Origin of the sequence: Paenibacillus sp. SZ31 (assembly GCF_012912005.1) — a bacterium.
GTDB lineage: Bacteria > Bacillota > Bacilli > Paenibacillales > Paenibacillaceae > Paenibacillus.
The window spans coordinates 288,358-346,028 of sequence record NZ_JABBEA010000005.1; the positions used below are offsets into that span (position 1 = coordinate 288,358).

60 protein-coding genes, 1 riboswitch and 1 other annotated feature (2 of these 62 only partly in view) are annotated in these 57,671 nt (G+C 45.5%); of the genes, 26 read left to right on the plus strand and 34 right to left on the minus strand.

Annotated features, from left to right (window positions below):
- Window positions 1-955: the 3' portion of an NAD(P)/FAD-dependent oxidoreductase gene (locus HF638_RS13285; RefSeq protein WP_169480629.1), read on the plus strand. The gene continues 107 nt to the left of window position 1, outside the view; the window shows 955 of its 1,062 coding nt (coding positions 108-1,062); its start codon lies off the left edge, out of view; its stop codon occupies window positions 953-955.
- Here the strand turns inward: HF638_RS13285 and HF638_RS13290 are convergent.
- On the minus strand, window positions 952-1,206 hold the full coding sequence (locus tag HF638_RS13290) for a YuzB family protein (protein ID WP_169480630.1): 255 nt from the start codon (window positions 1,204-1,206) through the stop codon (window positions 952-954). The two genes, HF638_RS13285 and HF638_RS13290, sit on opposite strands and share 4 nt — an antisense overlap.
- Before the next feature lie 80 nt (window positions 1,207-1,286).
- Here HF638_RS13290 and HF638_RS13295 point away from each other — a divergent pair, with 80 nt between their 5' ends.
- Window positions 1,287-1,532 carry a NifU family protein gene (locus tag HF638_RS13295; protein ID WP_053783253.1) on the plus strand — a complete coding sequence of 82 codons (246 nt, stop codon included), beginning with the start codon at window positions 1,287-1,289 and terminating at the stop codon, window positions 1,530-1,532.
- A gap of 137 nt (window positions 1,533-1,669) precedes the next feature.
- On the opposite strand, the gene HF638_RS13300 is transcribed toward HF638_RS13295, so the two are convergent.
- Window positions 1,670-2,449: an SDR family oxidoreductase gene (locus tag HF638_RS13300; protein ID WP_169480631.1), complete on the minus strand. Its 780-nt coding sequence runs from the start codon at window positions 2,447-2,449 to the stop codon at window positions 1,670-1,672.
- Here HF638_RS13300 and HF638_RS13305 point away from each other — a divergent pair.
- Window positions 2,427-3,311 carry a DUF2167 domain-containing protein gene (locus HF638_RS13305; protein WP_248278129.1) on the plus strand — a complete coding sequence of 295 codons (885 nt, stop codon included), beginning with the start codon at window positions 2,427-2,429 and terminating at the stop codon, window positions 3,309-3,311. The two genes, HF638_RS13300 and HF638_RS13305, sit on opposite strands and share 23 nt — an antisense overlap.
- A gap of 119 nt (window positions 3,312-3,430) precedes the next feature.
- Here the strand turns inward: HF638_RS13305 and HF638_RS13310 are convergent, their stop codons facing one another.
- From HF638_RS13310 to HF638_RS13335, 6 genes are all read right to left on the minus strand, one after another.
- Window positions 3,431-4,270, minus strand: coding sequence for a MetQ/NlpA family ABC transporter substrate-binding protein (locus HF638_RS13310; RefSeq protein ID WP_169480633.1), 840 nt, complete (start codon window positions 4,268-4,270; stop codon window positions 3,431-3,433).
- Between the two features lie 74 nt (window positions 4,271-4,344).
- Entirely contained in the window at window positions 4,345-5,004 is a 660-nt protein-coding gene (locus tag HF638_RS13315; RefSeq protein ID WP_036605747.1) for a methionine ABC transporter permease, read from the minus strand.
- Window positions 5,005-6,039 (minus strand): methionine ABC transporter ATP-binding protein, encoded by a 1,035-nt coding sequence (locus HF638_RS13320; protein WP_169480634.1) that lies wholly within the window; start codon window positions 6,037-6,039, stop codon window positions 5,005-5,007.
- A 125-nt stretch (window positions 6,040-6,164) separates the two neighbouring features.
- A riboswitch (SAM riboswitch) is annotated at window positions 6,165-6,305 on the minus strand.
- 169 nt (window positions 6,306-6,474) lie between these two features.
- Window positions 6,475-7,194 (minus strand): Cthe_2314 family HEPN domain-containing protein, encoded by a 720-nt coding sequence (locus HF638_RS13325; protein WP_169480635.1) that lies wholly within the window; start codon window positions 7,192-7,194, stop codon window positions 6,475-6,477.
- 200 nt (window positions 7,195-7,394) lie between these two features.
- Window positions 7,395-8,333: a COX15/CtaA family protein gene (locus HF638_RS13330; RefSeq protein ID WP_169480636.1), complete on the minus strand. Its 939-nt coding sequence runs from the start codon at window positions 8,331-8,333 to the stop codon at window positions 7,395-7,397.
- Between the two features lie 526 nt (window positions 8,334-8,859).
- On the minus strand, window positions 8,860-9,204 hold the full coding sequence (locus HF638_RS13335) for a thioredoxin family protein (RefSeq protein WP_169480637.1): 345 nt from the start codon (window positions 9,202-9,204) through the stop codon (window positions 8,860-8,862).
- 142 nt (window positions 9,205-9,346) lie between these two features.
- Here HF638_RS13335 and HF638_RS13340 point away from each other — a divergent pair, with 142 nt between their 5' ends.
- On the plus strand, window positions 9,347-10,633 hold the full coding sequence (locus HF638_RS13340; RefSeq protein ID WP_169480638.1) for a DUF2515 family protein: 1,287 nt from the start codon (window positions 9,347-9,349) through the stop codon (window positions 10,631-10,633).
- 215 nt (window positions 10,634-10,848) lie between these two features.
- Here HF638_RS13340 and HF638_RS13345 read toward each other — a convergent pair whose 3' ends face one another.
- The 7 genes from HF638_RS13345 to HF638_RS13375 form a co-directional block, all read right to left on the minus strand.
- A complete protein-coding gene (locus HF638_RS13345; RefSeq protein ID WP_169480639.1) occupies window positions 10,849-12,477 on the minus strand; it encodes a putative polysaccharide biosynthesis protein in 1,629 nt (542 codons plus the stop codon).
- Window positions 12,478-12,538: 61 nt separating this feature from the next.
- Window positions 12,539-12,979, minus strand: coding sequence for a DUF456 domain-containing protein (locus HF638_RS13350; protein WP_047841365.1), 441 nt, complete (start codon window positions 12,977-12,979; stop codon window positions 12,539-12,541).
- A gap of 54 nt (window positions 12,980-13,033) precedes the next feature.
- A complete protein-coding gene (locus HF638_RS13355) occupies window positions 13,034-13,783 on the minus strand; it encodes a Cof-type HAD-IIB family hydrolase (protein ID WP_076333185.1) in 750 nt (249 codons plus the stop codon).
- 400 nt (window positions 13,784-14,183) lie between these two features.
- The gene (locus tag HF638_RS13360; protein WP_169480640.1) at window positions 14,184-16,163 is read right to left on the minus strand and encodes a peptidoglycan D,D-transpeptidase FtsI family protein; all 1,980 of its coding nucleotides are present in this window, start codon (window positions 16,161-16,163) and stop codon (window positions 14,184-14,186) included.
- A gap of 369 nt (window positions 16,164-16,532) precedes the next feature.
- Window positions 16,533-18,569, minus strand: coding sequence for a peptidoglycan D,D-transpeptidase FtsI family protein (locus HF638_RS13365; RefSeq protein WP_169480641.1), 2,037 nt, complete (start codon window positions 18,567-18,569; stop codon window positions 16,533-16,535).
- A 105-nt stretch (window positions 18,570-18,674) separates the two neighbouring features.
- The gene (locus HF638_RS13370; RefSeq protein WP_062838059.1) at window positions 18,675-19,769 is read right to left on the minus strand and encodes a transglutaminase domain-containing protein; all 1,095 of its coding nucleotides are present in this window, start codon (window positions 19,767-19,769) and stop codon (window positions 18,675-18,677) included.
- Window positions 19,770-19,838: 69 nt separating this feature from the next.
- The gene (locus tag HF638_RS13375) at window positions 19,839-20,321 is read right to left on the minus strand and encodes an ATPase (protein ID WP_211175629.1); all 483 of its coding nucleotides are present in this window, start codon (window positions 20,319-20,321) and stop codon (window positions 19,839-19,841) included.
- Between the two features lie 190 nt (window positions 20,322-20,511).
- Here HF638_RS13375 and HF638_RS13380 point away from each other — a divergent pair, with 190 nt between their 5' ends.
- Complete coding sequence (locus tag HF638_RS13380; protein ID WP_169480642.1) at window positions 20,512-21,687, plus strand: MFS transporter; 1,176 nt, start codon at window positions 20,512-20,514, stop codon at window positions 21,685-21,687.
- Window positions 21,688-22,252: 565 nt separating this feature from the next.
- Window positions 22,253-22,600, plus strand: a complete 348-nt coding sequence (locus tag HF638_RS13385) for a toprim domain-containing protein (protein WP_062837991.1) — start codon at window positions 22,253-22,255, stop codon at window positions 22,598-22,600.
- Between the two features lie 76 nt (window positions 22,601-22,676).
- Here HF638_RS13385 and HF638_RS13390 read toward each other — a convergent pair whose 3' ends face one another.
- Entirely contained in the window at window positions 22,677-23,288 is a 612-nt protein-coding gene (locus tag HF638_RS13390) for an SCO family protein (protein WP_169480643.1), read from the minus strand.
- Window positions 23,289-23,646: 358 nt separating this feature from the next.
- On the opposite strand from HF638_RS13390, the gene HF638_RS13395 reads away from it, so the two are divergent.
- Window positions 23,647-24,627 (plus strand): metal-dependent hydrolase, encoded by a 981-nt coding sequence (locus HF638_RS13395; protein ID WP_169480644.1) that lies wholly within the window; start codon window positions 23,647-23,649, stop codon window positions 24,625-24,627.
- 117 nt (window positions 24,628-24,744) lie between these two features.
- On the opposite strand, the gene HF638_RS13400 is transcribed toward HF638_RS13395, so the two are convergent.
- On the minus strand, window positions 24,745-24,963 hold the full coding sequence (locus HF638_RS13400; RefSeq protein ID WP_017692386.1) for an alpha/beta-type small acid-soluble spore protein: 219 nt from the start codon (window positions 24,961-24,963) through the stop codon (window positions 24,745-24,747).
- Window positions 24,964-25,083: 120 nt separating this feature from the next.
- On the opposite strand from HF638_RS13400, the gene HF638_RS13405 reads away from it, so the two are divergent.
- Window positions 25,084-25,284: a hypothetical protein gene (locus HF638_RS13405; RefSeq protein WP_169480645.1), complete on the plus strand. Its 201-nt coding sequence runs from the start codon at window positions 25,084-25,086 to the stop codon at window positions 25,282-25,284.
- A 115-nt stretch (window positions 25,285-25,399) separates the two neighbouring features.
- Here the strand turns inward: HF638_RS13405 and trpS are convergent, their stop codons facing one another.
- Entirely contained in the window at window positions 25,400-26,392 is a 993-nt protein-coding gene (trpS, locus tag HF638_RS13410) for a tryptophan--tRNA ligase (protein WP_169480646.1), read from the minus strand.
- 74 nt (window positions 26,393-26,466) lie between these two features.
- Window positions 26,467-26,733, minus strand: a binding site (T-box leader).
- Window positions 26,734-26,978: 245 nt separating this feature from the next.
- On the opposite strand from trpS, the gene HF638_RS13415 reads away from it, so the two are divergent.
- Both HF638_RS13415 and HF638_RS13420 read left to right on the plus strand, forming a co-directional pair.
- Window positions 26,979-27,953, plus strand: coding sequence for an aldose 1-epimerase (locus tag HF638_RS13415; RefSeq protein WP_169480647.1), 975 nt, complete (start codon window positions 26,979-26,981; stop codon window positions 27,951-27,953).
- 204 nt (window positions 27,954-28,157) lie between these two features.
- Entirely contained in the window at window positions 28,158-28,391 is a 234-nt protein-coding gene (locus HF638_RS13420; RefSeq protein WP_047841310.1) for an alpha/beta-type small acid-soluble spore protein, read from the plus strand.
- An 84-nt stretch (window positions 28,392-28,475) separates the two neighbouring features.
- On the opposite strand, the gene HF638_RS13425 is transcribed toward HF638_RS13420, so the two are convergent.
- Both HF638_RS13425 and HF638_RS13430 read right to left on the minus strand, forming a co-directional pair.
- Window positions 28,476-28,886, minus strand: a complete 411-nt coding sequence (locus tag HF638_RS13425; RefSeq protein WP_169480648.1) for an O-methyltransferase — start codon at window positions 28,884-28,886, stop codon at window positions 28,476-28,478.
- Window positions 28,887-29,163: 277 nt separating this feature from the next.
- On the minus strand, window positions 29,164-30,963 hold the full coding sequence (locus HF638_RS13430) for a M3 family oligoendopeptidase (RefSeq protein ID WP_169480649.1): 1,800 nt from the start codon (window positions 30,961-30,963) through the stop codon (window positions 29,164-29,166).
- A gap of 118 nt (window positions 30,964-31,081) precedes the next feature.
- Between HF638_RS13430 and HF638_RS13435 the strand changes: the two genes are divergently transcribed.
- Together HF638_RS13435 and HF638_RS13440 are read left to right on the plus strand one after the other, a co-directional pair.
- The gene (locus HF638_RS13435; protein WP_076333195.1) at window positions 31,082-31,252 is read left to right on the plus strand and encodes a YycC family protein; all 171 of its coding nucleotides are present in this window, start codon (window positions 31,082-31,084) and stop codon (window positions 31,250-31,252) included.
- The gene (locus HF638_RS13440; protein ID WP_062837999.1) at window positions 31,249-31,482 is read left to right on the plus strand and encodes a hypothetical protein; all 234 of its coding nucleotides are present in this window, start codon (window positions 31,249-31,251) and stop codon (window positions 31,480-31,482) included. Before HF638_RS13435 ends, HF638_RS13440 begins: the two co-directional genes overlap by 4 nt.
- A 24-nt stretch (window positions 31,483-31,506) precedes the next feature.
- On the opposite strand, the gene HF638_RS13445 is transcribed toward HF638_RS13440, so the two are convergent.
- The 3 genes from HF638_RS13445 to HF638_RS13455 all read right to left on the minus strand — a co-directional run bounded on the left by HF638_RS13445 (window position 31,507) and on the right by HF638_RS13455 (window position 33,070).
- Window positions 31,507-32,238: a DUF2225 domain-containing protein gene (locus HF638_RS13445; RefSeq protein ID WP_348982105.1), complete on the minus strand. Its 732-nt coding sequence runs from the start codon at window positions 32,236-32,238 to the stop codon at window positions 31,507-31,509.
- A gap of 45 nt (window positions 32,239-32,283) precedes the next feature.
- Complete coding sequence (locus HF638_RS13450) at window positions 32,284-32,661, minus strand: globin domain-containing protein (RefSeq protein ID WP_145151723.1); 378 nt, start codon at window positions 32,659-32,661, stop codon at window positions 32,284-32,286.
- A 244-nt stretch (window positions 32,662-32,905) separates the two neighbouring features.
- Window positions 32,906-33,070: a hypothetical protein gene (locus HF638_RS13455; protein ID WP_155984997.1), complete on the minus strand. Its 165-nt coding sequence runs from the start codon at window positions 33,068-33,070 to the stop codon at window positions 32,906-32,908.
- A 153-nt stretch (window positions 33,071-33,223) separates the two neighbouring features.
- Here HF638_RS13455 and ylbJ point away from each other — a divergent pair, with 153 nt between their 5' ends.
- Window positions 33,224-34,474 carry a sporulation integral membrane protein YlbJ gene (gene ylbJ / locus HF638_RS13460; RefSeq protein ID WP_169480651.1) on the plus strand — a complete coding sequence of 417 codons (1,251 nt, stop codon included), beginning with the start codon at window positions 33,224-33,226 and terminating at the stop codon, window positions 34,472-34,474.
- A 104-nt stretch (window positions 34,475-34,578) separates the two neighbouring features.
- Complete coding sequence (locus HF638_RS13465; RefSeq protein ID WP_036673293.1) at window positions 34,579-35,382, plus strand: NAD kinase; 804 nt, start codon at window positions 34,579-34,581, stop codon at window positions 35,380-35,382.
- A gap of 28 nt (window positions 35,383-35,410) precedes the next feature.
- Here HF638_RS13465 and HF638_RS28420 read toward each other — a convergent pair whose 3' ends face one another.
- Window positions 35,411-35,830 (minus strand): YutD family protein, encoded by a 420-nt coding sequence (locus HF638_RS28420; RefSeq protein WP_248278130.1) that lies wholly within the window; start codon window positions 35,828-35,830, stop codon window positions 35,411-35,413.
- Between the two features lie 14 nt (window positions 35,831-35,844).
- Window positions 35,845-36,744, minus strand: coding sequence for a lipoyl synthase (gene lipA / locus HF638_RS13475; protein ID WP_017692371.1), 900 nt, complete (start codon window positions 36,742-36,744; stop codon window positions 35,845-35,847).
- Between the two features lie 240 nt (window positions 36,745-36,984).
- On the opposite strand from lipA, the gene HF638_RS13480 reads away from it, so the two are divergent.
- Window positions 36,985-38,055 (plus strand): peptidoglycan DD-metalloendopeptidase family protein, encoded by a 1,071-nt coding sequence (locus HF638_RS13480; protein ID WP_169480652.1) that lies wholly within the window; start codon window positions 36,985-36,987, stop codon window positions 38,053-38,055.
- Window positions 38,056-38,143: 88 nt separating this feature from the next.
- Here the strand turns inward: HF638_RS13480 and yunB are convergent, their stop codons facing one another.
- The 3 genes from yunB to zwf all read right to left on the minus strand — a co-directional run bounded on the left by yunB (window position 38,144) and on the right by zwf (window position 42,132).
- Window positions 38,144-39,019: a sporulation protein YunB gene (gene yunB / locus HF638_RS13485; protein ID WP_169480653.1), complete on the minus strand. Its 876-nt coding sequence runs from the start codon at window positions 39,017-39,019 to the stop codon at window positions 38,144-38,146.
- A gap of 233 nt (window positions 39,020-39,252) precedes the next feature.
- Window positions 39,253-40,146, minus strand: coding sequence for a phosphogluconate dehydrogenase (NAD(+)-dependent, decarboxylating) (gnd, locus tag HF638_RS13490; protein ID WP_169480654.1), 894 nt, complete (start codon window positions 40,144-40,146; stop codon window positions 39,253-39,255).
- Window positions 40,147-40,677: 531 nt separating this feature from the next.
- Window positions 40,678-42,132 carry a glucose-6-phosphate dehydrogenase gene (gene zwf / locus HF638_RS13495; protein ID WP_169480655.1) on the minus strand — a complete coding sequence of 485 codons (1,455 nt, stop codon included), beginning with the start codon at window positions 42,130-42,132 and terminating at the stop codon, window positions 40,678-40,680.
- A 414-nt stretch (window positions 42,133-42,546) separates the two neighbouring features.
- Between zwf and HF638_RS13500 the strand changes: the two genes are divergently transcribed.
- Complete coding sequence (locus HF638_RS13500; RefSeq protein ID WP_036605715.1) at window positions 42,547-42,867, plus strand: winged helix-turn-helix transcriptional regulator; 321 nt, start codon at window positions 42,547-42,549, stop codon at window positions 42,865-42,867.
- A 174-nt stretch (window positions 42,868-43,041) separates the two neighbouring features.
- On the opposite strand, the gene HF638_RS13505 is transcribed toward HF638_RS13500, so the two are convergent.
- On the minus strand, window positions 43,042-43,914 hold the full coding sequence (locus tag HF638_RS13505; protein ID WP_169480656.1) for an AraC family transcriptional regulator: 873 nt from the start codon (window positions 43,912-43,914) through the stop codon (window positions 43,042-43,044).
- 141 nt (window positions 43,915-44,055) lie between these two features.
- Here HF638_RS13505 and HF638_RS13510 point away from each other — a divergent pair, with 141 nt between their 5' ends.
- A complete protein-coding gene (locus HF638_RS13510; protein ID WP_169480657.1) occupies window positions 44,056-45,183 on the plus strand; it encodes a glycoside hydrolase family 88 protein in 1,128 nt (375 codons plus the stop codon).
- 90 nt (window positions 45,184-45,273) lie between these two features.
- On the opposite strand, the gene HF638_RS13515 is transcribed toward HF638_RS13510, so the two are convergent.
- Window positions 45,274-46,431, minus strand: coding sequence for a Gfo/Idh/MocA family protein (locus HF638_RS13515; protein WP_169480658.1), 1,158 nt, complete (start codon window positions 46,429-46,431; stop codon window positions 45,274-45,276).
- Between the two features lie 108 nt (window positions 46,432-46,539).
- Between HF638_RS13515 and HF638_RS13520 the strand changes: the two genes are divergently transcribed.
- The 9 genes from HF638_RS13520 to HF638_RS13560 all read left to right on the plus strand — a co-directional run bounded on the left by HF638_RS13520 (window position 46,540) and on the right by HF638_RS13560 (window position 55,547).
- A complete protein-coding gene (locus HF638_RS13520) occupies window positions 46,540-47,415 on the plus strand; it encodes an AraC family transcriptional regulator (RefSeq protein ID WP_169480659.1) in 876 nt (291 codons plus the stop codon).
- Window positions 47,416-47,637: 222 nt separating this feature from the next.
- Entirely contained in the window at window positions 47,638-50,271 is a 2,634-nt protein-coding gene (gene mprF / locus HF638_RS13525) for a bifunctional lysylphosphatidylglycerol flippase/synthetase MprF (RefSeq protein ID WP_169480660.1), read from the plus strand.
- A 227-nt stretch (window positions 50,272-50,498) separates the two neighbouring features.
- Window positions 50,499-51,146, plus strand: coding sequence for a phosphatase PAP2 family protein (locus tag HF638_RS13530; protein WP_169480661.1), 648 nt, complete (start codon window positions 50,499-50,501; stop codon window positions 51,144-51,146).
- 296 nt (window positions 51,147-51,442) lie between these two features.
- Window positions 51,443-51,799 carry a histidine kinase dimerization/phospho-acceptor domain-containing protein gene (locus HF638_RS13535; RefSeq protein WP_169480662.1) on the plus strand — a complete coding sequence of 119 codons (357 nt, stop codon included), beginning with the start codon at window positions 51,443-51,445 and terminating at the stop codon, window positions 51,797-51,799.
- A 171-nt stretch (window positions 51,800-51,970) separates the two neighbouring features.
- Window positions 51,971-52,474 carry a DedA family protein gene (locus HF638_RS13540; RefSeq protein ID WP_169480663.1) on the plus strand — a complete coding sequence of 168 codons (504 nt, stop codon included), beginning with the start codon at window positions 51,971-51,973 and terminating at the stop codon, window positions 52,472-52,474.
- A gap of 42 nt (window positions 52,475-52,516) precedes the next feature.
- Entirely contained in the window at window positions 52,517-53,083 is a 567-nt protein-coding gene (locus HF638_RS13545) for a class I SAM-dependent methyltransferase (protein ID WP_169480664.1), read from the plus strand.
- Between the two features lie 56 nt (window positions 53,084-53,139).
- Entirely contained in the window at window positions 53,140-53,820 is a 681-nt protein-coding gene (locus HF638_RS13550) for a response regulator transcription factor (protein WP_169480665.1), read from the plus strand.
- Window positions 53,821-53,869: 49 nt separating this feature from the next.
- Entirely contained in the window at window positions 53,870-54,913 is a 1,044-nt protein-coding gene (locus tag HF638_RS13555) for a sensor histidine kinase (protein ID WP_169480705.1), read from the plus strand.
- A gap of 34 nt (window positions 54,914-54,947) precedes the next feature.
- Window positions 54,948-55,547 carry a class I SAM-dependent methyltransferase gene (locus HF638_RS13560; RefSeq protein ID WP_169480666.1) on the plus strand — a complete coding sequence of 200 codons (600 nt, stop codon included), beginning with the start codon at window positions 54,948-54,950 and terminating at the stop codon, window positions 55,545-55,547.
- Between the two features lie 57 nt (window positions 55,548-55,604).
- On the opposite strand, the gene HF638_RS13565 is transcribed toward HF638_RS13560, so the two are convergent.
- The 4 genes from HF638_RS13565 to HF638_RS13580 form a co-directional block, all read right to left on the minus strand.
- A complete protein-coding gene (locus tag HF638_RS13565) occupies window positions 55,605-55,997 on the minus strand; it encodes a hypothetical protein (RefSeq protein WP_169480667.1) in 393 nt (130 codons plus the stop codon).
- Window positions 55,998-56,020: 23 nt separating this feature from the next.
- A complete protein-coding gene (locus HF638_RS13570; RefSeq protein WP_169480668.1) occupies window positions 56,021-56,803 on the minus strand; it encodes an SDR family NAD(P)-dependent oxidoreductase in 783 nt (260 codons plus the stop codon).
- 88 nt (window positions 56,804-56,891) lie between these two features.
- Entirely contained in the window at window positions 56,892-57,470 is a 579-nt protein-coding gene (locus HF638_RS13575) for a TetR/AcrR family transcriptional regulator (RefSeq protein ID WP_169480669.1), read from the minus strand.
- Between the two features lie 54 nt (window positions 57,471-57,524).
- Window positions 57,525-57,671: the end of an NADP-dependent oxidoreductase gene (locus HF638_RS13580; RefSeq protein ID WP_169480706.1), read on the minus strand. It continues 852 nt past the right edge of the window; 147 of the gene's 999 nt are visible here — the last part of the coding sequence; the start codon falls outside the window, past its right edge — the gene reads right to left on this strand; the stop codon is at window positions 57,525-57,527.

A 57,671-nucleotide genomic window follows, 5' to 3' on the forward strand; every position in this document is an offset into this window, starting at 1 on the left:
CAGCCCCTTTCAGGGATTAAAGACAGAATATTACGCACTCGCAGCAGGAACCGTATCTGATTACGACCTGCGTATCCAATTTCCAGTGAGCGATAAAGTCACTTACCGTTATGGAGAAGTTACTTCGATTGACCTGGAACAGCGTCAGATTGAATTTGAAGGCCAAAACCCGCTCGTGTACGACAAACTTGTCATTGGACTTGGTTGTACAGACCGTTTCCACAATACACCAGGCGCCGAAGACTACAGCTGTACCATTCAGAGCTTTAGCAAAACACGCGAGACCTACCTTCGCCTTAATGAAGTCAAAGCCTATGGCAATGTGCATATCGTAGGCGGCGGATTAAGTGGTGTCGAGATGGCAGCCGAACTACGTGAGAGCAGACCGGATCTGAACATCAGCATTTTGGATCGTGGTGAACGTGTATTATCCGCTTTCCCGCAACGTCTGTCCGTGTATGTGCATGAATGGTTCAACGAACATCAGGTAGAGACACGCGGGCATATCGCCATTTCACGCGTTGAACCGAATGCGATCTTTAATCGGGATGAACAGATCCTAACAGATGCTGTCGTGTGGACTGCAGGTATTCAGCCCGTAAAAGTGGTACAGGATCTGGACGTAACCAAAGACCCTCAAGGTCGTGTCGTCCTGAATGAATACTACCAAATTCCGGAATATACCGATGTATATGTCGTTGGTGACTGTGCGAGTGTCCCTTATGCACCTAGCGGTCAAGCTGCCGAAGTGCAGGGTGAGCAGATCGCCCATATTCAGCATGCCCTCTGGAAAGGCGAAAAGCCCAATCCACATCCACTCAAGCTTCGTGGCACACTCGGTGCACTCGGCAAGAAGTCTGGGTTCGGGCTGATGGGCAAAACGTCTATGATGGGACGCGTACCTCGGATTTTGAAAAGTGGTGTGCTCTGGATGTCCAAGCGCCATCTCGGTTAGTCGAGATCGAGCTCGTCCCAGGCATCGGCTTCGGAAACTTTGGCCAGAATGGCGTTATATAGATCTTCCACTTTGTCTGTGATGACAACTTCGCCATTCACCAGTGCAAATGGAGTCATAGAACATTGGCCGCAGTTGGTGAGGCAGCCGTATTCAATCACATCATAGTCTGGATTTTCTTCCAGTTGATCCATGACTTCATCTGTGCCAAAATGCATATTATTGGCACAAAATTCAATAATCGGTCTCATGTAGGTTCACCTGCTTTGTTTGACCATTTTAATTTGTGGCCATTTGTAATATAATATAGGAAGGAAAGGAGTTGAACAATATGAGCGAAAACGCACAAAGCACCATGTATGATGAGGTATCTGATGTGCTTGATAAACTTCGTCCGTTCCTGCAGCGCGATGGCGGTGACGTGGAACTGGTCGACGTGGAGGACGGCATCATTAAGCTGAAACTGGTCGGTGCCTGCGGCAGTTGCCCAAGCTCCACCATTACCTTAAAAGCCGGGATTGAACGCGCCCTTCTCGAAGAAGTTGAGGGTGTACAAGAAGTCGTACAAGTATTCTAATCAATCCTTCACGAAATAAACCTCAAGAGCCTTTCGCTTCGCATGAAGCGGAGGGCTCTTTTTTTGTGTGCATATGCAGAGAGTCCATTTCTCACTGTCACCTTGACCAGTTTTCTACGTACAATCCTCAACTCACCTTAAGTATCCTCGCGCTGTATGGTTGGACGAATCGGATCAAGTCCTCCAGATACATCCATAATGTTACCTGTTATAAAATCGGAATGATCAAGGCACAGATACGTAATGACTCGTGCAATATCTTCACCGCTGCCTGGACGCCCTCTTGGCGTTTCCTCGTCGGTTATGCCTGCCATCTCATCAATCGTTTTCTCTTTGTTCGCACCACGAATGTCTCCTGGGCATACCATGTTAACCGTAATTCCATAAGGAGCTTCTTCAACCGCGAGTGTCTTCGTAAAAGATACCAGACCTACCTTCGCAGCCGCATATACGGCGCGATGAGGCCAAGATCTCGCTTCTCCAGCATGACTGAAGCCAAAATGGATAATGCGTCCCCATTGCTTGCGTCTCATCTCCGGCAACACACGTTGATCGAGCAACATCGGTCCCAGCAGGTTTCCCTGCACAAGCATCTGAACCTCATCTTCAGCATAATCCGCAAATAATCGACGCTCACGGACAAATGGCCCTGCGTTATTCACCAAAATATCAATGCTACCCAGCTTGTCTTCCACTTGTTCAACCAATGAAGCAATATCTTCCACCTTGGATATATCCGCCTGGATGGCAATGCACCGCACACCCTTGGCTGTAATCTGAGCCCTTAAAGCCTCAGCTTCTGTTCTGCTGTGTACATAGTTGAGGGCAATATGACACCCTTGATCTGCCAGACTGAGGGCCGTCATTTTACCAAGACCTTTGGCACTTCCCGTTATGAGGGCAATCTTTCCCTTCACGTTCATCCCCCTCTTCAAAGAGCAGTCACTATCCAGTATAAAAGATTTATCCTCCTCCTACAACTCGCTTATCTATAAGGAATCATCAACCTGTAATTCCAAATATATCTTGAATGAAATCGGAAGTCTAACCAGCAATAGTGAATTCGGCTCGTGGTATGTTGTGTTCGAGTACGTGAAGACAGGTCATATCCATGATGACGATCAAAATTTAAGTGCCGAAGAACTGTTAAGCAGTTATATCCGAGGCACAGAAGAAGACAACAGAGAGCTCGATCCTGAATATAGAACATACATAACAGGGTGGGAAATCGAACCGGCATATGATAAGACCAAGCACCAGTTGGTCTACTCCCTTGGTTTCAAGAATGCTGATCAGCAAGCCATGGTGAATTACAATGTAAAGCTCCTGACACGCGAAGGGTACATCACAGCCATTCTGGTTACAGATACGACCAACTTTCAACAGAGCCGCCATGCATTCGAGGAAACAGTCCTTAAGCAACTTAGCATCAATGCAGGATATACTTATGAGGAGTACAATGCTTCGACTGACAAAACATCCACCATCGGGCTCAACAGTCTTCTGATGGGCGGAATCGGGTACACGGCTTCCCAGAAATTCAGTGCTCTTCTTTTGCTCAAAAAAGGATGGGCCTTGATCCTGGTTGTTGTTCTCGGTCTGATTGGGTGGATCAGATACAAAATCAAAAGCTCACACGGAGAAGAAGAAACATTCTCTCCCTCCGAGAGGACGTACTTGCAAGAAGCAGATGAGCAGCAGTATGCTGATCAGAATGAATTATCCTATTACCGCCAATCTGGGCATCCATCCAACGCGAATAAACAAGATAAGCCCTGACCCATGTTGATTCCCACGTCGGCACAGACCAGGAAACATAAAATAAGCCGTATATCTCTTCTGGAGAGATATACGGCTTATTTCTTAATAGCTTCACATCATATCATACATATCGTGAATTATTCAGTTGCAGGTTCAACTGCACCTTGATAACGTTCCTTGATGAATGTTTTCACTTCTTCGGAGTGCAGAGCAGCAGCCAGTTTTTGGATTGCATCTGCATCCTTGTTGTCCTCACGGGAAACGAGGATGTTAGCGTATGGATTACCTTGCAAATCTTCGATCAGCAAAGCATCATTTGCCGGATTCAGGTTCGCTTCGAGCGCATAGTTAGCGTTGATGAATACCAGATCCGCTTCATCCAATTGACGAGGCATCATAGCTGCATCCAGCTCGATGATATCCAGGTTCTTCGGATTTGCTGTGATATCTTGAATCGTAGAAGTGATATTTGTGTTGTCTTTCAGCGTAATGATGCCTTCCTTCGCGAGCAACAACAGTGCACGTCCACCATTGGATGGGTCATTCGGGATCGCTACTTTTGCGCCGTCTGCCAGTTCATCCAAAGACTTAATCTTTTTGGAGTATCCGCCAAAAGGCTCAACATGAACAGGTGTTACAGCAACGAGGTTGAATCCACGTTCTTTATTCTCTGTGTCCAGGTAAGGTTGGTGTTGGAAGAAGTTTGCATCCAATTTTTCATCAGCAAGTTGCTGATTGGGTTGAACATAGTCATTGAACGTTACGACTTGCAAACGAATACCTTGTGCTTCCAGTTCAGGTTTGATGCTTTCCAGAATCTCTGCGTGTGGTGTAGGTGAAGCTCCAACTTTCAATTCAACGGTACGTGGAGCTCCTCCAGCATTGTCTGCGCCGCTATCGGCGTCTTTGTTGTTTCCGCAAGCTGCTAGAACCGCAATCAACATAAGACTAAGTAGAGCAATAGACCATTTTTTCATGTGTAAAACCCCTTCTCTAATCATTTTTTCATGTGGCATCCGCATTATTGCATATCCATCATGTAATCTATGTGTTATTTCCTGGTGAAAAATGTAACCAAGCGATCTCCAGCCATCTGGAGAATTTGCACTAGAATGATCATCGACACGACGGATATGATCATGATTTCATTCTGATAACGGAAGTATCCATAGTTAATTGCCAGTGTTCCCAGACCTCCACCACCGACCATGCCCGCCATCGCCGTATAGGAGACGAGCGTAACGATGGTAATTGTTATACCAGCAAGCAGACCAGGCAACGCCTCAGGCAGTAACACCCGTCTTACAATCTGTCCGGTCGATGCACCCATCGCCTGTGCAGCTTCAATGACACCCCGATCGACTTCACGCAAAGTAGTTTCCACCAAACGGGCAAAATAAGGAGCTGCTGAAATAACCAAAGGAGGTATAACGCCGAGCACCCCGGTAGCAGTACCGACGAGTATACGAGTAAATGGGATAAGTGCAACAATCAATATGATAAATGGGACTGAGCGCAAAATATTAACAATCAGGGATAGTATCGTGTACACTGCCCGTGACTTAATCGAAGCAGATCGGGCTGTCATGAACAGCAGAACTCCGAGCGGTAAACCTAAGATAACGGTAAACAAGCCTGATACACCTAAAATTTGCAGTGTCTCTATGGAAGCTTTACCAACCTCTTCCCAACGTACGGTTGAAAAATCCATCTAACGAAGCACCTCCACATCAAGTCCCTCTGCGGTCAATTCGGATATGGTCCGTTCAATCGCATCTGACTCACCCTCGAATCGAACGGTCAACTGCCCATAAGGAACCTGTTTGATCGTAGAGATCGTACCTTGCAGGATGGCAAAATCCACACCTGTCTTACGTACCGTTCTGGACAAAATCGCTTCATACGTTTTGTTACCCAGAAAGGAAATCTTCACCAATTTGGAAGCAACACCTGCCTGCAATTCAACGCTTGCATTCGCCAGAGCGGTCTCTTCCAGAGCAAGTCCAGCTTCATGGTCACGCATCGTGAAGTCCCGCGTAATGGCGTGCTGCGGCTTCAGGAATACTTCTGTTACAGGTCCCTGTTCCACAATGCCACCTTGATGAATGACAGCAACCTTGTCACAGATGTTCTGGATGACGTGCATCTCATGTGTGATCAGCACAATCGTAAGGTTGTACTTTTCATTAATGTCGAGTAATAACTTCAGGATTGAATTTGTCGTCTGCGGATCAAGTGCCGAAGTAGCCTCATCACAGAGAAGTACATTCGGATCACTCGCAAGCGCTCTTGCAATCCCAACACGTTGTTTCTGTCCACCGGATAATTGAGCCGGATATTTACTGCTGTGGTGCTCTAGGCCAACCAGAGCGAGCATTTCCTTCACTTTGCGATCAATAGCTTCCTTAGGTGTATTTACAAGCTTTAGTGGAAAAGCCACATTGTCATATACCGTTGCCGAGGATAGCAGATTAAAGTGTTGAAAAATCATGCCGATCTTGCGTCTCTGTTGCTGCAATTCAGTTTTACTCAGGTCAGTCAGATTGATTCCGTCAACCCATACCTCACCCTCCGTTGGACGTTCCAACAAATTAATACAGCGAATCAGTGTACTTTTACCCGCGCCGGAATGGCCAATGACGCCATAAATCTCACCTTTGCGGATGCTCAAATCCAGATTGGATAACGCTGTTGTGGATTTTGCCCCTTTACCATACGTCTTTGTTAATCCTTTTAATTCAATCAATAGCACTTGCCCCTTCCTACCACCTACATGTATCTTTACCCGAAAGAAAGGAAAACTCCCCTTTACGTACAAAAAAAGAAGAGCCCCTTTGCAGATACAAAGACGGCTCTTCACGTGAATTTACCTTCTCATCTGCCAAAATCGTGTCTCGCACCATTTTGTAGGAATTAGCACCTAACATCTATAACGAATGACACATGTGTCATTCATTATAAATCGGTTGCCGGGCTTCATCGGGCCTGTCCCTCCGCCGCTCTCGATAAGAAATATGAGGTTGTAAGATTCTATAAGTTCATGTAGTTCATGTTATATACTGTTCGAAAGTTCAGAAACTTCTGTGAAAATAATGATATTCATGTACCATTCGATCTGAAACTCAGTATAATCCAAGTATTCCGATTTGTCAAAGGGAATTATTTCATTTATTTTACTGCGTTAACGTTTCTTACCTCGCTTAAGCCATATCTGATTAATGTAGCCGTATGAAGTACTTAACGTTTCACACACCATATCCACGCCCTGACGCATTTCATGCACATGCTGATCCAGATCCTCCAATTTCACTTTCCCTTGCAACGTCTGGTGTAACTGCCACAAATCATCATGCATTTCAGAGTTCATGTAGTGAATTTCCATATTACGTCGTTTGCGAAGCTTGCTCATCGGTTCACGATATGAATCCTTGATCTGAATCAACCGCAAAGCAAGGTCATGATGCTGCGTCGCATAATCGAACTGCCTTAACACGGTAAAATAAGAAAAATGCGCTTTTGTATTTGAGGTATTCAGCTCGAATATTTCATTCAATACCGTGCCGACTTTATCCAGAATGGCAAAACAACGGATGAACCCATCTTTATAGAAATAAACATATCGGGCATACTCGGCTTTCTCTGCCTGCGTCATATCGTCCGTAGATCCTGCAACGACCTTTTTTCGAAAATGAGCAGCAGCGAAACAGCTTTGCTCCAGTTCATCCAGTGAGGAGATGAGTCCCTGCGTCCACACATACAGTTTCCGATAGTCATGCGTGGGATCATGGTCCACATGCATTTGTCGCTGAAACAGCTCGAGCGTATGCGCCATGGATTCCATCGCTTCCTTCAATAACCCTTCGTTTATACGCGGCTTTTCCCCGAGCAACGTTCGCAGCATAACTAACCTCCTCTTTTCCACATCAACAAAGATTCATCACCATCATACATAAACCATTCCGAGTATACGTGTAATTGCTGCTTGCCATAGGTTGCCCTGATCCTCCTGACATCAAACAAAGTCCACCTGTCCAATGATGTACATCACTGGATGGTGGACTTTCAAGTTTAAACCAAGAGTCGTTCCAACTTCAACGGAATTTAGAAACGATTAGCCGGGCGATGTAGCTTGTACACTAGGAAACTCATATAGGTTAAAATCCCGAACAATATGGCGATATCCAGCATATGAGCGAGGGCCACGAACATGTATACTTCCGGACGGCTCATCGTCACCATCATGAAAATACCAATGACCACTTGCATCAGAATCAGAACAACGGATACCACACCAAGGGTACGCATTTCTTTGTTATCCGGATGATTACGGTAAGCGAAATGACCCAGAATGGCGATAACAATTACGAGCGACGCAGCCGCAGCACGGTGAGCAAACGCAACCGCTACCCCACCCGAAAGCTCAGGAATAATCTGCCCGTTACAAAGTGGAAATCCGGAACATCCACCGGCAGAATCCGTGTGGCTCACAAATGCACCCGTGTATACAACGAGATACGTATAAATCGTGGAGAACCAGACCAGATTCCTGAATTTTTTAGTGACCCGAGGGTATCTATTCAGGCGCTCCAATCCACCATCTTTTGCCTCCTGCCTTATGCCCAAGGCCATCATGAGAGAACTGGCGAAAGCGATCAACGCAAAGCCGAAATGCAGTGCCATGACTGCTGAAGATTGGGAGAAGACGACGGCAAAAGCCCCCATGATTCCCTGGACGATAACAAATACCAAGGTTAAGAAAGAAAACAATTGCAGGTCACGGCGTGACTTGCCGAACCGCAGAAAAGCAACAAACGAGGCAATGGACAACAGTCCAGCCAGTGCGCTTACAGCGCGATGGGAATATTCGATAAGTGAAGCCACAGTATGTGCCGGAACGAGTTTTCCGTTACATAAAGGCCATTCCGTTCCGCAGCCAAGGCCCGATTCCGTTTTGGTTACGATGCCTCCACCAAAAGTGGCCAGAAACATGACAAGACAGGTTAATACGGTTAACCATTTAAATAAAGTTAAGTGCTTCAATTTTTTCTCACCCGCTGTTGGTTTAAGATGGCGAAGAATATTCTCCGCTTGTTTCGGTACTTTGACACTTATTTCACAACTAAACTCATTATACCGGATAAAATGTTCATTGACGTCGCGCTTTGTGACAAAATGTTAACGTCTGGTGAAATAATGACCCGCAGGTCATTGGAATTATGTACATAAAACCTTTCTTAAACAGAATCCTGAACACACAAACGCCATTTCCCTATTTCAAGAGAAATGGCGTTTCATCTAGTATACCCTTTTACAACATGAACCTGTCATACTTTTATATAAGTTCAATGAAACATTTACACAATAACGGAGAGGACAGAAATAGCCTGGAGAAGCGGAGCTAAAAGCTTTCTGAAAGAAAGCTGCATCGGAAGCATATGCTTCGCCTTTATCCCCGGATTTCCCCTTTATAAAAGGGATCAAAGAAATCTGGGGATAACAGCGATCGGAAGGCTATTCTGGCATCGTAGTGCCTGTGTGAATATTCATCATTTGAACTTATATAACATCATTTATGGATCGTGTTGTACACTTCAACTGCACGATCCAGGAACTGTTCGATCTCTTCTCTCGACTTGCGCAGCTTGTTCACGTACCGTACGAGTTCGCGGCCATCTGTATACGCCACAAAGCTCGGAATGCCAAGAATGTTCTGCTCTTCACTAACGGTTCCAACCTGGTCTACATCGACCTCAATCAAAGTCAGTTCACGTGCATATTTCGCTTCAACCTCAGGCATAAACGGATCGATGTATTTGCAGTCTCCACACCAGTCAGCCTTGAATACGGCAATCGTTAAACGTGGGGATTGAATGGCTACATCAAATGCCGGTTTGGATGTAATTGATTCCATTAGGTTCATCTTCCTTTCTGTACCTTGTCTTAACCTAAGTGAAGCAAATTGGCGAGTGGAAGTCAAATAATCAGCGCATACTTAGAATAAACCACATGGTCTGTGAAATTAAACCCAGAACATCATGAAAGGATGTCACATCATGACTTCCACCAGAACCGATTCTTCCAGCGAACAGCTTCACGGGTCCCTCCTGCAGATGATACGTTCCATTCCGGGTGCTGCCCGGGAAGTCTGGCGTGGTAAACAGGCAGCCTGGCAGGCTTCAGCACAGCTACGTCACCCATTGCGTGACATGGAGTGGGACACAGATACGGCAGCTGCCTTACAGTCTGAGGTGGAGCGTTTGTTGCCTGCCAGCGGCAAGTCTTTTGCACGTACTGATCAGGTCCAAAGTGCGCTCGTCTGTGAAGAAGATTGCATTATTCTGGAAGAGATTAAGACGCTGACCCAGGAGCATAATCGGAGTAACATCACTCGCACCGCAGCCTATCTGGATTGCTACGAGCAATATCCCGAACTGCATTGGGCGCTACTGGCTCATATGGTCTCTCGCAACGGCGGATATCACATGACAGATCTTCAGAGTGATCTGATGCATAATTTACAGAATCAAAGCGATCGTGAGCATATGTATCGACTGCTGGAGCGGTGTAACGCACTCATTTTCCAGGATGCATATCCCCAGCTTCTACTGTATATGAACAGTCGCCGGATCGGACGAAGCTGTTTTCATCTCTTGTCACACTTTCACGTATCGGCGTTCATGACGCCATTTTGGGAACGCTTTTGGCTGGAACGGTGCAGTTCACTGCTTAGTGTGGCATTAATTATTAATGAGCAGAACTATATCGAGAGCCGGGTAGTGCAGCATCCTTATTTCCAAAAAGCAGTACTTTCCAAACCCGCATTCCATCTGCATAATCTGGCGGGTCTGAATCATATCGTCTTCCCTCTTGGACGGGAAATGGGACTCGCAGGACGGGTTATTGAACATTTTGGCAAGCTGGATGAGCGCATTCTGTTTGGCAAAGGCCTGTATGCTCTGTTGTTTGGCGTAGAGCAAGTACACACACAAGTGTTGGAGTTCGCACGTTCGGTTCCCCATCGTGGCTCACGTGCCGAATATTGGCCTGGCCTGTTTACCCATCATGAAGATGAGGCAGGTGATCATACACTTTATGCTCAAGAGCTACTAGATGAAGAATGGCTATCCGAAGGGCAACGATTGTATAGTCCGGAACTTCTCGCCGTATGGGGAGACACGCCTTATGAGCCGATTACCAGACAGGACTGGCTTCAGACTCGGGATTGTCTCGGTTATCTGACCGCACCGCGTCGCCCATGGCTGTTCGAGATGAGTCACGAACACCGGTATGGCATGCTGAAAACAGCACTGGCTCATGATGCTAAAGTCATCACACACTAATGCTGAAGATCATATGGAGCAGGCAAAGCCGCATGATGTAGATAATCCGATGCACCGCTAGCAGAGGCTTACTTACCTAATAATTAGCCTAATGTTTAACTCAGGCGCTCAGCTGGTCTTAACGATACAAAAAGCCCTGTCCCCTTTAACAGCAGACAGAGCTTGTATCCGATTTTAACAAAATAGTAATGGCTTGAATGATGCTCCTTGCATTTTTAACCTCTCTGCACGCCTCCACGTTGGAGACGCATGAGTGGACGGAGAATTTTTTGCAGAATACGGGGGTAACTGCCCAGCTCGTCCTTGCGCAGTACACGCAGCACGACCATGAGAACCAGATACACCACCACCACAAGCACTCCAACCACAAGACAGGTAAGCAAGAAGGATACGCGCGCTGGCAGGAACAGTCCAAAGATCATATTGCCAATCCAGTTCGCTGCAAATCCTACACCTGCTGCAAGCACCACTGTAATGATGAACCCTTTCCAGCGATCTCCCATGATGGAGAAATCAACGATTTTGCGAAGGACCCGCAGATTCAGGTACGTGATCACCAGGAAACAGAGGGCCGTTGCAATAATAATGCCGTAAATACCGAAGATTGGCGCCAGAATCAGACTTGCGACCAATTTGATCACAACACCTGCTGCGACACTAACCATCGTAATTCGCGGTTTACCTACCCCAAGCAAAATGGAGTTGGTCGTCATCATCGTAATCTGGAAAATGGTACCGAATGTCAGCAAAGCAATGATCGGCGTTCCATCCAGATTGGTAAACAGCAATCCATTAACCGAATACGCTGCCGCACACAGTGCAATGACAATCGGCATACCTGTCAGAATCGAAATGCGCAATGCAAGTGTAACCTGATTCTTCAGATGAGCTTCATCCTTGCGGGCAAATGCTGCCGAAATGACAGGCACCAACGACTGACTTAAAGCGATAGCTAAAATTGGCGGAATACCCGCAATACTTTGGGCCTTGGCACCGAGGATCGCAAGTACGCCTGTCGCCTCTTCGAGCCCGATCTGGCCACTAAGCAGTGGAACCACAAGGGATGAATCGATAAAGTTAATGGCTGGAACTGCAAGTGAGGATAGCACAATTGGAATAGAGAGCTTAAAGATATCACTGTAAATGCCTCGCATTGGCAGTTGCTCTGTACGCTCGTAATTCAATTGCGCCGCACGGTCGCTACGACGCAGCTTCAAGGTGAAGTACAGCATGACACCGAAGGCACCAACACTTCCTAATACCCCACCAAATGAAGCACCTGCAGCAATCGTTTGGTCATCATAATTCCATTGCAGCATGACATAAGCCACGATAATGGCTGTACCTACGCGAGCAAACTGTTCCACAATCTGTGAAATACCGCCTGCTGTCATGTTGCCGCGTCCTTGGAAATATCCACGCATCATCGCAATAGCCGGGAAGAGCAGCAAGGCTGGGGCCAAGGCGCGAATGGCGCTGACTGACTCCGGTACTTTGGACACATACGTAGCATAATAAGGTGCCGCGAACCATAACAAAGCAGACATGACTACCCCGGCCACAGCCGCAAAGATCAGGGCTGCACGGTAGATCTGTTGAGCTTCACCCGCGCGTCCGAGCGCATAGCGTTCCGATACCATTTTACTCAGAGTACTCGGTATGCCCGCCGTTGCTACAGTTAACAGCATTAAATATACCGTATTGGAGATCGTAAATGATGCGTTACCGATATCGCCGAGGATATGCTCCAGCGGCACCCGTTGAACCAATCCGAGTACTCTCGCGATCAGCGCAGCTGCCGCCAGAATGAGCGTACCCCTAATGAATGTTTCTTTCTTAGACAAACCAATTCCCCTTCTTTCCTCCACACCGGACGTACATCCCGTTGAAGCTAATCCCGAACGTTTAGGCGAATCTTACCACCCAGATAATAAAGAGAACAATCATGACGATTTGCAAAATAATTTTCATTACAGTGCTCGTAAATAGCCCCACCACGGAACCAAAACCAACTTTGGACGCTTTGGAAGGTGAAGACCCTCCGATCAGTTCCCCGATAAAAGCACCGATAAATGGTCCCAGCACCAGTCCGAATGCCGGAATGACAAATGGCCCAATGATAACACCAATGGTGCTGAGCGTTGTCGATAACTTGGAGCCACCGAACTTCTTCACGCCCCAAGCGCTGACGACATAATCAGCCACGAACAACACAACAACAATCAGAATCTGGATAATCCAGAACCACACGCCGAACGGATCAAAGCTGAAGAACCAGCCGTAGACCAGAAACGCGAAAAAAATCGCTACAGCACCAGGCAGTATGGGATATACCGTTCCAGCCATTCCGACTGCAAACAGCAGCACAATTAAAATCCAGGCAACGGTTGCGAGCAAAGGTTACTCCCCCTTCAAAATATGTTCACGGATGACTTCGACGATGCCATCATCATTGTTGCTCGCTACAATCAGGTCTGCGGCTTCCTTCACTTGCTCTTGCGCATTGCCCATCGCTACACCAAGACCTACCGCCTCAATGACAGCCAGATCGTTCAAACTGTCTCCGACAGCAACGACTTCGGACATCTCGATGCCCAGCAGCTTGCAGACTTCGGCTACACCACTTGCTTTGGATACGCCAGCAGGGTTGATCTCAATATTAACGGGTGAAGAATTCGTCATTTGCAGACCACCCATTTGTTGCAGTTCCATCATGATCTGGTGACGCACTTCATCCACTTCGGTATTGAAGCCAAATTTCAACCATTCCAGACCTTCAATATTGTCCGTCCAGCGATCACGGTTGAACAGCTCTTCCACGGAGTATGCCCAGTACCAGCTATTATATTTCTCACCAATTTCCTGCATTTTACGAATCAATGCCGGGTCCATCAGATGACGCATATGCAGATCATGCGGTGCTTTCCAGACTTCACTACCGTTAACGGTAACCATCGGTGTCTCCAGTCCAAGTTGGACCGCATAAGGCATCGCATGGAATACGGCTCTTCCCGTAGAAAGGCACACATGTACACCCCGTCGAATGGCAATCTGTATCCACTTGGCAGTCTCCTGTGTAATTTCATGATTATCGTTAAGCAATGTTCCATCCATATCTAGTGCCAGCAATTTGTATTTCAGTTCACTCATACAGTAGTTCCTCCTAGGTTGTCTCTCTCCAAGTTGAACTCATGGATATCCATTCAGGCACTACGCGGGCCCTCTCCGTTCCACAATGGTTCTCCAGCTCAACTTAAAGGTTCTCTTTATCTAATTTTAAACATTCTTTCATAACAAGATCGCCCGGCATCCGTAAAAAAGGACGCTCCGGACGTCACAGCTAACGACATTTTACCACAGATCATCTGTATGCAACAAAATAACCCGTAATCAGAAGCATGACACATCAAGATAGATATATGTTCTATATCGAACTAACCATTCATGCCTTCAAGCAAGCATCATCCAAAAAAGGCAAGGGATAACTCCCCTGCCTCTGCAAATCTAATTCATTCATTGCATATCAATCTATTTCATTACTCAGTATTGATTACTCCTGGTCTTGCTTCTGATCTTTCTTGCCTTTCGGCGTTCCATCGAGACCATATACTTCATCGTATGCATCGAAAATTTTCCGTGCAATTGGCGAAGCACTGACTGACCCGAAACCACCTTCCGGTACAACAACAGCTACAGCAAGCTTCGGATTATCTCGTGGTGCAAAGGCAATAAATACACCATTCTCTTTTTTGTTCGGTCCGGTCCCCTGCTCTGATGTTCCTGTTTTCCGTGCATAATCGTAAGGGAAACCGTCAAATGAGCTTACTTTGGTAACCATTCCTTTATGAACTTCATTCCAGTGCGCATCGGAAAAATCAACTTCATTGAGCACTTTAGGTTTGAACTCTTTCACTACATTGCCATCTGCGTCACGGATTTCCTTCACTAAGTGAGGTTCCATCCGTTTGCCTTTATTGGCAAGCATCGTCGTGTATTGTGCGAGTTGCATTGTAGTGTACTTGGCTTGTTGTCCAAATGAGGCAAATGCCAAACGTGTTAGAGCTGATTCTTGTTCATCATTATTATATTCTAAAGTACCTAGGTATTCTTTGGGTAAATCGATACCTGTAGACACACCCAATCCGAAATCTTTCATGTGTTCGTCCCACACTTTAACACCCTCAATTGAGCCATATTTGCTCAACAAACGTTTACCCACCATATCGATCATGAAGGCATTGGAGGATTTTTCAATCGCTCTTCTGGCGGTGATAGAACCATTATAAGCAGAATGCGAGTTCCTCACTTGTCGTCCGTCTTTCCCCAAGATAGCATATCCCGGATCATGATAGGTCTGTCCTGCTGTAAATAACCCCTCTTTCAATCCGATAAGTACACTTAGCGGCTTAATTACTGATCCAAGGAGTACAACGGATTCCGCCCGACTAGGCTTGGCATCATTCGGTGGGAATGACTCGGTGGTTCCGTTCCGGAATACATACTTAATTTTGTCATAATCCCACTCGTTCGGATCATAGTCCGGCATACTTGCCATAGCGACCACATTTCCCGTATCCACTTCCATGGCTACTGCGTATCCGGTAATCGCCTTCGGAAGTCTGCGCAGTTCGTCCGTTATCGCCTCTTGTGCGGCCATCTGAATTTCCTTGTTAATGGTGGAAACCAGACTGTAGCCTTTCTCTGGCGGAGTTTGTAACATCGTTCCATCCGGCAGATTACGTGCGTCAATATCAATGGACTGGTAGCCGCTTCGTCCACGGAGTTCTTCCTGATATTGCAGCTCCAATCCATCGAAGCCAACCTTTTCTTCCTCATGGTATACAAGACCAGGATCACGCTGGGTACTTGCCCCCTCACGGATGGCCTTGTATTTGGCAATGGAATCTGGTGCCCGTTTGAACTCTCTTGTATAACCTACAACCTGAACGGCTACACCATCCGGGTCATATTTTCTAATGTTTTCTTCCAGCACCATAACGCCCGGATAATCTGCTTTTTTCTCCATGAAAAAGGCAATCTCTTTTGTCGATAGATCCGACTTCACCAATCTTGGCACATACCCGAACGTTTTCTGATAATCCAGATCCAGTCGTTTGATGATCTCTTCCGCATCCAGCTGCTCCTTGTCCCCTGGATTAAACTGCTTAAACACAGCCGCCAGATCATGAGCCAGTTCCTCTGCTTCCTGTCTACGTTCATCATTCCGATAATCCTCATATAACAGCACATAGAGGGACTGTACAGGTTCGGAATAAGCGAGCGCCACTTCTCCTGTTGCATCATAGATGGGACCACGAACAGGGGCGAGTGGAATGTCTTTGGTATTACGACTCGTTTCCATATACGTCAGTTCGGGACCCTCCACAAATTGCACAAAGGCCAATCTGAATATGAGGATACTGAATATGACAAATGCCGCGAAAAAAAACAGATTCAGCCTTGCGCCGGAAGGCTTGTTGACGGGTGCATCTTCCTCAGCCATGGGTTTCTTCTTCAATCGGTTAAACATGTTTTAAGCCTCTCCCGTTCCTCTATAAAAAATATAATATCTAATCCATATTGTGCATGTGTTCAATCCCTTATTTAATCCTTTCTCAACCAAGTCTACCAAAGGCTAGCTGTCACGTCTTTCAATTTTTGGTTACATTTTCGTAAACATAACCGTTACACTAACCCATCTACCGATTTAAATGTAAAAACTGACATATCAACGTTATTCCGTTTTGTCGAAAGCGTTTACCCTTCTCTTATATAAACGTGATACAGTTCATTTGGTTACACATTAATGCAATTAATTAGTTCACTCCCTCGATCCAAGCTCTGCGTGAAAACAAAAAAGAGGACCCGCGAAGGGTCCCCTCTGTAACCAATGCTCACATCACTGTGTGCCTGATTCCGATTCTGATTCTTTGTTTTTGTCTTTTTTCGGTACACCGTCGAGACCAAATTCCTCGTCATAGGCATCAAAGATCGCACGTGCAACCGGAGCCGCACTGCTCGAACCAAAGCCCCCTTCGGGAATAACTACAGCAACAGCAAGCTTCGGATTATTACGTGGTGCATAGGCGATAAACACTCCGTTATCCACGAGTTTGCCACCTACTACCTGTGTCGATGTTCCTGTTTTTCTGGCAAAATCGTAAGGGAATCCGCTAAATGCGGATACCTCGGTTGCCATGCCTCGTTGTACTTCGTTCCAGTAGGAATCGTTAAACTCCACCGTGCTGAGTACCTTCGGTTTTACTTTCTCAACCACGTTGCCTTCCGAATCCCGGAACTCGCTAACCAGTTGCGGCTCCATACGTTTACCTTTATTCGCAAGCATCGTCGTGTATTGTGCTAACTGCATGGTTGTATATTTCCCCTGTTGTCCAAAGGAGCCATACACGAGACGCGTCAGCGAGCTTTCCGTGGTATTCATGTAATCCCGTATGCCCAGGAATTCATTCGGCAGATCCACCCCTGTGGATACTCCAAGGCCGAACTGCTTCATGTATTCATCCCATTTGTCAATTCCGGTCGCACCGTATTTTGAGTACAACTTCTTCCCAATCTCATCAATCATGAATACGTTCGAGGAATGACGAATCGCATCATGCGGACGCATCGCACCGTACACATGCCCCGATGAGTTCTGAACTCTGCGGTTGTCCCCACCAAAGGTTGTTGAACCTCTATCCGAATAAACGGTATTTGTTGTGAAGAACCCTTCTTTCAAACCGATCAAGACACTAAGCGGTTTGATGGTGGAGCCGAGTAGTACGATCGATTCGGCTCGCTTTTTAGAATCATCCGGAGGGAATGAACGAATCGTACCATTTTGATACACATATTTGATATCATCATACTGATCATTTGTGATACTGCCTGTTCTCCAGATGTTGGTATCATAATCCGGCATACTGGCAGCAGATACGATTTTCCCCGTATCCACTTCCATCGCAACTGCAAATCCGGTCTTTGCATTCGGATGTAATTTACCGGAAACCGGATTCCGATGAAGCCAACTCAACTGATCAAGGATGGCCTGTTCTGTTTTCACCTGAACGTTCTTGTTAATACTGGAAATCAAGTCGTAACCTTTCTCCGGCGGGGTAGAACCAGCCACACCTTCAGGCAAGTTACGCAAATCAACATCAACGGATGTATATCCGCTTTTGCCACGGAGAGCATCCTGATATTGCAACTCCAGTCCATCAAAGCCTACAAATTCATTTTCCGTATACACCAGGCCCGGATCCGTTTGCGTTTTATTAGCCTCGTCTACCTCTTTGTATTTGTCCAGGGCCTTCGAACTTCTGAACTTCTTCAGATAACCGATTGTCTGAACCGCTACCGTATCCGGATCGTAGAATCGTACACTCTCCTCGACGATCTGAATGCCTTTGAACTCGTCCTTATGCTGTAGGAAATAAGCTACCTCTTCCTCGGACAGATCACTCTTGATCAGACGCGGCATAAAACCGTTCGCCTTGCGTGAATTCAGGTCCATCTCTTCGAGAATTTGTTCCACCGTAAGTGGCTCTGAATCCTTCAGCTTGTACTGTTCAAATACATCATGCAACCGGGTTGCAATGTCTTGCACTTCCCCAATATTCGGACTCGGCTGACCACCCACATCCCCATAGTTTTTATAAAGTGTCAGGTAGAGAGACTGAATGGGCTTGGAATAAGCCAACTTTACTTCACCTGTGGAGTCATAGATCGTTCCCCTCACGGGAGGGAGCGGTACATCCTTGGTAATGTTACTCGCTTCTTCCTGACTGAGTTCAGGCCCTTCCACGAATTGCAAAAACGCCAATCGTACAATAATAACGCTAAAAATAACAAAGGAAGCGAAGAAAAATACGTTCATTCGGTAGCTAAAGCGCCGTTTGTCCGTAAGTTCGTCCTTCTCATTGGAATGCTTTTTCATTCATCCTACCTCTTTCATGACTTGATGCATACCGCTCAAACTGGTTCTTTCCGGCATGATAACCTGGCAACGTCGTCATATTACGGACCTATGTCCGTTGTAATGTTAAGCTGATTGATCCTTTAAGTGGGTGTCAGCAAAATTCGGAGGATTAAACCAATCTCCACTGATGGCCCATGTCGGATCAAGCGGAACCCAGCTCTCGGAATCACTCAAATACACTTCATTCCAAGCATGCGGACCATATCCGCCCTGGCCGTTATACCCAAGTCCTGTAACGACTTTGACTTCGAGCCCTTGTGAACGGGCCATAACAGCATAGAGACGGGCATAATCAATACATACGCCTTTGCGTGTATCAAAAGTATTCTGCGGATTCTGTTCATGCCATATGCCCTTTTGCTCATAGTCATCCACTTTACCATAGTCATACTGAATCCGTGAACCTACCCAGTCGTATAGTGCTCTTGCTTTGGCTTCATCTGTCGATTGGCCTTTCACAATCTCGCTCGCTGCAGATTCAATGTCCGTCGGAATATTATGGTCAATGACTTCATATTTGCGTTGCAAGATACCGCCCAGTTCCTTCTGCACAGCCTGTGTAAATACGGGAAGCTTGTCCTTGATGAACGTACCGGACAACGGTTCGATGACCGATTTAGCCCCTTGCATATAGATGGGAGATGCCTCCACATACCTGCTGAACATGCTTCCTGGGTAAAGACTGACAATCATGAACAGCACCGCAATGACAATCATTCCACGGACGGAGCCTATGATTGTGCCAATCAATGCACCTGTCAACCTGCTAAACATACCTTTAGGAGCACTTTCCTCGCCTAGACCCTGCCTGCTGCTAAACATAAATGAAGACAGCAATCCAAGAATCAGTCGAATGAGTCCGTAGCTAAGTACAAATAATACAGCGAACCGCATCAGCGGAAAATCTGCAATCGCCGTAACCAACGTATAATACATCTGTTCCCACCTATTTAACTCACGGTTAGGCATGGCTGAAGCATACGCAGACAGCCATTGCTGCACATATGGCGCAAGCCACATCGTTAAACCGATCGACAACAGAATACCAATCACCGCCATAATGCCATCCATCAGGAACCCGAAGAGTCTGCCTGCTGAACGCGAAGCCCCTCTGGACCAACCCTGCAACAATGAAGCAGCTACAATCAGCAGCAGCATAATCGTGATGCCATTAAACTCCTTCAGGCTGTCCAGCCAATTCTGCAGCACGAACTGATTCCCCCTTTACTACGATGCTGGTGCTGTTTTGTTCTCCTGTGCCTGTTCGACAAACGTACGTATCGTTTCATTGTCGAGTTTCCATTCACCAAGAGAAATTCCGCGGAAGGTCACATCGACTTTATCCGATTGAGTTCGGCCTTTAATTTCTACGTTGGGACTTGTGATGGTGAATGCTCCATCCTGTCCTTTAACGTATGTCGCTTTGGAAGCTTCCTTCAGCATCATGCTGGTCGCTTCTTTCTTCAATGTGTCCATCGTACTGGATTGTACGTCTGTCACTGTCTGTTTGATCTGATCAATGGAGATGCCGCTGTATATCAGTAGAGCCGCAATAATGATGATGGCAATCGCCCATTTCAATACGGTTTTGACCACATTCAGAACAAAGAACAAAATGATCAACGCAACCACGATCACCAGCCAGTTCTGCATCAAAAACTCTTTGATTACTTCTATGTTCATGACTACACCTTCCGTATTAGAATTCATTCGTTACACTTCCCGAATATTATACATGATTTCCGAAGCTGCTGTCAGCTAAGCCCTCTCCCGTAAAAATAAACGGTCTAAGTTCGTCCCGCCGGGCGTACAAGTAGTACCATGAGGTTCTGCTAGCGAACGGGGAACACGTTCTGGATCTGTAGTTTGAACATGCATCGCTTAACAAGGAGGGGCTTATGTGAAAACGGCCATCTGGCTATACCTGTTTTTGTTCCTTGCGGTATTTGATTTGCACGCCCAGTATCCCATTCTGACCCCTTTTGCCATCTCGCTTGGAGCTGCCCCTACATTCATCGGCTGGATGATGGGCATCTATTCCTTAACGCATCTTCCTGGCAACCTGATTGCCGGAACACAAATTGATAAACACGGGAGTCGCCGCTACATTGTATTCAGCCTGCTTGGTGCAGGATTCATCCTGCTCTTGCAAGCCCATGTCCATACGCCATGGCAACTGCTCGCCCTGCGTTCCATCAGTGGTTTTGTACTGGCCTTCCTGTCTCCCGCATGTCTCGCCTTGCTTGCACAGTTATCCAGCGATCCGGTGAAACAGGGAAAATATATGTCGGGTCACGGGGTAGTGCATACCCTCGCCTCTGTTGTATCTCCGGCAGCTGGCGCAATTATTGTGGGTTCCATGGGCTTCTCCTCTACATTCTCAGGCTTGGGTTATCTGCTTATTCTCACAGGTGTCATTGCTTTCATGACCATGCCCCGTGGTATCGTCAAGCAACATGAGAGGGTAACTGAACCTGCTAAACCTGATGTTTCACCAGCAAATGTCACAAGTGCATTTCTGCCAGTGTCCTGGCGATACTTTGCCTTGCCTCTGGTGATTGCCTGTGCTCAAGGGATTCTCTTCTTCGAATTACCCCTGCGAGGAGGAGGACATTCCTCCATGATGTCTACGGGACTACTGTTCTCTATTATCAGTATTGGGGCACTCTTCACACTCAGCATGTTATTTCTCAACCGGTACTCTCCCAAACTGCGTCTGGTTGCGGGTGTGCTACTGATGTCCTTATGTTTTTTTGTGATGGCAGCCATTCCGCAGATTCCGTTGTCCACCGTATTGTTTGTACTCGGGATGTCTAAAGGCATTATCTTTCCAGCTATGGCTACCCTATTTATACGTCTGAGCGGAGGAAGCAAGCTGGGTCGCATTTTCTCACTGCAATCCATCGCCACCTCCATTGGTTCTTTTATCGGCCCCATCACAGCTGGACAACTGCGTGTCGGGTTATCACCCTATTTCATTGCCTTTGTTCTGTTAATGATTGGTATGCTGTTGCTTCCATACTATACATCCAGACGCGAAGCATCCCTGTCTGATCCCAAAAGTATATTGAATTAGGCCAGTATCAAGCTCTTCTTCCCTACTGTTATGACAGCAATTAGGCCAGTATTTTCATTAGCTTTGCATCATTCCCCCATTTACAGCTAAACTATATAAAATGGACTAACGTTTTACACGTTAGTAAAACTAACTGGGAAATCTATCTTTCACAATCACCGAAGGTTTTATCTTATTGAAGATCATCATTAAGGTTGAACAATTAGCCAAAAGTAGTGAAGGGGACGGAATCGATTTTGAAGAAGCGATAGCGTTCGCCTAAAAGCTTTCTGTAAGAAAGCTGCTTCGAAAGCATAAGCTGTCTCCAAATATTAACTTTATAAAAGTAAATCAAAAATAGTTGGAGACAACAGCGATCGGAAGAACGATCCGTAACCGGAACGGCCACTGCCAGCTATCACTTCCATAATGATGCACTTATGAAATAAGATTTCAAACTTGACGGGTTGTTCTATCCAGTTGCAATCGTGTAAAGAAAGGAGTCCATTTTATATAATCAGTCGATTTTCGCTGCAACATTTCCCGGGGAATGTCGACATAAGCTCTCGAACAAGAGGTGAATATCATGCCTATTCATGTCATTGTGGAAGGTAAGAATGATCGAAGCAAACTGAAACGTTTGGTTGGACCCGAAATCAACATCTTATGCACGTTTGGAACACTTAATTCACTCAAGCTCGAGACTCTGCGCAAACAAGTCGGATATGATGAAGTCTTTTTATTTATGGATAATGACAGTTCCGGCAAAAAAATTAGAGGTGTGCTTCGGGATGCTTTCCCAGATGCAGTACAGATGTATACACGACGAGGATATGCGGGAGTGGAAGGAACACCTGATGAGTATATCATTGCCCAGCTGGAGAAAGCCGGGTTAGAGACATACATCCAGTATCCTGAACATCCTTCCTTTTAAAATGAAATACCAAAAAGGCTGCCTTTCGGTTGATATCCAACCTGAAGGCAGCCTTTACAATGTAAGTATCCGTTGATTATTCCTTGATCAGATTTCGAATATCCTCAGCGATTACAGCAGGAACAACGTCCTCTGTATTAAACGCATTATATACCTTGCGCAGCTGGTTATTCTCATCCACCAGACCAATCATGTTCATATGGGCAAAATCATCCTTAGTCTCCCCTTCGATCAGGATTTGGAATGAATCCCTGGCGAATTGTTTGGTTTTGTCCATATCCCCTCGCAAGAAGTACCATCCGGAATAATCCGCATGGAAGCGGTCCGCGAATGTCTTGATCTTCTCTCTTGTATCGACTTTCGGGTCGAATGAAATGGATACAAACGAGACATCTTTACCGAAGGTATCGTCCTCTTTCAACAGATCCTGCACCTGGGATAACGTAAACGTCGTAATAGGGCAGACATCCGGACAACTGGTGAAATAAAAGTAGAACAAACGGACTTTCCCTTGAGTATCCTCCAGTGATACTGTACTGCCATCTACATTTTCCATGGAAAAGGATTGGATTTCACGAATCTCGGGTAATTTTTCTTTGCTGGCAAATACGGTACCCCACATCAGATACACAGCCATAATCAGTGCGAGCCCGAGCAGCATCCATGTCCATTTGTACTTTTTCAGCATCTTCCTCGTCCCTTCTGTATCTTCTCTTATGAATACGCATACATATGTGATTCAAAATCACGTTCGTTTCGCTTTATCCATCTACTGTGACATATGTATTCAAAAAAACCTACTATTTATGAGATTCTATATTATTGTAACGGTTTAAAGAAACAATGCCCATAAATTATTTTAGTGTTGTACCGAAATAGTTTGACAAACTGCGTACATTTATTGGTTATAATACATTTATTGTCACCAATTTGAAATTTGGGGATTTTTGCATCCTGACAGGCGGATATTATACACTATATATGGGTATCACCTAGATAGAGAAGCAATATGCCTTACAACGATACACCACACAAAGGAGACGTTTATGGATACCTCTACACATTTTGTCATGGGGATTGGTTTAGCCGGTCTCGCTTATGTCGATCCTGTCGTCGCAGCAAGCCCTATGCTTGCAGCTGCGGTAATGGTTGGCACGATCGCTGGTTCCCAGGCCCCTGACATCGATACTGCGTTACGTCTCAAAAGCAATTCGCTTTACATTCGGAATCATCGGGGCTTGTCACACTCTCTGCCATTTCTCCTGTTATGGGTTCTGCTCATCACCGGCGTCATTGCACTGATATTCCCTGGTGTCCCTATTGGACACGTTGCCACTTGGACCGCTGTAGCCGTAGGCGTTCACGTATTCACTGATCTGTTCAACACCTATGGAACCCAAGCCGCCCGGCCTTTTACGGAACGCTGGATCGCCTGGAACATCATTCATATTTTTGATCCGTTTCTATTCTCCACGCATGTCGTGGCTATCCTGTTATGGGCCTTTGACCTGATCGCCCCTGCACCACTCTTCGTTACGTTGTACAGCTTGACCGGTTTATATTATATATGGCGGACGATTGCTCGTGCACAAGCGGTCAGAAAGGTTCGTCGTCTCGACAACAGCCCAGAGCAAGCAAGGTACATCGTCATTCCGACGATATCCTGGAACCGCTGGCATGTGGTTAAAAGAGTGGAGGACGGCAGTTATGAGATTGGTAAAATGGATGGTTCTAATCTGATATGGAGTCTGCACGCTTCGTCATCTACTCATGCGGCGGTTGCTGCTTCACGCAAATCGCCGGAAGTTAGTGCCTTCCTTTATTTCACTTCCTATGCGGTGGCCGAGGTTGAAGAATTGCCTGCAGGTTACAAGGTACGCTGGGCTGATGTGCGTTATCGACACCGTAAACAATATCCATTTGTCGCTGTAGTCGTAATGGATCGAAATTTTGAAACGATTGATACGTATGTAGGCTGGTTAAGCGATGAGAAGATGGATAAAAAACTTTTATCCGCACGCCCTTGACGAAGCGAGCATGGCAAGGCACAATCAGACATAGGAACTGATACGCGAGAAAGCCCGGAGCGTTTCCGCCCCGGGCTTTCTGTTTATCCTGTTTTGTTGCTGTTTGGTTAAGATAAATTATTTGCCAGACCCAGCCAGAGACTGCTCAGCGATTTGTACCAGACGTTTGGTGATATATCCACCCAAAGATCCTGTTTCACGGGAAGTGTAGTTACCATAGTAACCGTCTTGCGGGATAGTTACACCCAGTTCCTGTGCAGCCTCGATTTTCAATTGTTGCAGTGCTGAATTTGCCTGAGGTACCACCAAGTTGTTAGAACGAGATCCTTGAGCCATATTTATAATCTCCCTTCAATCTGTGTCTGTAATGTAATTGCAAGCTTGCAAGATTATTATGGCTCGTACGCTTCAGGTTATACGGAATTTCACTAAATTTGTAGATGGAGGTTTTTCCCAATGAGCAAAGGCTTATCCTTGTGGTTCGCATTCTCTTCGATTATCTTGTTAGCGGTTACAGCAATTACGATCTCCTACTCCGGTTGGTTAGCCGCACTACTATTTGTCCTGTCCATGGCCAACATTGTCTGGGGATTTGTGATTCGTGCCAAAAAAGAACGTCAGGAAGTTCGTTCGGCTGCTTCAGAGCCTACTTCTTGAGCAGGTCATTTTATAACTTAATATTGAACGCACAAATAAAGAGGAGCCTTCAATAGGGCTCCTCTTTATTCATGTTAACTATTCATGCCATTACATATGAAAATCTTGTTTAGCACTACAGTTTGCGTTTAGGAACAAACCCCATACGTTCTTTCACTGCATCCAGCGTTTGAGCAGCAACTTCTTCTGCACGGCGCGCTGACGTATCGAGAACATCGGCTAATTCGCCAGACTCACGAATCTCATTATAGCGTTGTTGTAATGGTTCAATAACAGACACAACCACTTCAGCCAGTTCCTTTTTGAACGGACCGTACATCTTGCCTTCATAACGCTCAGCTACTTCCTTAAGCGTCATACCCGCACATTCAGCGTAGATGCTCATCAGGTTGCTAACTTCAGGTTTGTTCGCTGGATCGTATACGACTTCACGTCCCGAATCTGTTGTAGCACGGCTGATTTTTTTGCGGATAACATCTGGCGGATCCAGTAGAGCAATATAGCTGCCAGCATTAGGGTTACTTTTGCTCATTTTCGAAGAAGCATCGTCAAGTGACATTACCCGTGCACCCACCTGTGGGATATACGGATCTGGAATGGTAAAGTACTCCCCGTAACGGTGGTTAAAGCGCCCTGCCAGATCACGTGTCAGTTCCAGATGCTGCTTCTGATCCTCGCCCACGGGTACAAGATCAGCATTGTATAACAAAATATCAGCTGCCATTAATGACGGATACACGAACAGTCCGGCACCAACAGAATCTTTACCAGATGATTTATCCTTAAACTGTGTCATGCGTTCAAGCTCACCCATGGAGGTCAGCGTCGTCATCAACCAGCCCAATTCCGCGTGCTGCGGTACATGGGACTGCAGAAATACGTTAGATTTCGATGGGTCAATACCTGCTGCAATAAACAGCGCAGCTACAGCTTCTGACTGTTCACGTAATGCTGCTGGCTCCTGAGCCACGGTGATGGCGTGAAGATCAACTACCATGAAATGACACTGATAGTCATGCTGAAGTTTTACAAAGTTTTTGATTGCACCAATATAGTTGCCCAATGTGAGCTTGCCGCTCGGTTGAATACCTGAAAGTACTGTTTTCATTGCACATAACGCCTCCCTGATTGTAAATAAAAATCTCCCACCATTCTCTGCGAACGCAAAAAGGCCCCACATCCGCAAGGGACGTGAGACCGTGGTGCCACCCTTATTCGCTTTTCTTCCATTGCCCCTGACCCTGATCAGTCAAGCTGAAGAAATGCCTTCATTGTTCCGTAACGTGGATTATACGGCAGACTCTAGTGGGGCAAGCCCGTCTTTCGGCTTCGCCTGTTCAAATCCACACTCAAGGGTCCATTTGGTAAAGAGCTCACACCGGTTTGCATCAACCACCGGCTTTCTGAAGAGGATTCTCTTGGCCTACTTGTCCCTGTCATCGATTTCTTGTCATTTAGTTCTAATAAATGCTTTCAGAGTTCCATCTTAATGCGCACAGGCACGAATGTCAAAATGAGATGAACTTTTTTACCCGACACACTAAAATCTGTTATGATGGAATTGCTTATCCTATTGTTAACTTCACACGAAGTCGGGCAGGAAATAGCTGGCATGTACACAATGACACGCCTGCAGCAGTAGCGTCATCACGACTGCTTGCAGACAGATTTCAAGTGGGAAAAGGAGCATCGATATGAAACAAGTGACCAAAGGCCAATGGAATGGTTACGACACGTATATCCTACATAGCCGTGAATTGGAAATCACCCTGCTGCCGCGTCTTGGAAATAATATTATTTCTATTCGCGATTTAGTGCAGGACAGAGATGTCGTCCGCCGTCCGGATGAAGACGATCTTGCCTTTTATCTGCAGAAGCCCTACCATTTTGGCGTTCCTCTCCTGATTCCACCAGGGCGCATTCATCGTGGACAATTTGAATATGAAGGGGTAAGTTACCAGTTCGATCAGAACACGGCGAATGACAACCATATTCACGGTCTCCACCGTACCCAATCCTGGTGTGTCAGTGACATTGAGGAAGATGAAGACGGCTGTGCAATTACAACCGAATTACTGACTGAAAATGAAGAGCACTGGATGGCTCAATTCCCGATTCCCTTGAAGCTTGAGATGACGTTCAGTCTGCAAAACGCTGTATTTAGCCAGCGTCTGCGAGTCACCAATCTGAGCTCAACACCTGCTCCTTTTGGGATGGGATATCATACATGGTTTTTGCTAGACGGCAAACCTGCCGACTGGACATTACAAGTGCCTGTTTCCGGACTATACGGACAGAATGAAGAACAACTTCCTACTGGTGAAATAGAATCTCTAGGTGAATGGTCTGCTCTGAACGAAGGCATCAACATGCAGGGACGCAACTGGGATACTTTGTTGAAAGCTACCGAAGGTGAACCAGCCACGGCTTACTTACGCAGACAAGATGGATATACATTGAAATATTCAGCAGATGAAGCATTTTTCAAACATTGGGTTCTCTTTACCAAAGGTGAATCTGATCAGTTCTTGTGCATCGAACCGTACACTTGGCTCCCGGATGCACCTAATTTGGCTTTATCGGATGAGCAGACGGGGTTAATTCGCCTGGAACCGGAACAGCCTGTTGAGCTATTTACACGTATCGAGGTTATACCTCCTACAGACTAAGTGAGCTTATCATCCTCTATGTTGCTTTTCGCATATCACCCTATATTTTGATAACCTTATACAACTTGCCGACCCGCATTGGGTCGGCTTTTTGATGTGACATGTCTACTATTGATCATCCATATTTTCCCTTACGCCATATCATGTATATTTCCGTATTCTCTAACCATACTAACATCACCAACCCATAAGGAGGTGACACATATGTACGGAAGTCAAAACCAAGGTAGCGGTAGCCGCTCCAACAACCTGGTCGTTCCCCAAGCAACTGCAGCATTGCAACAATTGAAAATTGAAGCTGCACAAGAGCTGGGTGTAACTATTCCACAAGATGGTTACTACGGTAACTATACTTCCCGTGAGACAGGTTCTCTGGGTGGATACATCACTAAACGTCTGGTGCAAATCGCTGAGCAGCAATTATCGGGTCGTTCGTAAGCTCGTAATTTTTGCTTGAGCCTGAGCAGAATCCAAAGTAAAAGCGGCCTTCTTCGGAAGTGCCGCTTTCTCTTGTGCAACTAATTAGGAGGTCGACTCCATACCTGAATCCTTGTATGTATTGGTTCTAGGGTAACGAATCATCAGGCTCGCCATATTGTAATTAGACTCCATTGTTGCATCCACCAAAATCATACCTTGTCTTACTGTGAAGTCGTACGATATCTCGCCATGCGTCCAATTGCGTTTGAATTTCAACGTCTCCAGTGCCATTGCCCGGAAAGAAGTTCTCTGGGTTGCGTTTAGCCCCCCTTCCTCCACATCCATCTGCCCATCTCGTCCAGCTATCGGATTATGTCGAATACCAAATTTCCCAATTACGTTGTTTCGTATTTGCACAAAAACCACTCCTGAATCTAACCCTGACAACTCATTATCAAGTTCTTTGAATACCAGATCCAACTGTCTCGCTAATGAAAGCTCATCAATTTTCATATTAACACTCTCCTTATATGCTTATAGTCCTATACGGTAAGGACTTACGACTCATTATATGACATCATATGTGCTCATTCAACAAACAACGGCAAAGTTGGGTATTTCTAACTATTATTTGCACAATTAATTGCCATTCCACTCCCTTAAACTGAGCTTTTTCACTTAATTACGACAAAATCTTCGAGAATCGAATATGAGGATTCTGAACAAAAAAAAGCTGCAATCCAGTGTCTGTTAAACACCGGATTGCAGCCATTTCATATATATATCCAACCTATTTTTCGATTGCTGTCATCTGTAGAAACTGCTCAATATCGGCAATGACCAAGTCGGCAGCATTTTGCCAGAAATCCGGTTGTGTCAGGTCCGTACCCAGATGTTTCTGAGCAAGTTCTTCGACTGTCATACGCCCTGTATCCCGCAACAAATCATCATATTTATCGGCAAATGCTGTTCCTTCTTGCTGTGCTCTCGCATAGATTCCCGCACTGAACATGTACCCAAACGTGTATGGGAAGTTATAGAATGGCACACCTGTCAGGTAGAAATGCAGTTTGGATGCCCAGAAGTGAGGATGATCTGATGCAAGCACGCCACAGAACGCTTCCTCCTGTGCCTCCACCATTAATTTGGATAGCTCATCCGCGTTAACCAAGCCTTTTTTACGTTGTTCATAGAAACGATTCTCAAACAGGAACCGGGCATGGATATTCATAAAGAACGCCACACTACGCTGTATCTTGTCTTCCAGCAACGCCAGCTTCTCTTGTTCATCTGTTGCTGCCTGTACCAGGGCATCTGCTACAATCAGTTCAGCAAACGTGGAAGCAGTCTCGGCCACATTCATCGCATAACGCTGATTCAATGCGGGCAGCTCTTCCATAATGTGTTGATGATACCCATGACCAAGTTCATGCGCAAGAGTCGACACATTGGACGGCGTCCCGGAGAAGGTCATGAAAATTCGAGTTGCTTTGCTAAGTGGCAAAGACGTACAGAATCCTCCTGGACGCTTGCCAGGACGGTCTTCTGCTTCGATCCAGCGTTTCTCAAAAGCCATCTCTGCAAACGAGGAAAGTTTAGGACTGAACTTGGCAAACTGTTCAACAATATTGATTGCTGCCTCATCGTAAGTGATTTTGCCACTCGATTGGCCTACAGGTGCTTCTACGTCGCTCCAGCTCAGCTTGTCTACCCCCAGCAGTTCTGCCTTGCGCTCCAGATATTGAACAAGCGCAGGCTTCGCCCCGTTAATCACATCCCACATCGTATCCAGTGTTTGACGAGACATCCGGTTGATGGCCAGAGGTTCTTTGAGGATATCATCCCAGCCACGTTTCTCATATAACTTCAGACGGAATCCTGCGAGGTGGTTCAGTGTATCTGCACAGAAATCTTCGACATCCGTCCAAGCTTGCTCCCAGTTTGCGAATACCGTCTCGCGTACATTCCGATCACTATCGCTCAGCTTGTTGGCAGCCTGTCCTGCGGACAGCATCACCGTTTCCCCATCTTGCTCAAATGGAATGTTTACCTTGCTGACAATCGTATTATAGAATTTGCCCCAACCATGGTAACCATCCACACCCAGATCCAGAGCAAGGCCTTCCAGTTCCGGCGACAGCTTCTCACGAGCCAGCGTACGACTCTCGTTCAATACAAATGCCAGCGGCTGGATATCTTCCCGAGCAATCCACGCGTCCCACACCGAATCCGATGTCTGACTAAGTGTATTATCGAACTTCGACTTACTGCCATTCAGCATCGCAGCAAGGGAACTGATGGCTCCCTGAAGCTGCGTTGCCTTCTTGTCCTTCTGGTTTTGTGATGAGAGGCAGGATACAAAAGCAGAACCTTCCGATATACGGACATAGCAGCTTTGCAGCAGTTCCAAAATGGGATCAAATGCAGCCGTCTCTTCTAATGAAGCCGGAGCGGATGTTTCGTTCAACAGATGTTGCAGTTTGCGTACATCCTCTTCCAGTTCAATCAGATACGCAGCGAATGTTTCGGAGGAAGAACCTCCACTAAAAATGGACTCCAGATCCCATACGGGGTGTAATGGCGTTTTCATTTAATAAGGCACCTCTCTCTATAGATTGGATGGTTATAATTGAATTAAAAACTGGTTTTCTGTGAGCCATATCTCTATACTAGAGAAATACTTATAGCAACTCTCAGGAGGTAATTGTATGAAACCTTTACAAGTATCGGCTGATACAGCCGTCAAATTAGCAGAATCCTTGGGCGTGCCTTTGGAACACCTGATGCACATGCCCCAACATATCCTGATGCAAAAGATTGCGGAACTCGCCAAACAAGAAGCCTCCAAACCTTCCGCAACAGAAGGCGAAAAAGAATGATTCCGTTTGAAAACAGTTGGCCTTACGATATTGTCATGGGGGATATCTATGTACAGCAATGTCCGTACTGTCATGCAAGCAATGTGCTGCTCCCCCTTAAACCGAAAGAGCTTGTGCTCATTCGCGAAGGAAAAAAGAAATTACTGGTCTTCCCCTGCTGTAATGCAAGCATGACCGTGATCGACAACGACAGTGACTATTTGTTATCCAGCCGTCCTGTTCGTAACTAAGACGTGTCTAAATCCAAGGATGATCTAGAGGGGGCTACGTTTCGTAGCCTCTTTTTCTACTTCTAGCATCTCTTCAGGAAGTTCCAGCTTGCCTGAAATCATCTGCTCGCGCAGCACGGCCCACTGTTCTCTTGAAGCACGAATCATAGCCGCATCAGTGATCCGCTTGTCATGAATGACCTTACCGAACCATTGCACTGCTTCATTGAACCGCCCTACTCTGCGATTCAACTCCCCGAGCAAATACAACAGTTTGGCTTCATTGCCACCCGTTCCTTCCCGTTCGAACACCTTCACATAAGCTTCAAGGCTAAATTCAAGAAAACGATGTTCCTGTGCATGGTCCTCCATATAACGATACAACCAAGCTATATGATGCAGCAGGCCAGCGACAACACGGTCTTTCTCCTGGATAACCTGGGCGCACAGCAAGGCAAGCTTGTACGTAGCCAGCGCCTGTTCCAGTGTCCGTGCTCCGCTGTAGTCACGTTTTACCCAGCGGTTACCGATCTGTTCCTTGAAAGCCTTGCGCTGAGCATCATTCAAATGCTCCGTTGCGTTCTCCGTGGAAGCAAATCCACACTGCGGACAGATGCGAACCACATAAAAGTCCGGATTCTCCAGCTTGTAGTAAGTACAAAAATCGGAATCCGTCCGGTAGGGTCTTTTCAAGCTCGGTCTTACCCGTGAGGTGTCATACTCAGTTTCACAATAGTGACACGTTACCTTCACCTTATACAGCGGCTCTAATTCCACTCGGTTCCCCATCCCTCTCCCGTACGCTTATAATCATATTCGGAACTACGGTGTATTTACAAAATGATGTGCAGGCCCGGATAAACGCTGCAGAATAAACGAATGCAAGGGCTCCTCCACACCAATCTGTGTTAACGCTTGATTCATACATGCAAGCCAAGCCTCAGCCCGTTCAACCGTCACTTCAAAATGCATATGACGGGCACGCATCATCGGGTGTCCAAACGCCTCGGAAAACAGCCCCGGACCTCCAAAAAATTGAGACAAAAACATATACTGCTTGTCGATGACCGGCTGAATATCTTCCGGGAAAAGCGGAGCCAGTTGCTCATTCTGTTGAACGATCGGATAGAAAGCCTCGACCAGTGCTCGAACACCTTTCTCACCACCAAGATTGTCATAAATACTCAAACTAGGATTCATTCGTCTGATTCCCCTTTCTGTTGTCGAATTTTGCAATATATTACACGTTCCGTGAACATTGTGAAAACAGTAACAATATCCAGGCCACAAAAGCCTTTATCTCCATTCTATCAAAAAAAACCAAAAAGTCCTATATAACATGAAATCATCAGGACACATAACCTGCCATCTGTATATAGGACCTTATTCAAAACATCGCACAAAAAAAGCGCCAACCGCATAGGTTGGCGCACTAGATATTCCATTAATAACTCCGCCAGTCCTCTTCCTCAGAGCGTACCAGCGAGGCACGTATCACATATACAAAAGCACAGACCAGGATTCCGGTGACAAGACTCATGATCATCACTCCATCCGAATTGAATTCCACCTTGGAGACAATTAGGTGACGTTCAGGCGTTTTTCTCATTTTAGCACACATCACTCAAAAACACAGCCACTTTTGCAAGCGCTTTCTACGTATATTTTTGTACTGTTTGTCCGCTTTTTTTCATATATTGATGGCAAAAGCGCCACTGACTACTGCACACCGACCATTCCAAAAAATAAAGGAGAAGAATTCATGGCTGCTCCACAACGACTCACCCATGTCCTGGTCACACTCGCTCTCCTGATCCTTTGTGTGTTAATGGTCTTGTTTCCCGCGGAAACCTGGCATGCCGGTGTACGCGGACTGTCCATCTGGTGGGACGTATTGTTTCCCTCCCTTTTTCCTTTTTTGGTGCTGTCCGAGCTACTACTCGGCTTCGGTATTGTTCATTTTTTGGGTACCTTGCTGAATCCATTAATGCGTCCATTGTTTCGTGTTCCCGGAAGCGGTGGTTTCGTATTTGCCGTAAGCTGTGCATCCGGTTATCCTACAGGGGCTAAACTGACCGCCCAGTTATGGGAACAAAAGCTGGTTACCCGGGAAGAAGGAGAACGTCTCGTTGCCTTCACCACATCATCCGATCCGATCTTCATGATTGGCGCGGTATCGGTTGGCTTCTTCCACAATGTCGCCATTGCGCCAGTATTGGTTGCGAGCCATTACGCTGCTGCTTTTCTGGTGGGTGTGCTCATGCGTTTCCACGGGGGGACAGCGAAAGGATCACAGCCAGACATCCCTTCTCCATCTCTAGCAGAGAAGGTACATCGGAACAGACTGGTCCGTGCCATCTATGCGATGCATGAAGCAAGAAAGGCTGACGGACGGGCATTTGGTGAACTGTTGCGCCAGGCAGTCTCCTCATCCCTTCGCCTTATTATTATCGTAGGGGGGCTGGTTGTATTCTTCTCGGTCATGATGGAGTTACTTGTGCAGACCGGTTGGCTTGGCGGATTGTACGGGATTACAGAGCAGTTGCTGCGGCATACCCGATTGCCTCCATCCTTATCCCCAAGCCTGGTCGGGGGTCTATTTGAAGTAACCTTGGGGGCTAAGGAGGCTGGAGGTATCAGCACCTCCATTCCACTCGTCTATAAAGTAGCGGCAGCTGCCTTTGTACTCTCCTGGGGCGGATTATCCGTCCATGCCCAGATAATGAGTGTCCTTAGCAACACACCCATGAGATACGGTCCCTTTCTATTTGCCAGAGCAATTCATGCGTTAATCGCACCGGTGTTAGTCCTACTGTTGTGGACACCCATGATGGGCCGTTCCTCTTCCCCCGTTCTCATGGAGCCCGGTTTCATCCCATCGTTATCGACGTATACACCGGACTGGGGCCTGATCTTCGTGTCGGGAATGATTGTTTTTGCAAGCCTCATCGTGTTGTTGCTATTCTTAGCGATATTAAGTTCTCTACTTCTGCCAAGACATGCGAAAAAATAAGTCCACTATTCACCTATATTTCACTGAATATGCATCCAAACGTTGTGTTCTTCCGCGGAATTGATTATCATCGGTAGTATAATGACCACAAAGGAGCTTTCATCTTGAGATACTATGTTCAAGACCGCGGAGACCAGTTATCGATTGATCTCAGTCAGCAGTTTCATGCGCTGGCGAAGGAAGAAGGGTTCAAGCTGGATGCAGAATCGCCGGAGATTGTCATCTCCATCGGGGGCGATGGTACGATGTTACAAGCATTTCACAATTTCATCGACCGCATTCCGGATATTGCTTTTGTTGGGGTTCATACAGGCCATCTCGGCTTTTACGCCGATTGGAAGAAGGAAGAATTACGCGAATTAGTTCGGCTGATGAGTGGCAAGGGAGATCCGGAGCGTCTCAAACCACGCATTGTACAATATCCTCTGTTGGAGCTTGAGATTCGTAAAAAGTCAGGGAACTCCTCTTACATCGCCCTTAATGAGTTTACGTTAAAAGGTGTGGACGGTACCGTCGTGGCCCAGGTCGATATTAACGATGTGACATTTGAAATGTTCCGTGGGGATGGAATCTGTGTATCCACGCCATCAGGCAGCACGGCATACAACAAGGCCCTTGGCGGCGCCATGGTTCATCCAACCATTGAAGCCATTCAGATTGCGGAGATTGCTTCGATTAATAACCGTGTCTATCGTACACTTGGTTCACCGGTTATTTTGCCCAAGCATCATCATTGTGATATTTTCTCTCGCAAGGATCAGCGGTTATTGATGACGATTGATCATGTGAACGTGATGGTGGAGGATCTGATCTCTGTCCGTTGTCAGGTATCCAGTCACAAGGTCAGTTTCGCGCGTTTCCGTCCTTATCCATTCTGGAACCGGGTTCGCACGGCATTTCTCGACTAACATACGCACACCAAAAAAGCGGTCCTTCTCAGGAACCGCTTTTTGCTTTGGCTTGAGGTTGATCTTTGCTCTTATGAAGCACAAAGTACGCACAGCCAAAGTTACAATATTCATTGATATAATCCACCATACTGGCAATCGTGGAATCCTTCGTCGCTTTCGGATGGTTATCGCGGTAAAAACCTTTTAACCTTAACTGGCTATAACCCCAGTCCCCGATAATATAATCATAACGCTCCAGCACTTCACTGTAACGATCACGGAAGACCTCTGGATTCCAGCCTTCTTTGTGGTTCTGTACGATTTCATAATTTTTGCCGCCGATCTGTACAATGACCGGTTCTTTGGGCTTTTCCTCAACTGACTCAACAACTGATTCCTGAACCGGCTCCTGGATCTGTTCCTGAACTTGGTCCTGAATCTGTTCTGTGATTTTTTCTTCTTCCAATCCGGTATCCTCCATCACGCGTGTGTTGCCGCCTGTTCAGCATGTTTGGTAGCCGATTTCACCTGTTCATGCGCATGGTAGGAGCTGCGTACCATTGGGCCGGATTCGACGTGGCTGAACCCACGTTTTAATCCTTCCTGTTTCAATGCAGCGAACTCCTCTGGCGGATAATACTTTTCAACATACAGATGTTTCTCCGATGGCTGCAAATATTGACCAATCGTCATAATATCGCAGTTCACCGCACGAAGATCATCCATTGTTGATAAAATTTCATTATATTCCTCACCTACACCAAGCATAATGCTTGATTTCGTTGGGATGTTAGGTTGCATTTCTTTGGCACGAGCAAGCAATTCCAGTGAACGTTTATATTTCGCCTTGGCACGCACTTTGTCTGACAACCGCTCAACCGTCTCAATATTGTGATTCAGTATGTCGGGTTTGGCATCCATTACTATCTGCAAAGATTCCCGATCGCCCAGAAAGTCTGGAATGAGTACTTCAACGCTGCACAATGGCAAACGCCGCCGTACGGCCTTTACCGTCTCTGCAAAGATCGTAGCTCCCCCGTCCTTCAGGTCGTCACGGGCTACACTTGTAATTACGCAGTGTTGCAGATTCATCTGCTCTGCTGCTTCCGCCACACGTTCTGGTTCCTGCAAATCAAGCTCCGTTGGCAAGCCTGTGTTCACCGCGCAAAAACGGCATGCCCTTGTGCAAATGTCGCCCAAAATCATAAAAGTGGCCGTTCGATTGGCCCAGCATTCATAAATATTCGGGCACCGTGCTTCCTCACATACCGTATGCAGCGTTTTGGAACGCATCATCGTTTTCATTTCCTGATAGTTATCGCCGGTTGTCAATTTGATCCGAATCCAATCCGGTTTCGGTTCTTTAACACGTTTAGCCAATGCATAAACCTTCTTTCTACTGAAGTTAGGCTGTTGCTCGGAACATATTATACCATGAAAGCGTTGGAAAAACTCCCATTTGTCACATCTTGTGCATTCATGCCCGATATGGACAATTTGCATCATTCGATTCATCCCAAGTGCTGACATGGATAAAATGAGAACTTTTGAAGAACGCTAACCTTTAGCATGGTTCATCGGGTACCTTGTATCATTTTAATGGAAAGGGGCTGCTTCCCAGTGCAACAACGCTTGACCTTCAGGCACACGTACCGCTTTTGGATCAAAACATTACTTGCAGGTACTCTGCTTATCCCATTCTTGCCTGTTGATGTTTACGGTGAACCCGCCCAGGCCACTCCCAAACCACAGGCAGCTGAGCTAAAGCCCGCAGAAATTTTCGCTGCACGTCGCCATTTATATGAGAGCATTGGTCAGATGACTCAGATCCCCTGGTACAGGCTGGCCGCCATTGATCAGTATGAACGTACGATTACCCGTGCACACCCGAAGGATCGCAAGCATCCGGAGCGGCTCACAGGTGTCTTCATGACCTCTCCAGCCTGGAGAGGATGGCTAAATCCGGATGAGACGGATCAACATCCGGAATCCATTCTTTTTTTCAAAGGATATGGGCGTGATGGTTCAGGAGACGGTATAGCGGATGCCAACAATGATCAGGATGTGCTGTACAGTATAGCTTCTGTTATTCAGGGTTACGGGAACAAGCAAGAGGACTTCAACATTGCCTTGTGGGAATATTATCACAACTCCCGTGCTGTACAACGGATACAGCAATTCGCGAAGTTATATGAGCATTTTGACAATCTGGATCTATTTGGACATGCCTTTCCGGTCCCGCTCGGAACTAACTACTCCTATCGCAGCACCTGGGGGACGAAACGAAGCTGGGGTGGCTATCGCATTCATGAGGGAACCGACATCTTCGCTCCGCATGGCCTGCCTGTTCGCAGCACCTGTTACGGAGTCGTGGAGATCAAAGGCTGGAATCCGTTTGGCGGCTGGCGAATCGGCATTCGGGATTTGAACAACCATTATCATTACTACGCCCATCTCTCGGGTTTTGACAAGAGCGCACGCATCGGTGAAGTGGTTATTCCCGGTCAGGTCGTAGGTTGGGTAGGTAGTTCAGGTTACGGGAAACCTGGGACACAGGGCAAATTCCCTCCGCATCTGCACTACGGGATCTACCGGGACAGTGGACTGCACGAATGGTCGTTCGATCCTTATCCGCAGCTGAAACATTGGGAACAGGATGAACGCAAACAGAAGAAGAATAAGAGCAAGTAAGTATGGATACGCAATATACAGGAACGGCATTCAAAAAAGGGACCTCTTGGATAGAGGTCCCTTTTCGCTTTACTTATTAAAATGTGATTTACGGCTGCGCGTCCTTATTAGGCTGCACTCCCCCATGGATATCAGGCAGATCTGGCTCAAATTCAAGTTCGCCCCCTTGCAAATGGTCTGACGGCGCCTGTTGCTGGTTCTGGCTTGGGGGATTCGTAGTCACCCCATTACCGCTTGATACACCCGTATGACCTGATGGCAGCGCAATAGCTGGCGCCTGACTGCCGTTACTGCCTACCGGCTTGCCCTGATTATCGTAATAATACATAGGCACATCCCCGACAACCAAAAGATAGGAAATCGGGATTTCTGTATCAACCGTTTCAGGCTCCATATCGAAGGGCACCACGACCGCGACCTCAGCAATGATGTGAATGTACACTTCCACCAAGATCATGTTAATACCTGCATTCTGTTGACGGGTGTTTAGGTCCACTTTGACAGCGCCTTGAGGTTCAATACGAACCGGTATACTCGGACCAAATGAAGCCATCATGGGACTGCCCAGCGCCTGACCTAGCGGTATCTTTTCTTTTAACATGTGTACATTCTGAAGCGTGGATTGCACAATATTCATCGTACTTGCGGTGATTCGCATATGCTCATTGTAGTTCAGCATGAAACCGGACACTTTCCCGGCAGTATCCGTCTTCCAATCAATCAGCCCTTCGTTGGTTTTGCCGTCTGCCACCTGAGCTGTAATCGCCTTGTTGATCGCTTCGGTCGCAATCTGCTTCACTCTGATCTTGGCCAAGTGCATGATTGGAGGCTTCATTTTCTTATCTACATAGGCAAAACCCTGCATTAAACAAAACGCTGTCACCAGTAAAATGATCAACCACATTTTGCGCTTGCCGCTTGGCGGCTTACGGCGTCTCCGGCTTCGCCATCTTCTTCTCATCATCGAAGTGTCCCTCCCCTACGGGATGAGCTATAGGCTATATGTTAACCTTATGCACCGTTGTCCCGAAAAAGAAGGACAGCACATGGACACTGGACAGAAAGTAATAACAAGTTAAAAGAGACAAGTCTTCACCATTGCTAATAGGAAAATACGAAAACAGAGATAAAAAAAACTCCCGCCCGCAGATTAATCTGCAAAGCGAGAGGCTTTATGTTCCGATGTGATATAAAAAATTAATTTTTCTCTACAGCGTGACCGCCAAATTCGTTACGCAGTGCTGCTACCACTTTACCTGTGAAGGTATCTGTCTCCAAGGAACGGTAACGCATCAGCAAGGACAAAGCGATAACCGGTGTAGCGGTTTGAAGATCAAATGCCGTTTCTACCGTCCAACGTCCTTCGCCAGAAGAGTGCATTACGCCTTTAATCTCATCGAGGTTCGCATCTTTGGAGAAGGCACGTTCTGTCAGCTCCATCAACCAAGAGCGGATAACGGAACCGTTGTTCCATACGCGAGCCACTTGTTCAAAGTCGAAATCAAATCCACTTTTCTCCAATACGTCAAAACCTTCACCGATGGATGCCATCATACCGTACTCGATACCATTGTGAACCATTTTGAGGAAGTGACCGCTGCCCGCTTTACCTGCATACAGGTAGCCGTTCTCTACGGAAGTATCTTTGAATGCCGGCTCAACGATTGCCCAAGCTTCCGGGTCTCCACCGATCATATAACATGCTCCATTACGTGCGCCTTCCATACCGCCAGATGTACCTGCATCCATGTAGTGAATGCCTTTAGGTTTCATCTCTTCGTAGCGACGGATGGATTCTTTGTAGTGGGAGTTACCCGCTTCAATGATGATGTCGCCTTTGGACAACAATGGGCTAACTTCAGCCAGTACAGCATCTACCACGTTGTGGGGAACCATGATCCACAGTACACGTGGGGATTCGAGTGAAGCCACCATCTCTGCGTAAGAAGATACGCCTTCAGCGCCGTATTCTTTCATTTCTTTTACTGCTTCAGCGTTCAGGTCAAAAGCAACCACTTCGTGTTTGTGATCAATCAGGTTTCTACCCAGGTTCAATCCCATTTTTCCTAATCCGACGAGTCCAAGTTTCATTTCAAAATCCTCCTGTTATGAACAATGTTTAAATTTCATTTGTGTTCAAAATTAAAAATAAGTGCTTAACGTTTGGCGAAGTATCCGTTCCGGTCACGAATCGTTCTTTTGATCGCTGTTATCCCCAGATTTTTTGAATCTCCTATTTAGGAGAAAATCCGGGGATAAAGGCGAACGCTTTGCTTCTACAGAATCGATTTCGTCCCCTACACTACATTCTCAGCGTTCAAGCCAACCCATTTTAAAACTGAACCGCTAATCTATATTCAAAAATTTTCACGGCCTTCCGGCAATCATAACCGGAAGGGCTTATGCAAAATTGGAACGGTATGATTCATAGTAGATACAGTGTTTATATTAGCAATTTGCACCATTCGATTTAACTCGCTTACAAGTACAAGCTCTAGCGAATATAAAAATTTCGTTCTATACCTTAATGATCGGAAGGTTCTTTTTAAATTTGTGCAGAATGTTCATTTGTGAGCAGAATGGATTGTACCGTTCTTTTTTCTTGTGCTTACTCTTTTACACTTACCACCAACGATAACCGTCTGCTGCGGTCAGGCGATCTGCTGACTCTGGTCCATGCGAACCTGCGCTGTACGTATCCAGTGGCACGTTGCCCGCTTCGAATGCTTCCTGAATCGGTTGCACCCATTGCCATGCCAGCTCCACTTCGTTCCAGTGAGCGAAGAAGGTGGAATCTCCACGCATCGCATCAAAGATCAGATTCTCGTAGGCTTCCGGAATGTTACGTTTACCTGAGTTGAAGGTCATATGCATTGGTTCCACTTCACCATGGTTCAATGGATTCTTCGCATTTAATTGAAGCGAGATGCTTTCTCCCGGACCAATTTCAATGGTCAGCAGGTTAGGTGCCGTTGTATTTTCGGATTCATGACCGGTCTTCAGTGGAGCCTTGAATTCAACAACGATTCGGGTGGATTTCTCAGCCAGGCGTTTACCTGTACGGATGTAAAATGGAACCTCGCTCCAGAATGGATCATCGATCCACAGTCTCGCGGCAACATACGTCTCGTTCTGAGATCCGGCAGGGATGCCAGGCTCGTCCAGATATCCAACAACCGAAGCACCTTGCAGCTCACCTGCTGCATATTGCGCACGAACAACTTCAGAAGCGACGTTTTCTTTCGTCAAAGGACGAAGTGCTTCAGCAATCTTTTGTTTTTTGAATTGAATCTCTTCCGGTGTGCAGCGTTTTGGCAAATGCAAACCGATCATCATCAGCAACTGAAGCATATGGTTTTGGAACATGTCACGCAGGGCACCACTTTGGTCGTAATAAGCGGCACGTTCTTCAACACCCACCGTCTCACTAGCCGTGATCTGTACATTGGCAATATAACGGTTAGACCACAGCGCCTGAATCACCGGATTCGCATAGGTGAGTGTCTCAATATTTTGAACCATCGGTTTACCGAGGAAATGGTCAATGCGATAGATCTCTTCTTCCGCAAAGGTATTGCTCAGTTTTTCGTTCAAATCACGCGCTGATTGCAGGTCGTGTCCGAATGGTTTTTCGATAATCAGTTTCTTCCAGCCTTTGGTGTTACCCAGGCCACTTTCTTGAATGTTCAATGCGATTGGTTCAAAGAATTCCGGTGCCACCGACATGTAGAACATGCGATTTTCAGGAATGTTAAGCTCTTGTTCACGCTGTTGAACCAGTTCCAACAGTTTGGTGTAATCTTCAAGCTTCGTATTATTTAAAGAACAATAACGGAAAGCTCCAATGAAATCACGAACCTGAGATGCTTCTTCTGGCGTCTGACGTGAAAATTCATTCAGTGACTTTTCAACATTCGCCTGGAATTCCGTATCCGACAATTCACGTCGTCCCAAACCGATAACGGAGAAGGATTTCGGCATTTTCTGATCCATGTACAAGTTATATAATGCAGGGTAAATCTTGCGTTTGGCTAAATCGCCAGTTGCCCCGAACAGGACAAATGTCATTGCATCCATTGGATTGCCTCCTGTGATCTGTGCAGTATAGTATATGATGTTGCAAAATGTTCAAATCCAAGCATGACAAAAGACGGAATAAGTGGGTGTGTTCCCCGCCTTGCCTCCGTTATATAACGCACCTGAATTCAACCATGGAACATTCCTTCTCTCCACAACCTGTGTTTAGGTTATAAATTGTAACCATTTGAATTAACGTTACCCATATTACACCTGTCGTCACAATTCGTCAATAATCATGTCGAACCTGTGAACTCCAGTGTTTATAGGGTTTTTATTTGATGATAACGCTTTATGTGGTAACATTAAGAACAATTGGTATGTGACATTTTACACATATGGCTTATAGACAAGTAGGTTACAATAAGTATACTAATGATATTACAAGCAATACTAATTCAAAGGAGTACAATCATGAGCGATGATGAGAATGCCAAGCAAATATGCACAAAAGTGGAACAATCTTATCAGATCATTGGCCGAAAATGGGTAGCCCTCATTATTCATGCATTGATGGAGGAGCCCAAACGCTTCAGTGAGATTCACGCTTATATCCCTGACTTGAGCAAACGTGTGTTGAATGAGCGAATGAAGGAATTGGAGGAAGAAGGACTTGTGGTTCGCCATGTGGTCACGGAACGTCCAGTTCGGACTGAATATATGTTGTCACGAAAAGGCACGGAACTGGGGAGAGCGCTAAGCGCCGTGGAACGTTGGGCTGATAAGTGGCTGTAACATTTTGAGGAATCATTATGGTTTATTTAGCTTGAAGGTAACGCTGCAATCCCGGAGGTGGAGTATCGCATTTAGCAAATCGCTAGTGCAATCCGCATCCGGGATTTTTTGAATTGGAACGGTGAATACTAATTAAATATAGAGACGTAATAACGCTATTTTTTACAATCCAAATTAATGCTTACTGCTCCGTTCAAATTGTTGTCGATACTGCAGCGGGGTCGTCCCGGCAGATTTGCGAAATAACTGGATGAAATACGATCCATTCGGAAATCCGGCACGTCTGCCAATCTCCTCCACCGAATGTGTTGTTGTCTCAAGGAGCAAGTAGGCTTGCTTCAACCTTCGAGCTGTGACGTAATCCGTAATGCTACTACCTGTCTCTTGATGGAAAATGCGGGAAGCATACGATTTGGACAGATGAACATCTGCCGCCATCTGATCCAATCTCATCTCATATTCGAAATGCTCTTCAATCCACCGCATCATCTTCTCCGAGTGTCTCAGATGACGTGAATCCGTGAACTGTGATAGCGCTTCATCTGCTCCCTCTTTTTGTTGATCCAAGACACTCAATAGCTGAAGCAAAAACAGCACCGATTCTTCCCATTCTCCCCCAACACGACTCCGAGACTGATTGTAGCTCTCATACATCCAATCCAGTTGATCCATGTGGGAACTCAGGTTAAAAACTTGTTGCTGATTGCGCCCATTCCACAACCTCGAAAAAAAAGAACGCCTATGCGGGAACGCTTGCAGATAACGATCCATGACTATCGGCTCTACATAGAAGATATTTCGCTCATACGGGGTATTTGGATGAACTTCCGCATAGACATGATGCAATTGATAGGGTTGGAAAAAGAACAGCATGCCTTGGCGAATCGGATAGGTATGATTGTTAACGACTACTATGCCCTCACCTTGATGAACGTATAGAAATTCTCCACATTGATGCCAATGATAATATCCTTTGAAATGATCCACAGACTTGATTTGATAATCCCACGCTAACGTAGATCCTCCAAATTCCACACGCTCCAGCATCCCTGTTCACCCTCCCATATGATGACAACAGAACAACATTTCTTCATATCCTAACACAACTTTGTGTGAATAGAAAAAGATATACTGAGCACATGAGAAAGCGTTATCTTACTTTCTAATTCTACACTCAGGAGGCTGGATATGACTAAACCAGGATCGGCTGTTACAACCACATATTGGCAAGAAGTAATGCAGAGATTGGAACGAAAAGTAGGTGAAATGAAAGAACATATTGGAGATAAATGCCCTCATTTTGCAGGAAAGGACGGCAAGTACGATAACATCAATACCGACTGGTGGGCTTCCGGTTTCTGGCCTGGCATGTTATGGATTATGTATGATATGACGGGAGAACAATCCTATCGGGATGCGTCATGGTCGTGGGATGAGATGCTGGAGCAATGGTTTGTTAAACCTACCGTGGAACTTCATCATGATGTGGGCTTCCAGTTCCTCTCCACCGCTGTTATCAAACACAAGATCACAGGCGACGAAGATGCGCTCAGACGTGGTCTGGAAGCAGCCAATTTCCTCGCAGGTCGTTACAATCCGGCAGGGAAATTCATTCGAGCCTGGAATGAGGATAAATACGGTTGGGCCATCATTGACTGCATGCTGAATATCTCTCTGTTGTTCTGGGCTTCTGAGGTGACAGGTGACCCTCGGTACAGACACATTGCCATCAATCATGCCGAAACGACCATGCAATATGGTATCCGAGAAGATGGATCAACCAAACATATCATCTCCTTTGATCCCGAAGATGGACGATACATTGAATGTTTTGGTGGTCAAGGATATGCCCCGGATTCATCATGGAGTCGAGGTACATCATGGGGTCTCTATGGGTTCGCCAATACGTATCGGTATACCCAAGATGAGCGTTTTCTGAACACGGCGAAACGAATAGCTCATTACTTTATTGCTGCGCTGCCAGAGGATCATGTCCCCTATTGGGATTTCAGACTTCCGACGCTGGAAGGCCAGTCCCGCGACAGTTCCGCCGCAGCCATTGCTGCATCCGGTCTTCTAGAGCTGGCCGCCGTCGTTCCCGAAGGCGAGAAACGCCTATACACAGATGCCGCTGAACGTATCCTTCGTTCTTTAACCGAGAACTATGCCGTCTGGGATCAACCCGAGCATGAATCGATTTTGCTGCACGCTACAGGCAGCGGCAATTCCTTCATCGATGTGTCCCTGATCTATGGAGATTATTATTATCTGGAAGCAGTTGCGAAATTAAATGGATGGAAGCACCGGGTGTATTAATTTTTTGGTGGTGTAGGTGTAATAGACCTATAACAAAAAAAGATGCCGATCTCACTGTGATGTGAGGGGGCATCTTTTTCACGTAAAATACTACGAATCCAACTTGCTCCCGAGCGTAATACTCGAATCCTCGAAGTTCTCTACCGTCGTCTTCTTTTCATAAAAGTGTACGGCATGTTGCATAATTCCTTCTCTTGTGTAAAACGCGTCTTTCGCCCCTATTGGAAAAATAACCTTTTCTCCCGTGCTTGCCGACTTATAGATACCCACAATCAGTTCAAGCGTATTTCGACCACTTTCTCCATCTACTAGAAGGGGTGATCCTGTCTCAATAGCGTTTAACACATTCTCAACTTGCCCAGCGTGACCGACATGAACAACATCCGGTAACTCGTCAGCCAGCTTCTGAATCTGCTGTTCCAGCTCTTGATTGGATTCCGGAAATCCGTTACTCCGTGCAGTAGAAGCAACCACTTTCCAAGGTGCAGATACCCGGGCTTCTTTGCCCTGAAAAATTAACTGCTGCTCCTCTCCGTGATGCACGACCGAACTGGTAATCATGCCAAGCGCCCCTTCTTGGAAGCGAAGCATCGCCATGGATATATCCTCAACTTCGGCATTATCATGTGCCGTATTCGCCATCATAGCCTGCAATTCCACTGGAGGTCCCATCATCCAAAGCATGGCATCAATATGATGCACTGCATGATTGAGGGTGCAGCCTCCGCCTTCTTTTTCCCATGTCCCGCGCCACCACAGATCATAATAATTGTGACCCCGCCACCAGAACGAATCCACCTGCACATGTACGATGGGGCCCATCCGTTTACTGTCCAGCACACCTTTCAGCTTCATCATCGGTGTCGTAAAACGATTCTGAGCTACAACGGATAGTAGCTTGCCACTTTCTTGTGCTGCTCTCAGCATTAGATCCGCTTCCTCCAAGGAAGAAGCCATCGGCTTTTCGACCAACACATGCGCACCTGCTTGCATGAAATCACACGCAATTGGAGCATGCGTATACGGCGGCGTACAGACTGATACCAGATCAATGTTTTGGGCAAGTAACTCTGTGTAATCCGTGACAGCTTGTGCACCTTCCAGTCCATATTCGTTAATTCGCTTCTGTGCTTTATCCACGTACATGTCGACCACAGCAACAATCTGACATCGCTCAGGAAATGCCAAATATGCTGAGATATGTGCTCCACTAATTGCACCTGCTCCGATAATCGCCACTTTTAACATCGTTACATACCTCCCTTAGTCCCTTCACAATACACAATAATAAAGCGCTTTTATGCGTTCATCTTGTGCTAAAATAAAACTATCTTGCGCATGTTAAGGGAGGCATTCATGATGTCCATCATCCTGGGAGAACAATTTAATCTGGCCTGTCGTCGTGCATCCAACACTACGTTTCGCGAAGTGTTTCATGCTCACTCACAGATGGAGATAACCTATATCCATGAAGGATATGGGCAGTTGATCACCGAAGGACAGGTTTTCTCTCTTGAACCTGGTATGCTCATGATTTTTCGACCTTTTCAATTGCACCACGTCCAGATTCAAGTATCCAGACAGCAGCCTTTCATTCGAAATGTACTCATGGTTGAGCTTGATATATTGAAGGCACTTTGGTCGCATTTTGTGGCGACTCACCACTTCATACAGGATCTGCTGGGAGAGCAATCCCCCATTCAGCCGATCCGGCTTGCTGACACTTCTCCACTCGTTCAACGAATGGAGCAATATGCAGATACGTATCCAGGTCTGCTTCCCCACGAAGTAGAGGAGGATACACGCCTCTTTTTATTGGATCTGCTCGCACAGCTTCGCTATCTGTGGCAAGATGGGCAACAACGCCACTCCCAGGATGTACTCTCGTCCAGTGCAAGCGTTCTTCACCCTCATGCCGAAGCCATCATGCAATGGATTGAACAACATTACCAGGAGTCTTTTCGTTTGGAGGATATCGCAGATACACTTCATTTATCTCCCTATCATCTGTCTCATGTATTCAAAAAAGCGACCGGCACCACCATTGTTGCTTATGCTCAAGCAACCCGCATTCGTCATGCCTGTGTGCTGCTCACCCGCTCCTCGCTCACCGTTCCCGAAATCGGTCACCGTGTTGGCATGACCAGCCCCTCCTACTTTTGCAAAGTATTCCGTACTGCCACAGGTACAACACCGCATCAATATCGGCTAAAGGTGCAGGGGAGGAAGTAATGTTCCGCATGAATGCTTCCATCCTTATCTTCACTATCACTTCACACTTATTGGATTCAATCCCCCCCTCCAACTCTTCAGAATTTCTTTAGAAATATACCCATGAAATCCTTAGTTTTTTTCAATATGATTCCTGTACGGCAGGAGGCTCGTAAAATACCCGTGACCCCTGCCCAATAACGTTAAATTCTATTTTTTCATAAAGGTGGAGTCCAAGACACAATGAAAGATTTGCTTCAAAACCTTAAATTATTTCAGTTTCTAAAAGCTTGTTATCAATCCAAAATCATTAGAGTTCTAATCCCTGTAACGATCTTGGTCATCATCTATGTACACGGAAGACATGAGATTCAGCGTATTAATATAGCTAGCATTATTCATGAAGTACATATGAAGCCAGTCCATGTCATCATTCAACTGATCATTGCTTCTTTTATGGCCGTATCTGTGATGAGTACGTATGATTTTCTTATTCGCAAACAGTTTAAGCTCGATATTCATTGGATAACCACGTATCGTTACGCCTGGATCGCTAACACTTTTAATAATATGGTAGGGTTCGCAGGTCTTACCGGTGTAGGATTACGTGCGTTTCTTTATAAGAAAAGCGGGATTCCCATGAAAACAATGGGTCCCGCCATACTTTTTTTATCGCCTATTTTATTGGTTGGCCTATCCTTGCTTGGCGGTCTTGCACTAATTGGTATCTTGCCTGTAGAACCCCTATTTGAACAACATCCTTGGCTACGACTCGGCGTATGGGGAGTTTCCTTATACTTGCCATTTTTCTTACTCATGCAACGTTCATCCCTATTCGCCAAGTGGTTTAACAAGGGAAATGGCAGATTACCATGGAGCGTCATTCTCGCTTCTCTGGGTTCATCTGTTCTGGAATGGGCTTGTGCAGGAACATTATTTTGGTTGTTTACATTTTCTGATCTGCACCCCTTACCGTTTGCTCCGGTATTGGGGGTATACGTTGTGGCAGCCATTGCGGGAATCATTAGTATGGCTCCAGGCGGCATTGGCGCTTTTGATCTGATCGCCTTACTCGGATTGCAGACATTAGGTGTTGAGCCTTCTCGAGCACTAATGATTTTGTTGTTATTCCGCATGTTTTACTTTGTCATTCCTTGGCTCATCGGTCTGGTATTGGCCGGGCTTGAGATGCGTCCAAGTCCACAGCAATGGCAGGATATTACGAAGAACTGTTTCAATGCTTCACGTAACATATGGGTCAGATGCTGGAATTGGCCTTCACGTTTCAGTTTGCTTAGTGATCTTGGTGCGTGGATACTTGGCAAGCTCGTATTCGCTAGCGGGGTCCTTCTACTCATCTCTGCTGTTTCTCCAGGCCTTATAGATCGGTTGCGCTTCATGGAACATCTGTTATCTTTATCCATGATGCGCTTATCTGAACAATTGTCAGTAACTATCGGTATCATGCTTATCGTCATATCCTGGGGGATATCCATGCGTATTCGCCGAGCTTACTTGTGGACTGGAGCATTGTTGTTAGCAGGAGCTATTTTCACATTTGCCAAAGGATTTGATTACGAAGAAGCACTTATATTATTAACCGTGGCGTTCATTCTGTGGATATCCCCTACACGATTTAATCGTGAGAGTGTTCGTATATCTGCACGCAGCATCTGGATCTGGACGTTTCTTGCTCTAATTTCATCGTTGTCGTATTACATTATAGGTTCACAGCTGCATCCGGCTATTTTGCAACACCTGCCCATGCGTGCGCAACAATGGGTGTCACATCCTCACGACTATATGTTAGCAGCGCTTAGTGGATTAATGGGCGCTTTGATTGTGATAGCTTTTGTCTTCACATTACGTCCGTCTCGCTATACAGAGATGCGCCCTAATGAAGAAGATATGAATAAATTCACTCAATTCATTGCCGCAGAAGACGGTAATCTGTTAACTCATCTCCTCTATCTGGGTGACAAACATTTTTACTGGGCCCAAAATGATCAGGTTCTGATTCCGTACGCTCAAGTACGTCAGAAACTCATCGTACTTGGTGATCCAATCGGCAATAAAAACCTTGTTGGTGCTGCAATTCAAGAATTTCAGAGCTATGCGCATCATTATGCATTAACCGTGGTTTTTTATCAGGCTACACCTGAATACCTATCGATCTATCATGAGAATGGCTACAAATTTTTCAAATTAGGTGAAGAAGCTTTGGTACCTCTAGACACCTTTACTCTTAGTGGGAAAAGTAATCAAAACTTACGTACAGCCTTAAATAAGTCAGCTCGCGAAGGGCAGATCTTTGAAGTATTATCCCCGCCATATTCTTCAGAACTACTCTCTGAATTGCGTCAGATTTCGGACGAGTGGCTCGGTGACCGTAAAGAAAAAACGTACTCATTAGGGTGGTTCAACGAAACCTATATTCAGCGCTCACCCTTAACACTGCTTCGTAATGCACAAGGCAATATTTTGGCTTTTGCAACGTTGGCCCCATCCTATAGTCATCATCACGTCATCTCCATTGATCTGATGCGTCATCTGAATGATACACCGAATGGTACGATGGATGTGCTATTTGTACGATTGATTGAATGGGCCAAAGAACAGGGGTATTCTTACTTTAATCTCGGAATGTCTCCGCTCTCCAGCGTCGGTGAGAATCAGAACTCTCATCGTGAAGAAAAACTAGCCCGTCTGGTCTTCCGATATGGTGGGTACTGGTATGGATTTGAAGGACTACGCCGTTACAATGAAAAATTCTCTCCGGAATGGCATGCAAGATACTTGGCTTATCCTTCAGGCATGGCACTTCCCATGCTTACGCTTGATCTTATTCGCTTAGTATCCCGTTGTCCAAATGATTAATGGTAGGGTTGAATCTGATTTCAAAAAGTCCGTCCTCATGAGGCATAAAAAAGAGCTGAGTCGTCATTATGACGTCTCGGCTCTTCTTTGTGCTATCTATTCATACCACTTTTTTCCAATACAAACTTTATCTGATATTCAGAATTTCTTTAGAAAATCCCTCTCAAGTTCTTCAGAGTTTATCTCTACTATGGATACATTGATAAATCCGTATAGGAGTTGAGCATTTGAAGCTTTCCAGTCCGTCATCTACCAAATCAGCCTGGCTTTCACTGCTTTGGCTTGCAGCCGTTCCAATCTTAAATATCTTCTATGGTGTACTAAATCGCCCTGGGGATCATGTCTATAGTCTTGCAACACCCCTGGATTCCATGATCCCTTTTGTCCCGGCCTTTATCATTCCTTATGTATTATGGTACCCGTTCATTTCAGGTGCATTAATAGCACTTGCTTTTAAGGACAAGCGAACCTATTTTCAAACGCTCATTGCACTTTGCAGCGGTCTGGTGATCTCATACATCTTCTTCGCTCTGTTCCAGACAGCGATTGAGCGCCCGAACATCCAGAGTGAGAAAGGCTTTCTCTTCACGATGGTTGATTACATCTACCGTAACGATCAACCCTACAACTGTTTTCCCAGCATTCATGTCCTGACCAGTTATCTGATCCTTAGAGGAACGCGTGTGTTTGGACGAGCGATATGGGCGATGACTTCCACCCTCTCCGTTCTTATTATGATGTCTACCATACTGGTGAAACAACATGTCGTTGTAGATATTGCCGGTGGTATCTTTGTTGGAGAGCTTTGTTTCCGCTTAACTGGAACAACCCTCCACGCTCTCCCATCCCGTGTTAAATCGACTCGATTGGAGTGAGATGAACATTGACAGATTCCCCCTCGTTTTATCACAAACATAGTATTCGTTTCCATATCCTTATCAGTTCTAGTTTGAGTTTTCTGATAGCCTTGCTCATGACCTTCATATGCATGCTGCCACTTGCCGCAGTTCATCATCTAGCCAAGTTGCATCTATTGCAATTGCATCTGGCGTACCTTGTTCTTATCCTATTTACTATGTTTTTTGTGATATCTTTTTGCATTCTGACTCATCGCATCGTTAGGGAAATTGCCACTTTGGACCACGCCATATGCATCTTCTCGGGAGGAGACTTGAGCTATCGAGTACCTCCACTTCAACTTGTTGAATTAAGAACATTTTCGTCTCAACTTCATTCCATGGTGGATCAATTACAAGAACAGATGATCGAGGAACATGAGTGCGATAACGCCAAAAGGGAATGGATCGAAGGCATATCGAATGAACTTTACGCACCCCTCGAAGGGATCATTCAAAATGTGGAGTTGTTAAAAACCAACTCAGTTACGAACCCGGAAGAATATAGACGGATTGTACAAGAAACATATACAGATGCCTTTCAATTACGAAAGCTAATAAATAATCTAATCCAGCATGCCCGACTCTCTTCCCATGATACCCAGTTGAATTTAGAAGAAACGGACGTCTGAATAGTTCTACCTGTTCAAGTCTTGCCCGTACGTTGGCAAGGCTTTTTTTCTCATGAACGTAGTTGTGTGGCTTTGCTTATGTATTCTTTAGATTTTCTTCAGAAATATGCTCATTAATTCCTTAGTTTTTTTCATTATGATTTCTATATCGACAAGAGAGGAGGCAAAACAATGATCAGTAATACGATCTTAGAGCTACTTCATCAGTATGGATATCTGATTTTTTATTTTGCCTTCTCATTAGGGCCTTTCGGGATTCCAATTCCAAATGAGATCACGATTATCAGCGGTGCCATTTTGAGCCACACAGGAGTTATCAATTCATGGATCACATACTTTTGTATTTTATCAGGACTATTAACAGCCATTACCTTTTCTTATTTTGCAGGGAAGTTATTTGGACCCAAGATAAAACACAGATTTCAACATCATAAACACTTCGTTAAGGCTGAACTGATTCTGAATAAGAGTGGCAATTGGGCGATGTGCATCGGTTTGTTCATTCCAATCGTGCGATATGTTCTCCCTTTGGTCATTGGGCTGAGCGGCGTGCAGTATAGAAAATTTGCTCTCATCTCCTATTCCAGTGCTTTGCTATGGACCATAACGTATTTTATAGCGGGAATCTACTTCGGCGGTCCCATTCTATCTACGTTGCATTTATTACATTTCTAACTGGTTTTGATAACATACCATCACATATACGGAGGAACCCTCATGAATTCCAATGAACCTGTTTTATTTTTGAAAAGCTTTTTGCAAAGTCCTAAACATGTTGGCAGTATCTTACCCAGTTCCCGGTTTCTCGCCAGCAAAATGGTGAAGCAAGTCTCTTGGCTAGAGGCAAAAGCAGTCGCCGAGCTTGGATCAGGTACAGGTCCGATCACTCGTTATATTCATCAGCAGGTACAGGATTCCACCAAAGTCCTATTGTTTGAGATGAACGAAACGATGAGAAATAATCTGCAGACCGCATACCCGAAATTCTCCTGTTATCCAGATGCTGCTCGATTAGTGGAATCCATGAATCAAGAGGGCGTTCAGCAACTGGATTACATTTTTAGCGGATTGCCCTTCTTCAACTTTGAGCCTGAATTAAGAAATACGTTGGTGGATCAGATCTATAAGGCACTCAAACCTGGAGGATTATTCATCGCCTTTCAATATTCTCTTCAAATGAAAAAAACATTATCGGAGCACTTTATCATCGAAAAAATAGAATTAGTGCCTTTGAATATCCCACCTGCGTTCGTTTATGTCTGTCGCAAAAAGGAAACAATTTAAACATTCCGGACTATCGTTTACACTGATGTTATCCTAATTTTAAGGAGTGTTGAATTATGAATACCGTTCTCGTTGTTGATGATGAACCCGATATCCGTGATGTTATTCATGTCTATTTACGTAATGAAGGATATCATGTCATAGAAGCAGCCAATGGTGAAGAAGCATTAAATATAATTAAAACAACATCGGTTCAACTCGTTATTCTAGATGTCATGATGCCCGTTATGGACGGAATCAAAGCCTGCTTCAAAATAAGAGAAGTATCAACGACTCCCATTATTATGCTGTCCGCCAAAGAAGAGGATATTGATAAAATTACAGGCCTGACTACCGGGGCTGACGATTACATGGTCAAACCGTTTAATCCGTTAGAATTACTGGCTCGCGTTAAGGCTCAGCTACGACGTCAAACACTGATTGGCAAACCAGAATCCAATTCACTTATTTTGATCAAGGACCTTGTCATTGATACAAGTAAACATTCCGTGAAGCTCAAAGAAAATGACATTTCGCTTACGCCATTAGAGTTTTCCATTATGGTGCTGCTTGCCAGCCATCCAGGACAAGTATTTAGCTCCGAGAAGATTTACGAAACCGTGTGGAAAGAACCTTATGGATATTCGGATAATACGGTGATGGTCCATATTCGTAATCTTCGAGAAAAGCTGGAATTGAATCCAAGAGAACCTCAGTATATTAAAACGGTATGGGGAGTGGGTTATAAAATTGATTAATCGATTACCACAGTTTAAAAAAAAGATACAGATTAACATCCTATATCGAATGTTGATCAGTTTATTGATTTCGTTTGTTGGCTCTGTGGGTGTAAATAATATGTTGATCATAGGTGCCGCAAAAATTAGTGAAAAATATCATTGGCCTTCGCTCCTCCACATCTTTCCTTATGTTCTAACACCGGTCTTCATCATAATTTTCACGTTAATTTTTTTATTTTCCACACGAAAAATTGTGAGAGATCTCATTACATTAGAACAAGGGCTTCAAATCATATCCGAAGGAAATCTGAATTACAGGGTGTCCATTAATCGACAAGATGAACTTGGGCAAGTCGCTTCAAACATTAATCACATGACAGAACAGTTAAAGCAACAGATTGCTAAAGAACGTGAATTGGAGAAATCCAAGATGGACATGATCACTGGCATCTCACATGACCTACGTACACCGCTTACCAGCATAATTGGCTATATTGAGCTTCTCAAATCAGAATCATTTCAAGACAAAGCAGAGTATGACCGTTTCATTCAAAATACCCATAACAAAGCAACGCATTTGAAGAAGTTACTCGATGATTTATTTGAATATACGCGTCTTAACGCAGTGAACACCCAGTTGGATTTGAAAAATGTTGACCTCTGTCAGCTATTGGACCAATTGTTGTTTGAATTCGAACCTTTAGCTCAGGAGCATGGGATTCGTATTGAAAAAAAACTCGGCAATACTCCAATCATGGTTTCCCTGGATAGCGATAAGATTGCACGTGCCATCGACAATCTTCTCATGAATGCACTGAAGTATTCCTTTAAACCGGGCACGATTTATGTTCGAATGAGTGTGCAGCATGATCACGTTACCATTGAAGTAGAGAACAAAGGCATACCACTAACCAGAGAGCAAAAAAACAGACTATTTGATCGCTTCTATAAGGTGGATTATTCGAGGAATAGCGAAGGTATTCAATCAGGATCTGGTCTGGGTCTTTCTATTGCAAGGAACATTGCGGAGTTACATCAGGGGACTTTAACACTAGAACATACGCGCAACGTATTTATATTCCAACTAAGCTTACCTTCTAACATCCATTGAAACATTAATAGCATTGATAAGGGAGGATACCGCGATGAAAACATTCGAACCGCTTCTTTTCCTGCAAGGATTTCTCAAGAACCCCAAACGCGTTGGCAGTGTCCTCCCCAGCTCCAAATTTCTAGCCCATAAAATCGTCCAGTCTGTACGATGGGATGAGATCAGAACCATTGCAGAACTGGGACCAGGAACAGGAGCCATCACCCGACTCATAAGAGCACAATTACCGAAATCTGCAACCGTGTTTTTATTTGAAAGAGACCCCAAAATGAGAAGTAATCTGAAGAAAACATATCCTGAATTCATGTTCCATTCCAATGCATCCTATCTACTGAAAAGGATCGATCAAGAACATGTGCACCAGTTGGATAGTATCATTTGTGGACTGCCCTTTTTTAATTATTCCAGAGAAATGAGACACAACATCCTGTCACAGATCCATACAGCGCTTCGACCTGGAGGCACGTTAGTTTTATACCAGTACTCACTTCATATGAAGAAGCGATTAGCTGAGTTATTTGAGATTGAGAAGATTCAATTCGTGCCCTTCAGCTTCCCGCCTGTTTTTGTGTATGTTTGTCGTAAAAGGCAAGATGAAGGACACAGTGAAACGATCGAATTGGGGAAGATCTAATTTATCGTCACCATAATAACCGCATTGATTTATGTATATGATTGTTTTGTTACATTCTCATTTTACGGTTGCCAGCCAATGAAATGCCTCATCTATGTCATGGAATTCTTGAGTTGGATTGGATATGTCCATTCCTGAGAGCATTCGGTTTGCACTTGATTTAGCTATCGCTTTATGGGGAACAATCAGTGCTGAATACGTAATTCCGGCCTCCATTGATCTCAGATACCACTCTTGTGCAACCCATTCTTGGTCATCTGGCGAAATAACGGCCAAGTGACGGCTATCGTATAACGCCTTATTTGTGCGTTTTTGCACCGCTAACTCCAACACTTTATTAAGCGGTATACGATATTGTTCACCTTTCGCAAAGCTCTTCCATTGCAAAACAACTACCTTATTTTCCTCATTCCATGTAACGGTTGCTTGAGGGGAATCATAAAAAATCATTTCGACCAGCTCCTTCTTAATGTTTAATGTCCTGTCTTATCCTGTGAAGATCTAATCATGCGAGTCATCATCTTACGCGGTAACAAGCGCGGCATAAATGCAATGAATCGATTTCGAGCTCCAGGCATAATTAACGTCTTGCCACGTAAGAAGCCTTGATACCCTTCTTCGGCCACCTGTCCAGCTTCCATGATCGGGCCCTGTAACATCTTCGAGACACCCATACCCGAACGATCAACAAATCCAGTGGATGTCAGACCTGGACACAGTGCCGTCACCGTAACGCCCGTTCCGCTTACTTCATTCTCCAAAGCCTCGGTGAACGAAAGCACGTATGCCTTGGTCGCATAATACACTGACATCATCGGTCCAGGGAAAAAGCCTACCAACGAAGCCACATTCATCACGCCTCCGTGCCCACGTTCGATCATGCCCGGCAAGAACAGTTTTGTCATGACGGTTAAAGCCGTTATATTCACATCGATCATATTCACTTCTTGTTCCATATCCGTTTCCATAAACGTCCCGAACAGACCGAAGCCTGCATTATTGACAAGATAGTCAACAACAATGCCCTTTTCCTTCAGCTCATTATAAATCTCCTGTGGTACCCCAGGCGCCGCTACATCTTTGGCAATAACCGTTGCCTGAATACCATACTTTTTCTGATACTCCTGAGCTAGATCCTGTATCTTACCCTCGCTTCGTGCTACCAGCACAATATGATGTCCACCTTTGGCAAACCGATCTGCTAACTCTTTACCGATCCCACCCGATCCCCCTGTGATTAGAACTGTCTTTCGCATGTTGTTGCCTGCCTCTCTTTTCTATAAAATATGTTTCATCTGGAATATCAATATTTGAACGAACGTTCTATAATAGTGAAAAAATAGACTACCTCCGTATGAGCTCCATGGATAGCGTCGCTATACGAAGGATTTTTTCCTTGGTCATCGAAGTCTTGACCATCACCCTTAATCCAACGCCCACATTATGCAGATATTCAGCCAATACCTCCGCGCTATACTCCGTAGTGAATTCATCTTCTTGCTGTCCCCACACCATAATGTCCTTGATTAGATTCTCGGTATTTGCAAACATCTCCGTCGATCGGTTGTTCATGTCGTCATCCCGTGCCGCCAATTCTACCGTCGAATTGACAATGAAGCAGCCTGATACTGGAGATTCCTCTCCATGAATTAAAGAATAAAATATAAACTGAAGTGCTTCAGTTGCCGTTTTAGAACGCTTTACGCCTGCTGCAAGGGCAGAGCTGATTTTGTGATCATACAGATCTACTGACTTTAGAAACAAGGTATGTTTGTCGCCAAATGTGTCATACAAGCTTTTACGATGAATTCCCATATGATTGACTAGATCTGTCATCGACGTCTTCTCATACCCTTGTTCCCAAAAAAGTCTCATCGCTTTATCCAGTACAACAGACTCATCGAACTCTTTGTTTCTCGCCATTAGCTTCCCTCCTGTTCAGACAACAAACATTAAATTTCATGCTCTCGTTGGACCTTAAAAGGTAAGAATGACTTTACCCTGGGAGTGACCCGTGGACACTTTAATCAATGCCTTTTCAATTTCATCAAACGTATAGGTTGAATCGATCGAGGGTTTGATATCTTCTTTTTCTATGAGAGCTGTGATTTTTTGCAATTGACT

Bases quoted from the DNA above. Each gene is read 5' to 3' on its own strand.
- HF638_RS13290 (WP_169480630.1), bottom strand. From the start codon at position 1,206: ATGAGACCGATTATTGAATTTTGTGCCAATAATATGCATTTTGGCACA.
- HF638_RS13295 (WP_053783253.1), top strand. From the start codon at position 1,287: ATGAGCGAAAACGCACAAAGCACCATGTATGATGAGGTATCTGATGTG.
- HF638_RS13305 (WP_248278129.1), top strand. From the start codon at position 2,427: ATGAGGGCAATCTTTCCCTTCACGTTCATCCCCCTCTTCAAAGAGCAG.
- HF638_RS13310 (WP_169480633.1), bottom strand. From the start codon at position 4,270: ATGAAAAAATGGTCTATTGCTCTACTTAGTCTTATGTTGATTGCGGTT.
- HF638_RS13315 (WP_036605747.1), bottom strand. From the start codon at position 5,004: ATGGATTTTTCAACCGTACGTTGGGAAGAGGTTGGTAAAGCTTCCATA.
- HF638_RS13325 (WP_169480635.1), bottom strand. From the start codon at position 7,194: ATGCTGCGAACGTTGCTCGGGGAAAAGCCGCGTATAAACGAAGGGTTA.
- HF638_RS13335 (WP_169480637.1), bottom strand. From the start codon at position 9,204: ATGGAATCAATTACATCCAAACCGGCATTTGATGTAGCCATTCAATCC.
- HF638_RS13340 (WP_169480638.1), top strand. From the start codon at position 9,347: ATGACTTCCACCAGAACCGATTCTTCCAGCGAACAGCTTCACGGGTCC.
- HF638_RS13350 (WP_047841365.1), bottom strand. From the start codon at position 12,979: ATGGCTGGAACGGTATATCCCATACTGCCTGGTGCTGTAGCGATTTTT.
- HF638_RS13355 (WP_076333185.1), bottom strand. From the start codon at position 13,783: ATGAGTGAACTGAAATACAAATTGCTGGCACTAGATATGGATGGAACA.
- HF638_RS13360 (WP_169480640.1), bottom strand. From the start codon at position 16,163: ATGTTTAACCGATTGAAGAAGAAACCCATGGCTGAGGAAGATGCACCC.
- HF638_RS13365 (WP_169480641.1), bottom strand. From the start codon at position 18,569: ATGAAAAAGCATTCCAATGAGAAGGACGAACTTACGGACAAACGGCGC.
- HF638_RS13370 (WP_062838059.1), bottom strand. From the start codon at position 19,769: ATGCTGCTGCTGATTGTAGCTGCTTCATTGTTGCAGGGTTGGTCCAGA.
- HF638_RS13375 (WP_211175629.1), bottom strand. From the start codon at position 20,321: ATGAATTCTAATACGGAAGGTGTAGTCATGAACATAGAAGTAATCAAA.
- HF638_RS13385 (WP_062837991.1), top strand. From the start codon at position 22,253: ATGCCTATTCATGTCATTGTGGAAGGTAAGAATGATCGAAGCAAACTG.
- HF638_RS13390 (WP_169480643.1), bottom strand. From the start codon at position 23,288: ATGCTGAAAAAGTACAAATGGACATGGATGCTGCTCGGGCTCGCACTG.
- HF638_RS13395 (WP_169480644.1), top strand. From the start codon at position 23,647: ATGGATACCTCTACACATTTTGTCATGGGGATTGGTTTAGCCGGTCTC.
- HF638_RS13400 (WP_017692386.1), bottom strand. From the start codon at position 24,963: ATGGCTCAAGGATCTCGTTCTAACAACTTGGTGGTACCTCAGGCAAAT.
- HF638_RS13405 (WP_169480645.1), top strand. From the start codon at position 25,084: ATGAGCAAAGGCTTATCCTTGTGGTTCGCATTCTCTTCGATTATCTTG.
- trpS (WP_169480646.1), bottom strand. From the start codon at position 26,392: ATGAAAACAGTACTTTCAGGTATTCAACCGAGCGGCAAGCTCACATTG.
- HF638_RS13415 (WP_169480647.1), top strand. From the start codon at position 26,979: ATGAAACAAGTGACCAAAGGCCAATGGAATGGTTACGACACGTATATC.
- HF638_RS13420 (WP_047841310.1), top strand. From the start codon at position 28,158: ATGTACGGAAGTCAAAACCAAGGTAGCGGTAGCCGCTCCAACAACCTG.
- HF638_RS13425 (WP_169480648.1), bottom strand. From the start codon at position 28,886: ATGAAAATTGATGAGCTTTCATTAGCGAGACAGTTGGATCTGGTATTC.
- HF638_RS13430 (WP_169480649.1), bottom strand. From the start codon at position 30,963: ATGAAAACGCCATTACACCCCGTATGGGATCTGGAGTCCATTTTTAGT.
- HF638_RS13435 (WP_076333195.1), top strand. From the start codon at position 31,082: ATGAAACCTTTACAAGTATCGGCTGATACAGCCGTCAAATTAGCAGAA.
- HF638_RS13440 (WP_062837999.1), top strand. From the start codon at position 31,249: ATGATTCCGTTTGAAAACAGTTGGCCTTACGATATTGTCATGGGGGAT.
- HF638_RS13450 (WP_145151723.1), bottom strand. From the start codon at position 32,661: ATGAATCCTAGTTTGAGTATTTATGACAATCTTGGTGGTGAGAAAGGT.
- HF638_RS13455 (WP_155984997.1), bottom strand. From the start codon at position 33,070: ATGAGAAAAACGCCTGAACGTCACCTAATTGTCTCCAAGGTGGAATTC.
- ylbJ (WP_169480651.1), top strand. From the start codon at position 33,224: ATGGCTGCTCCACAACGACTCACCCATGTCCTGGTCACACTCGCTCTC.
- yunB (WP_169480653.1), bottom strand. From the start codon at position 39,019: ATGATGAGAAGAAGATGGCGAAGCCGGAGACGCCGTAAGCCGCCAAGC.
- gnd (WP_169480654.1), bottom strand. From the start codon at position 40,146: ATGAAACTTGGACTCGTCGGATTAGGAAAAATGGGATTGAACCTGGGT.
- zwf (WP_169480655.1), bottom strand. From the start codon at position 42,132: ATGGATGCAATGACATTTGTCCTGTTCGGGGCAACTGGCGATTTAGCC.
- HF638_RS13500 (WP_036605715.1), top strand. From the start codon at position 42,547: ATGAGCGATGATGAGAATGCCAAGCAAATATGCACAAAAGTGGAACAA.
- HF638_RS13505 (WP_169480656.1), bottom strand. From the start codon at position 43,914: ATGCTGGAGCGTGTGGAATTTGGAGGATCTACGTTAGCGTGGGATTAT.
- HF638_RS13510 (WP_169480657.1), top strand. From the start codon at position 44,056: ATGACTAAACCAGGATCGGCTGTTACAACCACATATTGGCAAGAAGTA.
- HF638_RS13515 (WP_169480658.1), bottom strand. From the start codon at position 46,431: ATGTTAAAAGTGGCGATTATCGGAGCAGGTGCAATTAGTGGAGCACAT.
- HF638_RS13520 (WP_169480659.1), top strand. From the start codon at position 46,540: ATGATGTCCATCATCCTGGGAGAACAATTTAATCTGGCCTGTCGTCGT.
- mprF (WP_169480660.1), top strand. From the start codon at position 47,638: ATGAAAGATTTGCTTCAAAACCTTAAATTATTTCAGTTTCTAAAAGCT.
- HF638_RS13540 (WP_169480663.1), top strand. From the start codon at position 51,971: ATGATCAGTAATACGATCTTAGAGCTACTTCATCAGTATGGATATCTG.
- HF638_RS13545 (WP_169480664.1), top strand. From the start codon at position 52,517: ATGAATTCCAATGAACCTGTTTTATTTTTGAAAAGCTTTTTGCAAAGT.
- HF638_RS13550 (WP_169480665.1), top strand. From the start codon at position 53,140: ATGAATACCGTTCTCGTTGTTGATGATGAACCCGATATCCGTGATGTT.
- HF638_RS13555 (WP_169480705.1), top strand. From the start codon at position 53,870: ATGTTGATCAGTTTATTGATTTCGTTTGTTGGCTCTGTGGGTGTAAAT.
- HF638_RS13560 (WP_169480666.1), top strand. From the start codon at position 54,948: ATGAAAACATTCGAACCGCTTCTTTTCCTGCAAGGATTTCTCAAGAAC.
- HF638_RS13565 (WP_169480667.1), bottom strand. From the start codon at position 55,997: ATGATTTTTTATGATTCCCCTCAAGCAACCGTTACATGGAATGAGGAA.
- HF638_RS13570 (WP_169480668.1), bottom strand. From the start codon at position 56,803: ATGCGAAAGACAGTTCTAATCACAGGGGGATCGGGTGGGATCGGTAAA.
- HF638_RS13575 (WP_169480669.1), bottom strand. From the start codon at position 57,470: ATGGCGAGAAACAAAGAGTTCGATGAGTCTGTTGTACTGGATAAAGCG.